We start from the raw sequence: 56219 nt of genomic DNA on the forward strand, positions 1-56219 counted from the left end.
AGGTGATCGAGCGGCGGATGTTCAGCCAGGTCGAGGAGCTCTTGCCGGTGATCTCCTTCGGCTCGAAGAAGGACAGCGAGACCGAGAAGAAGCACGGCGAGTTCGTCGAGCGGATGAAGGACCGTGGCTACACCGAGCGCCAGGTCCGGCGCCTCGTCGAGTGGTACATGCGCGTCAAGCAAGCGGGCTGAGCCCGGACGGATCCGCGGGCGGCATCGGGCCCGCGGGTCCCACTCCCTCGGATCACCCGCTCGCCGTAGCGGGACCGAGCCGGAAACGACAGGATGGCGTGATCGGAGAGCGCGAAGCGGATGCACATCATCGATCGACGCCTCAATCCCGGCGGCAAGAGCCTGGCGAACCGGCAGCGTTTCCTGCGCCGGGTCCGCGACGTGGCCCAGCGCGCCGTGCGCGAGGCGGCCCGGGAGAAGGACATCAAGGATCTCGGCAAGGACGGTCACGTCACCGTTCCGGTGGACGGCGTGCGGGAGCCGAAATTCACCCGCAACCCCTCGACCGGGGTTCAGGACCACATCCTTCCTGGCAACAAGACCTACATCGAGGGCGACCTGATCGAGCGCCCGCCGGGGGGCGGCGGGGGAGGGGGAGGCAGTGGCGAGGCCGGCGACGGCGGGGCGGACGGCGAGGATTCGTTCCGCTTCGTGCTGACCCGCGAGGAGTTCCTGGAGCTCTTCCTCGAGGACCTCGAACTGCCCGACCTCGCCAAGCGCCGCCTCGCGGTGGTCGAGACCGCGACCCTGCGGCGGGCCGGCTACACCGTGTCCGGCTCGCCCGCCAACCTCTCGATCGGGCGGACCCTGCGCAACTCGCTGTCGCGGCGCATCGCCCTCAAGCGGCCGAAGGCGGCCGAGACGGCGACCTTGGAGGAGGAGATCCGGGCGCTCGAGGAGAGCGAGCCCGACGCCGCGATCCTCGACGAGCTGCGGGCGGAGCTGGAGCGCCTGCGCACCCGCTCGCAGCGCATCCCCTACGTCGACCCGATCGACCTGCGCTACCGGCGCTTCGAGCCGTATCCGCGGCCCGTCGCCCAGGCGGTGATGTTCTGCCTGATGGACGTCTCGGGCTCGATGACCGAGCACATGAAGGACCTCGCCAAAAGGTTCTACATCCTGCTGCACATCTTCCTGACCCGGCGCTACAAGCACGTCGAGATCGTCTTCATCCGCCACACCGACCACGCCAAGGAGGTCGACGAGGAGACGTTCTTCGGCTCGCGCGAGACCGGCGGCACGCTGGTCTCCTCGGCGCTGGTCGAGATGAAGCGGATCATCGCCGAGCGCTACAGCCCGGACGACTGGAACATCTACGCCGCCCAGGCGTCGGACGGAGACAACGTGTCGAGCGACGGCGCGACCTCGCAGGACCTGCTGCGCTCGGCGATCCTGCCGGCCTGCCAGTACTTCGCCTACCTGGAGGTCGGCGACGAGGGCGGGCCGCGGGCGGGCTTCGTCGAGCACCGCACCACGCTGTGGCGCACCTACGAGCCGGTGGCGAAGACCAACTCGGTGCTGGCCATGCGCAAGGTCAACCACCGCCGCGACATCTATCCGGTCTTCCGCGAGCTCTTTTCGCGCAACAAGGCCGGCCAGGAGACGGCGACGCCCTGACGGCCGTGACGACGGCGCGGCCCAGCCCCGGGCCGCGCCCGCTTGAACGACGATCCGCATCCCGCCGCGGGATGGTTTCAGGTACCGGGAGGTTCGACGCCCGATGAGTTCCGCCACCTTCGGCACGCGGCCCGCGAGCCCGGCCGTCATCGCCAGGACCGCCCCGCTCTTCACCGGCAACGACTGGGACTTCGACACCATCCGGCGCATCCACGACGCCTGCGAGGCGATCGCCGGGCCGGAACTGGGCCTGAGCTGGTATCCCAACCAGATCGAGATCATCACCGCGGAGCAGATGCTCGACGCCTATGCGTCGATCGGCATGCCGTTGTTCTACAAGCACTGGTCGTTCGGCAAGCACTTCGCCCAGCACGAGGCCGGCTACCGCCGCGGCCTGATGGGGCTGGCCTACGAGATCGTCATCAACTCCGATCCGTGCATCTCCTACATCATGGAGGAGAACACGGCGACGATGCAGACGCTGGTCATCGCCCACGCCGCCTTCGGCCACAATCACTTCTTCAAGAACAACTACCTCTTCCGGCAGTGGACCGACGCCGAGGGCATCCTCGACTACCTGGACTTCGCCAAGACCTTCATCACCCGGTGCGAGGAGCGCTACGGCCACGCCGCCGTCGAATCGGTGCTGGACGCCGCCCACGCCCTGATGAACCAGGGCGTCCACCGCTACCCGCGCAAGAAGCGCCCCGACCTCTCCTCCGAGCAGCGCCGCGAGCGCGAGCGGCAGGAGCACCAGGAGCGGATGTACAACGACCTCTGGCGCACCCTGCCGGCCAAGAGCCCGACCGGCAAGCCGGACCCGAACGCCGAGCGGCGCCGGGCGCTCCTGGAATTGCCGCAGGAGAACATCCTGTACTTCCTGGAGAAGGCGGCGCCGCGGCTCCAGCCCTGGCAGCGCGAGATCCTGCGCATCGTCCGCCACGTGGCGCAGTATTTCTATCCCCAGCGCCAGACCAAGGTGATGAACGAGGGCTGCGCCACCTACAACCACTACCGGATCATGACCCGGCTGTCCGAGACCGGGCAGATCGACGAGGCGGCCTACCTCGAGTTCCTGCAGTCGCACACCAACGTCATCCGCCAGCCGAACTACGACGACCGGAGCTACGGCGGCCACAACCCCTACGCCATCGGCTTTGCCATGATGACGGACATCGCCCGCATCTGCACCGAGCCGACCGAGGAGGACCGGGCCTGGTTCCCCGACATCGCCGGCAGCGGCGATGCGATGGGGGTCCTGCGCGACGTCTGGGCGAACTACCGCGACGAGAGCTTCATCGCGCAGTTCCTCAGCCCGCGGCTGATGCGCCAGCTGCGGCTGTTCCACGTCACCGACGATCCCGACAAGCCGGAACTCCGCGTCGAGGCGATCCACGACGAACGCGGCTACCGCAAGCTGCGGCGGGCCTTCGCGCGGCAATACGACGTCGCCTGGCTCGATCCCGACATCGAGGTGGTCGACGTCGACCTGGAGGGCGACCGCAAGCTGATCCTGCACCACAAGGTGCTCAACCGCGTGCTGCTCAACAAGGACGACGCGAACCGGGTGCTGCAGCACCTCGCCGACCTCTGGGGCTACGACGTGCTGATGAAGGAGGTCGACACCACGACCGGCGCGGTGCTGAAGGAGCATACCGCGAGCGCGCGCCCGACCTTCTTCTGATCGCAGCCGGAGGCCGGCCGGGCCATCCCCTTCAGCCGCCCGGCCGGCCGCCCTCGATCAGGTCGCGCTGCCGGGTGAGGGCGTCGCCGACGAAGTCCAGGAAGGCGCGCACCCGCGCGGCGCGGCGCAGGTCCGGATGGGTGAGGAGCCACAGGCCGGCCGCCAGCTCGGGCTCGGGTTCGGAGAGCCGCACGAGGCCGGGCCGGGGATCGCCGATGACGCAGGGCAGGGGGCCGATCCCGATGCCGGATTCGACCGCGTCGGCCAGCCCCTGCACGGTGTCGAGGCGCAGGATCACCCGCTCGGGCGCCGTGCGCTCCTGGACGTAGCGGGCGGCCGCCGCGGCGCCGAGGCGGGGCGCGGGCGAGACCCAGCGCTGGGCGTCGAGCGGCACACTCCTGTCGAGGTCGGCCCGGCCGTAGAGCGCCCAGGCGATGGTGGCGAGGCGCCGGCCGACCAGGGTGTCGGGAGGGTCGTTGGTGGCGCGCAACGCCACGTCGGCGTCGCGCTTGGCGAGGTTGAGCGCCTGCTCGGACACCACCACGTCGAGGCGCACCTCCGGGCAGCGGGCGCAGAACTCCGCGAGGATCGGCGTCAGGAGCCCGGTCAGCAGCGAAGCCGCGGTGGTGACCCGCAGCTCGCCGGCCGGCGTGAGGCCGCAGCTCTCGATCCGCCGGGTGAAGGCGAGCACATCCTCCTCCATCCGGGCGGCGATCCGCACCATCTCCTCGGCCGCCGGCGTCGGCACGTACCCGGTGCGGTGGCGCTCGAACAGCGGCGTGCGCAGCGATGCCTCGATCTGGCCGAGCCGCCGGAAGGCGGTGGAATGGTTGATGCCGAGCCGCTCGGCGGCCTGGGTCAGGCCGCGCTGATCGGAGATGGCCTTCACCAGCCGAAAGTCGTCCCAGGCGAGGGGAGCGGTCACGGGAATCTCCCGACCTTGCGCGCCTGCAAGCGCGGGCTTGCAGCATAGGGCATTTCGTTCGCGCCCACGATCCGCGATGGTCCGCCGACGTTCAAGGCGACCTTGGGAGATCACGCGATGGCGAAGGTTCTGGTCCTCTACTATTCGACCTACGGCCATATCGAGCAGATGGCGCAGGCGGTGGCCGAGGGCGCCCGGGAGGCGGGCGCCGAGGTGGCGGTCAAGCGGGTGCCCGAGCTGGTGCCGGAAGAGGTCGCCCGCAACGCGCATTTCAAGCTCGACCAGGCGGCGCCGATCGCCACCGTGGACGAGCTGCCGGGCTACGACGCGATCGTCATCGGCACGCCGACCCGCTTCGGCAACATGGCCTCGCAGATGAAGAACTTCATCGATCAGACCGGCGGCCTGTGGGCCAAGGGCGCGCTGATCGGCAAGGTCGGGTCGGTCTTCACCTCGACGGCCTCCCAGCATGGCGGCCAGGAATCGACGATCCTCAGCGTCCACACCGTCCTGCTGCATCAGGGCATGGTGGTGGTCGGCCTGCCCTACAGCTTCCAGGGCCAGCTCGGCACCGACGAGGTGATGGGCAACTCGCCCTACGGCGCCTCCACCATCGCGGGCGGCGATGGCAGTCGCCAGCCGAGCGCGGTCGAGCTGCAGGGCGCCCGCTTCCAGGGCCGCCACGTCGCCGGCATCGCCGCGAAGCTGGCCGGCTGAGCACCGACCCGGCCAAAGAAAAAGCCCGGACGGGTCCGGGCTTCGAGGCGGAAGGTCGATGGGGGCTTGAGTGACCTTCTAGACCCCTTCAACGCGTCGGCCGGGGGATCGGTTCCGCGGCCGATGCGAATTTTTTAGGGCGCCGTCAGCGCGGCGCCGCGGCGCGGCCGAGGCGGTCGCGGATCGCCTCACCGAGGCCGTCCGCGGGGATCGGCGCCACCGCGATCACCGCGGGACCGGCGGCGTCGAGCCGGCGCAGGTAGCCGAAGAGGTGGGAGGCCGCCTCCGCGAGGTCGCCGGCCGGGCTGAGGTTGAGCGACAGGAGCGCCCGGTCGAGCCCGTCCGGGGCTGCCGGCCCGAACAGCAGCGCGGCCTCGCCGGACAGGATCTCCGTCGCGTCGAGGCGCATCGCCGCCCGCGGCGCGTAGTGCGAGGCGAGGAGCCCGGGCGAGACCGGCGCCGAGCCGGCCGGCGCCGACGGCAGGGCGAGGGGCCGGCCGAGCACGGCTTCGATGCTCGCGCGCGGCACGCCGCCCGGGCGCAGCAGCACGGGCGGGCCGTCGAGGCAGGCGACGATGGTCGATTCGACCCCGACCGGGCAGGCGCCGCCGTCGAGGATCGCGGCGATCCGGCCGTCGAGGTCGCCGAGCACGTGGGCGGCCTCGGTCGGGCTCACCCGTCCCGAGCGGTTGGCCGAGGGTGCCGCCACCGGGCAGCCCGCCGCCGCCAGCACGGCGCGAGCGAGCGCGCTTCCCGGCACCCGCAACGCCACGCTGGGCAGCCCCGCCCGGGCGAGGTCGCAGACGCGCCCACCCGCGGCCGCCGGGACCACCAGGGTCAGCGGCCCGGGCCAGAACGCCTGCGCGAGGGCCAGGGCGTCGGGGCCGAACGCGCCTTCGCGCCGCGCCGCCGCGAGGTCGGGCAGGTGGGCGATCAGCGGGTTGAACCGCGGCCGCTCCTTGGCGGCGTAGATCGCCGCCACCGCCTTGGGGTCGCCGGCATCGGCGCCCAGCCCGTAGACGGTCTCGGTCGGGATCGCGACGAGCCCGCCCGCCCGCAGCAGGGCGCCGGCCTCGGCGATGCCCGCGGCATCGGCGGCCAGGCGGCGGGTCGCCATTGACCCGCGATCATCGTTCACGTCTAAACTGTCTGTCACCATGCCTCCGGCCGTAGCGTCGGCGGCGGCCGCACGTCAAATCCAAAGGGCGGCACCCGGGGGTCCCGTGCGGCGGGCATTCCCGAGGCCGACCGCCCGATCCGCTCCCCGGGGAGGAGCCCTCGATGACCTATCGCGCGCCCGTGGCCGAGATGGCCTTCACTCTCCGGCACGTCGCCGGGCTCGACCGCGCCATCGCGGAGGGCCTGCACGGCGACCTCTCCGACGACCTCGTCGACACCATTCTGGACGAGGCCGGCCGCTTCGCCAACGACGTGGTGGCACCCCTCAACAAGGTCGGCGACCGCCACGGCACCCCGCTCAAGGACGGCGTCGTCACCATGCCGCCGGGCTACCGCGAGGCCTACCGGGCCTGGACCGAGGGCGGCTGGAACGCGCTCCCGGGCCCGGTCGAGTATGGCGGCCAAGGGCTGCCGATCCTGCTCAACGCCGCCTGCATCGAGATGTGGAACTCCGCCGCGATGGCCTTCGGCCTCGGGCCGCTGCTCACCGCCGGCGGCGTCGAGGCGCTGAGCCGCCACGGCAGCGAGGAATTGCGCGCCCGCTACCTCGAGAAGCTGGTCTCGGGCGAGTGGACCGCCACCATGAACCTGACCGAGCCGCAGGCCGGCTCGGACCTCTCGGTGATGCGCACGCGGGCCGAGCCGGTCGGCGACGGCAGCTTCCGGATCTCGGGCGAGAAGATCTACATCACCTGGGGCGAGCACGACCTCACCGACAACATCGTGCATCTGGTGCTGGCGCGCCTGCCCGACGCGCCTCCCGGCACCCGCGGCATCTCGCTGTTCCTGGTGCCGAAGGTGCTGCCGGACGGGTCGCGCAACGCGCTCAAATGCGCGGGCATCGAGCACAAGCTCGGCATCCACGGCTCGCCGACCTGCACCATGGTGTATGACGGCGCCACCGGCTGGCTCGTCGGCGAGGCCAACCGCGGGCTCGCCTGCATGTTCACGATGATGAACAACGCCCGCCTCGGCGTCGGCCTGCAGGGCGTGGCCATCGCCGAGCGTGCCTACCAGCAGGCCCTGTCCTACGCCCGCGATCGCCGCCAGGGCCGCGCGGCCGCCGCCACCGAGGGCGCGAGCGCGATCATCGAGCATCCCGACGTGCAGCGGATGCTGCTCACCATGAAGGCGCTGACCGGCGCCTCCCGCGGGATCTGCTACCTGACGGCGGAAGCCCTCGACCGCGCCCACCGGGCCCCGGACGAGGCGGCGCGCAGGGCGGCGCAGGCCCGGGCCTCGCTGCTGACCCCCGTCGCCAAGGCCTTCTCGACCGATATCGGCATTGAGGTCGCCTCGCTCGGCATCCAGGTCCACGGCGGCATGGGCTTCGTCGAGGAGACCGGAGCCGCCCAGCACCTGCGCGACGCCCGCATCGCGGCGATCTACGAGGGCACCAACGGCATCCAGGCGATCGACCTCGTCACCCGCAAGCTGCCGCTGGAGAACGGCGCGGTGGTGCGCGGCCAGATCGCCGCGATGCGCCTCGTCGCCGAGCGGGTGCTCAAGGAGGGCGGTCCCGGCTTCGGCCACACCGCCCCGCGCCTGCGCGAGACGATCGAGGCGCTCGACCGGGCGACGGGCTACCTCCTGAAGGCGCTGGGCTCCAACCGGCCCGACGAGGCCCTGGCCGGCGCCACACCCTACCTGCGCCTGTTCGGCCTGGCGCAGGGCGGCACCTGCCTGGCACAGGCCGCGCTCGCGGCGAACGCCGCGGTCAAGGACGGCGCGACCGATCCCGCCCACCCGGCCCGCATCGCGCTCGCCCGGTTCTTCGCCGAGAACCTCGCCACCGCCTCGCGCGGCCTGGAGGAGACGGTGACGGGCGGCGGCGGCTTCCTGCAGGACGGGGTGCTGGCCTTGGCGGGGTGAGGGAGCCGGGTCGAACACGCCCGGACTCATCCCCTCCGTGTCGTCCCGGGGTCGCGCAGCGGAACCCGGGATCCATAGCCGCTGACGATGCAGGATGAAGCGGAAGGCCGGCCGCCTCGTTCGGTCCCGTCGGCGGTCATGGATCCCGTGTTCCCGGCTTCGCCGAGCCCCGGGATGACACGGAGGACTTCAGCGAGGCCGGTTCGCCACGAAAGATCCTGCGTCCAGGCCGCAATTCCGAGGGTTCCATGACCGACCACGTCCGCATCACCGACGAACCCGGCGGCGTCCGCCTCGTCCAGCTCGTCCGGCCCGAGAAGAAGAACGCGCTCACGGGCGCGATGTACGACGCCATGCGGGAGGCGCTGGAGGGCGCCGACCGCGAGGGGTCGGGTGTCGGCGCGGTGGTGTTCGCCGGGTCGGAGGGCGTGTTCACCGCCGGCAACGACATCGTCGACTTCGTCGCCCGGGCGGAAGCCTCCTTCGGCGAGGCGCCGTCGCTACGCTTCATCCGCCAGCTCGCCGTGACCCGCACCCCGATGGTGGCGGCGGTGGACGGGCTCGCGGTCGGGGTCGGCACCACGCTGACCTATCACTGCGACCTCGTCTACGTCGCCCCCGCCGCGACCTTCCGCATGCCCTTCGTCGATCTCGGCCTGGTGCCGGAGGCGGCCTCCAGCTACCTGTTGCCGCGCCGGGTCGGCCTGGCGAAGGCCACCGAACTGCTGCTCCTCGGCGAGGCCTACGGGGCCGACGAGGCGGTGCGGCTCGGTCTCGCCAACGCGGTCGTGCCGGCGGACGGCCTGCTGGAGCACGCGCTGGCGCAGGGCGCCAAGCTCGCGGCCAAGCCCCGCCAGGCGCTCGCCGCCGCCCGTCGGCTGATCCGCGGCGACCATGCGGCGGTGCAATCCGCCATGGCGGCGGAAGCCGAGGCCTTCGACGCGGCGCTCCGCTCGCCCGAGGCGCAAGCCGCGTTCCAGCGCTTCCTGTCCCGTGCGCCCCGGTGAGGCCCGCGGGGGTCCCGGACCTGTCCGGAAAGGTGTGCCTCGTCGCCGGCGCCTCGCGCGGGGTCGGCCGGGGCATCGCCCGGGCGCTCGGCGAGGCCGGCGCCACGGTGGTCGTCACCGCCCGCTCCAGCGAGACGGGTGCCCGCACCGACCAGCGCTCGGAAGCCCTGGAGGACACCGCCCGGGAGGTCGACCTCGCGGGCGGGCGCGGCCACCACTACCTGTGCGACCACACCCGCGAGGGCGAGGTCGACGCGATGGTGCGCTGGGTGCTGCGCCGCTTCGGCCGCATCGACGTCGCGGTGTCGAGCGTCTGGGGCGGCAACGAGGGCTATGACGGCGTGCGCTACCCCGACGGCGCCGCCTGGGGCACCGCCTTCTGGCGCCGCGGCCTCGCGCCCCTGCGCCACGGCATGGAGACCGGGCCGCTCGCCGGCCTGCTGCTGGCTCGCGCCGTCGCGCCCGCCATGGTCTCGGCCAGGGGCGGGCTGCTGGCGCTGGTCTCGTTCGGCACCGAGGCCTATCTAGGCGACCTGTTCTACGACCTCGCGAAATCCGCCACCAACCGCCTCGCCCTGGCGATGGCGGAAGAGCTCAAGCCCCACGGCGTCACCGCGCTCGCCCTGGCGCCGGGCCTGGTGCGGACCGAGCGGGTGGTGGAAGCCGGCATGGGCGGCGAGGCCGGCGAGAGCCCGCTCTATGCCGGGCGGGCGCTGGCGGCGCTCGCCGGCGATCCGGCTGTCGCCGAGCGGGCCGGACAGGTCGTGCACGTCGCCGATCTCGCGGCCGCCTACGGCTTCACCGACGAGGACGGCAGCCGGCCGGAGCGCTACCGGCCGGACGGCGCCCCGCCTCAGTAGCCGTCGCCGGCCGCGCCGGCGGTCACCAGGGCCACGCCCGAACTCGTGCCCAGCCGCGTCGCCCCGGCGGCGACCATGGCGCGGGCGGCCTCCAGGCTGCGCACGCCGCCGGACGCCTTGACGCCGATGCCGTCGCCGACGGTCGCCCGCATCAGGGCGACGTCCGCCGCGGTGGCGCCGCCGGTCGAGAAGCCGGTCGAGGTCTTGACGAAATCCGCCCCGGCCTCGACCGCCAGCGTGCAGGCGAGCCGCTTCTGTGCGTCGTCGAGGAGGCAGGTCTCGATGATCACCTTCAGCACCCGGTCCCGGCAGGCGGCCCGGACCGCCGCGATGTCGGCCCGGACCGCGGCGTGATCCCCGGCCTTCAGGGCGCCGAGCGCGATCACCATGTCGATCTCACCCGCGCCGCGGGCGACGGCGCCCGCGGCCTCCGCCGCCTTGTCCTGCGGCATCACGGCGCCGAGGGGAAAGCCGACGACCGAGCAGGGCGCGACGCCGCTGCCGGACAGGATCTCGGCCACCAGCCGGACATGGACCGGGTTGACGCAGACGGCCCTGAAGCGGTGCGCCAGCGCCTCGTCGCAGAGGCGCCGCACCTCGGCGGCGGTCGCGTCGGCGCGCAGGAGCGTGTGATCGATCAGGCCGGCCAGTGCAAACGCGTCCACGAAAAAATCCCCCCGGTGGCGACCGGATCCGCCCGCTCGCCTCCGAAGGGATTCCCATCGCCGCGCGCGGGCCGTCAAGCGGTGCGTCAGTGCGCCGAGGCCCCGCGGATCGCCGCCACCACCTTCTCGACGAAGGCGACGCCCGGCTCGGTGAAGGTGATCTCGTCCTCGCTCAGGGTCGCGAGGCCGCGCGTCTCCACCTCGGCGGCACCCTCCGGGTCGGCCTGGTGCCCGCTGCCGTCCCGGCGCACCACCGAGCTGATCGGCTGGCCGCTGATCAGGTGGTGGTAGGCCGCGAAGGTGAAGATCGACAGGGCGCGGTCGGACAGGTCGGTGGTCTCGGCAGCCATCGGGGCGGGTCTCTCGCAAGAAGGGGGGACCCTGCGCGAGGCGGGGTCGTGTCGGCCCACAACGTCCGGTGGTTGCGAAAGTCCCATGGGCCCTGCGGTGCACGGTGCCGCAGCACCGGGGGAGACCGAACTCGTGCGAGAGCATTCTCCGACGCAGTGGATACCGGTTCGTCGAAGACAATGCGGCAGGATCAAAAACCTAGAGCGCTTCGCGATTGCGACTCGATCGCGAAGCGCTCTAGGCATTGGTGCAGCCACCGCCGTTCCGGAGTGTCGATGATCCGTCTCGAAGGCGCCCGCCCGCGGGGCACCGCCGCCGCCGTCGGCCGCTCGCTGCGCCTCTATCGCGGCGCGGGCGCGCCCCGCGCGGCGATGGACACGCTCTACGGCCGCTTCGTGCGGCCCGGCGACCTCGTTTTCGATGTCGGAGCCCATGTCGGCGACCGCGTGGCGGCGTTCCGGCGCCTCGGCGCCCGGGTCGTCGCCCTGGAGCCGCAGCCGGGGCCGATGCGGGCCCTGCGCCTGCTCCACGGCCGCGATCCCGGCGTGGTGCTGGTCGCAGCGGCGGCAGGCGACGCGCCGGGCGAGATCGCGCTGCACCTCAACCGCGCCAACCCGACCGTGTCGACGGCCTCGCCGGGCTTCATCGCCGAGGCCGCGGGCGCGCCCGGCTGGGAGGGACAGGTCTGGGACGACCGGATCACGGTGCCGGCCACCACCCTCGACCGGCTGGTGATGGAGCACGGGCGTCCGGCCTTCGCGAAGATCGATGTCGAGGGGTTCGAGGACCGGGTGCTCGCCGGGCTCTCGCAGCCTCTGCCGGCTTTGTCGTTCGAGTTCACCACCATCGCCCGGGCGGTAGCCCTGCGTTGCCTCGACCGGTTGGCGGCGCTCGGGCCGTACGGCTTCGACGTCGCGGTCGGCGAGAGCCAATCCCTGCAGTTCGGCCATCCGGTCGGGCGCGACACGATGGCGGATTATCTCGTCAGCCTTCCGGCGGAGGCGAATTCCGGGGACGTCTACGCGGTGACGGCGGCCTGAGGCGGCATCCGATGGGGAAGCCTTCACCTCTCAGGGCGAGGGTCCGACGGCATCGGGAGAGCGTGCGACATGGTGGAGCGAATCGGGGCGGCCGTGGTGATCGCGGTCGGGTTTCTGGGCACCGAGGCGCGAGCCGTCACGCTGGCGGCCGAGGCGCGGATCCAGCGCCAGCTCGACGCGATGACCCGTCACGACCTCTGCGCGCGGGACGACGCGGCGCTGAAGCGGCTGCGGCACCGCCTGTCGCACGGCCTCGCCGGGCCGCGACGCTGACGACAAGCCGGCAGCGGAAGGGCTGCCGGCGCCGATCTCGGGCTCAGCCGTCCGAGCGCAGGATCTTGGTGATGGCGAGCGGCGGGCGGCCGGACTTCTCGGCGATGTCGCGGTCCTGCTCCTCGATCACCTGACGGATGGCGGCATCGGCGTCCATCTCGAGGGTGGCGGTCCGGGGCACCCGGCGGTTGGAGCGGCGCGATCCGTCATCGTAGTAGACGTCGAACAGGACGTAGCCGGTGTCCTGCAACTTCGGCTTCTGCTTCGAACGCAGCATGGTGGTGGTCTCTTCTTGGCGGCGGGGCGCACGGCGAAAGGCGCGGCTGGCTGCCGCGCCGTACCGGGCCCGCATCGCGGGGGGAGGATCGATCGGACGATGGGGGTCCTACGCGCCCGATCGGAATGGCCCGCCGGCAAGACCGGCCGGCGCGGGGCGCCGGTCACGATATGGGCCCGAACGCCGAAAAGCGCCAGCGCGAAGCGCATGGCGCCGATGCCGCAGAGCGAAAAGACCGGCGGCGACCGCTCCCTCGCGCGGGTCAGCCGATATGCATCACCGCGGCCACCGGGGCGGCGGTGGTCCGCGCCGTATGGGTCATCGCCCAGATCGACCAGGCGGCGAGCGCCGAGCAGGAGAGAAGCACCAGGCCGCGGACGTAGCGGCCGCGATGGATGTCGCGCACCGCGTAGACCGGCATCAAGGCCGCCTTGGCGAGGTTGCGCAGGGCGAGAACCATCAGGATCGCCAGGAAGGCCGTCATAGTCCCGAACATGCCCATCCCCCTTAACGGCCTATGCACCGTGGCGGAGGTTATCCCCGCAACACGACGAAACGAAGCCACGCCGTCGAGAAATCGAACCGGTGCGTCTTGCCGACCACAGCAACCTTGCGCGCGGAATGGTTAACGGGCGGTAATCGCCCCGTCGCCGCCTCACCGGATCCGCGCGAAGCCCGGCCCCGCATAGGCGCGCACCGCGCTCCTGCCGCGGTCGGCCACCGCGACGGTCAGGGCCCAGCGCTCCCGCATCCCGGCCCGAACCCCATCCTCCGCCCGGGCGCGCAGCGCGAGCCCGAGCCGGGCGAGCGCCAGGGCCCGGTTGCGGTGCTGGCTGCGCTCGGTGTCGCAGGTGACGGTCAGCCCGCTCGGCCGGTGGCGCAGGCGCACGGCGCTGTCCGTGGTGTTGACGTGCTGGCCGCCGGCCCCGGAGGCTCGAAACGTCTCCCAGTGCAGGTCTGCCTCCCGGATGCCGAGATCCTCGATCCGCGGCGGCGTGACCCGGGCGACCGAGACGAACCAGTTCTTGCGCCCGTGACCCGGCCGGAGGGGGCTCGGGCAGGTCCACTGCACCGTGCCTTCCCAGGACCGGGCCCACAGATCGATCTCGCCGGCATCGACCTCCTGGCCGTCGAGGCGGAGGAGGGCGGAGAGCAGGCCGGGTTTCCCCGGCACCGTCTCCAGGACCGTGGCGACGAGGCCGGCTTCCCCCGCCTCACGGACCAGCGCGTCGCACAGGCCCGCGACCGCGAGCCGGCATTCGCCGGGCCCGCGTCCGGCGCTGAGTTGCAGCAGCAGCGTCATCTCAGCGCTCCCCATGCTTGGCGGCGCGGGCGCTGCGGCGCTCGCGCAGGCGGACCCGCTTGTCGGCCCGGGCCGGACCGTCCGGATCGAGCGAGCACTTGAAGGTGACGAGCGGGTGCAGCACCGCGACGATCCGCACCAGCCCGGCCGCCTCGAGGTCGCCGACGACGGAGGCGGCCGGCTTGTAGGCCGGTGCCGCTTCCTCCCAGAGCAGGCGCTCGTCGCCGCAGACCACCACGCCGCCATAGGGGTTGCGGGCGAGGTCCTCGCGGCGCAGGCGGCCCTTCAGCTTGGCCTTCGCCTCGTGCCGCCCGAGCTTGCGCCCGGCGCCGTGGGCGAGCGACCACAGGGCGTCGGCCCGGTCCGGAACCGGCTCGACCAGGAGGCTGACGTCGCCGCGCGAACCGGGCACCACCACCGGTCCGCGATCGGCCGGCGCGGCGCCCTTGCGGTGGAGGTGGCAGCGGCAGCCGCCGACCTCCACCGGCGAGACGCCGTTGTGGCAGAGGTCGAGGAGGCAGCGCCCCTCGGCCCCCAGCCCCGTCAGCGCCCGGTGGGCGACGAGGTCGCGGTTGGCCCGGGCCCAGCCCACGGCCGTGTCGTGCGCCGCCAGGTAGGTCTCCGCCTCCGGCGTATCGGCCTGCAGCGGCGAGGCCCCGTGCCGCTCGGTATGGGCCCGCAGGATCGATTCGCCGAAGCCCCGGCTGCCGGTATGGACCAGCAGGGCCAGGCGGGCCGGGTCGAGCCCGATCCGCGCCGCCGCGGCGGGATCGCGGATCTCCGCGACCGTCTGCACTTCCAGGAAGTGGTTGCCGTGCCCGACCGTGCCGAGGGAGGCGTCATAGGCCGTGGGCGAGACGCCGCGCCCGGCGAGCCAGCCGGCGACGTCGCCGTCCCAGGGAGCGTCGAGGCCGTCGAGCCGGGCGGCGATCCGGCGCGGATCGGCCCGGCGCGCGGCGAGGTCGGTCTGCCACAGGGCCATGCCGCAGCCGATGTCGGAGCCGACCAGGACCGGCCGGATCAGCCCCTCCGACAGGAAGGCCGCTCCGACCGGGCCGTTCTTGCCGGGGTGCAGGTCCGGCATGCCGACGGTCTCGCGCATGCCGGGAAGGGCGCCGGTCTCGTCGAGCTGGCGCAGGGCCTCGCCCTCGATCCAGGTCGAGGCGGAGGCGACCACGCGAACGCCGGGGGCGCGCGTGGCGATGATGGAATTGCCCATGAGGGATGTGGATTCCGGGGCTGCGCAAGGCAGCCGAAGACGAGCTTCAGCGAGCGGACAAACCGCCTCGCTGCGTCAGAACGCCGGTCCGCCGCCCATGCGGGGATCCTCGCGTCGTTGCCCCGTCAGAGGACGGGGCGGGCATGGATGGATTCCATGGCTCGCCCTCCGGCCGGGTCCAATCCCGGTCCACGGCACACTGATACCGTAACGGAAACGGGGTCGCAATCCGCGAGGCGGAAAGCCGTCAGTAGCCCCGCACCGCATCGACCGCATCCGGCGGTACCCGTCCCGCCCGCACGGCTTCGGCCGCGGCGAGCAGGGTACGGGCGACGGCCCGGGGGCTCGCCTCGCAGGCCTCGTGCGGGGTGATGCGGATCGCCGGGTGATCCCAGAACGGATGGGCGGTGGGCAGCGGCTCGGTGGCGAACACGTCGAGGGCCGCCCCCGCGAGGTGACCGGAGTCGAGGGCCGCCAGGAGATCGGCCTCGACCAGGTGCTCGCCGCGGCCGACCTGGATCAGGAGGCCGCCCGGGCGCAGGCGGGAGAACAGGCGCGCATCGAGAATGCCGCGCGTCTCCGGCGTCAACGGCAGCAGGTTCACCAGGATTTCCGTCTCACCGAGCATCGCCGCGAGCCCGTCGGGCCCGTGGTGGTGGACGACGCCGGAATCGGTGTCTTGCGGGCTGCGGCTCCAGGCCCGGACCGGGAAGCCGAGGGCGGCGAGATCGGCGGCGACCCGCCGGCCGATCCTGCCGTAGCCGAGGATCCCGACCGGCACCGCGCTCGCGTCGCGCGGGTAGAGCCGGCGCCAGAGCTGGTCGCGCTGGTTCCCGGCATACGCCTGGAAGCGCCGCTGGTGGCCGATGGCGTGCCAGAGCACGAAGCCCGACATCGCCCGCGCCTGGTCGGGATCGACCACCCGCACCACCGGCAGGTCCGGCGGCCGCCCGGGACAGGCGAGCAGGTTGTCGACCCCGGCCGCGATCGAGCAGAGGGCCGCGAGGTTGGGGTAACGGGGCAACGCGTCGGCCGGCGGGCGCCAGGCCAGGGCCAGGCGCACCCGCTCGGGGTTCTCTGCCGGATGATCCAGGATCTCGACCTGGTCGGCAATTTCGGCGAGTGCCGGGCCGAACAGTCCGCGCAGATCGGTGGTCGCGCTCAAGAGCACGCAGGGAAGGCGGTCCATCGTCGGATCTATTCGGGCAGAGGTGTGATTGAATTCGGGGAGCGATACCAACGGTCGTTGAAAGCAATCTTTGTTTCCGTTCTCGAATTTTTGCCAAGCCTCTGGTTTGGTATCGAAAATTCGAGATGGTTCAACGGTCCGATGCATCAGCATCTTGGGCCGTTGGTATGAGTGGAATGTCCCATCCACGACCTCATCCTGAGGTGCGACCGTGAGGGAGCCTCGAAGGAGGGCTCTAGCTCGCTCGGAGGGTTCTGGAGCCCTCCTTCGAGGTCAGTCGATCTTTGATCGACCAACACCTCAGGATGAGGTCGATGATTGGAAAAGCGGGATCACGGGACCCTCACGCCGCCTGGCGCACCCGACCCGGCACGGCGTCGAGGAGCGCGCGGGTATAGGGATGCTCGGGGTTGGAAAAGAGCGCGCTCGCGGTCTTCAGCTCGACGATCTCGCCCTGGCGCATCACCGCGATCCGGTCGCAGATCTGGGCTGCCACCCGCAGGTCGTGGGTGATGAACAGCATCGACAGGCCGAGCCGCGTCTTCAGGTCCTCGAGCAGCGCCAGCACCTGGGCCTGGACCGAGACGTCGAGGGCCGAGACCGCCTCGTCGGCGACCAGCACCTCGGGTTCGAGAGCCAGCGCCCGGGCGATGCCGATGCGCTGGCGCTGGCCGCCGGAGAATTCGTGGGGAAAGCGATCGAGCGCCCTCTCGTCGAGGCCGACGAGGGAGAGGAGGCGGCGCGCCCGCTCCATCGCCTCGGTCAGCGGCACGCCGTGCGCCACCGGCCCGTCGGCGATGATCCTGCCCACGCTGCGGCGCGGGTTGAGCGAGGCGAAGGGGTCCTGAAACACCATCTGGATGCGGCTGCGGGCCTGGCGCAGGGCCTCGCCCTTCAAGCCGGTCAGGTCGGTGTCGCCGAGCCGCACCCGGCCGGAATCGGGCTCGATCAGGCGCATCACCAGGCGGGCGACCGAGGATTTTCCCGAGCCGGATTCGCCGACGAGGCCGAGCGTCTCGCCGCGATGGAGCGCGAAGGCGACGTCCCGGGCCGCGGCCGTGCGGCGCTTGGCGCGAAACAGGCCGCCGCCGGTGACGTAGGTCTTCTGCAGTCCCGTGACCTCGACCGCCTTCGGGCCCGAGAGGGGAGGCCGGCTCGGCGGATCCATGGTCGGCACGGCGGCGAGCAGGGTCTTCGTGTAGGCGGCTTGCGGCCGGCCGAGCACGGCGCTCGCCGGTCCCTCCTCCACCACCCGGCCGTGGCGCAGCACCAGCACCCGGTCGGCGATCTCGGCGACGACGCCGAAATCGTGGGTGATGAACAACACCGCCATGTTGCGACGGGTCTGGAGGTCGCGGATCAGCTTGAGGATCTGGGCTTGCGTGGTCACGTCCAGCGCCGTCGTCGGCTCGTCGGCCACCAGCACGGCGGGTTCGAGCGCCAGCGCCATCGCGATCATCGCCCGCTGGCGCTGCCCGCCCGAGAGCTGGTGGGGATAGGAGCGGACGATCTGCCCGGGGTTGGGCAGCCCGACCTCGCCGGCCAGCGCCACCGCACGGGCGCGGCGCTCCTTCGGCGTCAGCTGACCGTGAGCCTCGAACATCTCGGCCATCTGGTCGCCGATCCGCATCAGCGGGTTCAACGCCGTCATCGGCTCCTGGAAGATCATCGCGATCCGCCGGCCGCGGGTATCCCGCCAGCCGGCTTCGTCCTGGGCAAGCAGGTCGGTCTCGCCGAAGCGGATCGCTCCGGAGACCGGCCGCACCGCCTTCGGCAGCAGGCCCATCAGGGCGTGGGCGCACATCGACTTGCCCGAGCCCGATTCGCCGACGAGGCACAGGATCTCGCCGGCCACGAGGTCGAACGACACGCCGTCGACGGCGTTCGGCCGGTCGCCGCCCTCGGGGAGGGCGAGGCTCAGGTTACGCACCGAGACGGCGGCGCGGGTCACGTCGGCATCCATCTCAGCGCTCCCGGGACATGCGCGGGTTGAGGGCGTCGTTCAGCCCCTCGCCGATCAGGTTGAGGGCGAGCACGGTGAGCAGGATCAGCACGCCCGGGAAGGCGGTGATCCACCAGGCCTGCCGGATCACCGTGCGGCCGGCCCCGACCATGAAGCCCCAGGACATCCGGTTCGGGTCGCCGAGCCCGAGGAACGAGAGCGAGGATTCGAGCAGGATCGCGGTCGCGACCATCAGGGACGCCAGCACCACGATCGGCGACAGGGTGTTGGGCAAGACCTCCCGGCGCAGGATGGTGAAGGTGGTCTGTCCCGTCACGATCGCCGCCTGGACGTATTCGCGCGAGCGCAAGGACAGCACCTCGCCGCGCACCAGCCGGGTCACCGGCGGCCAGCTGACGAGCGCGATGGCGAGGATCATCGAGGACAGCGAGGGCTGCAGGATCGCCACCAGCACGATGGCGAGCGCGAAGCTCGGCACGGTCTGGAACAGCTCGGTGAAGCGCATCAGGGCATCGTCGACCCGGCCGCCGAGATAGCCGGCGAGCGCGCCGAGCGGCACGCCGATGAGGAGGGCGGCGAGCGTCGAGACGAGGCCGACGATCAGCGAGACCCCGGCCCCGTGCATCAGCCCGGCGGCGATGTCGCGCCCGAGCGCGTCGGTGCCGAGCGGCACCCGCTCCAGGGTGAAGGGCGGCACGAAGGGGCGCTGCACCATGCGCCAGGGCGAGGTCGGGTAGAGCACCGGCGCCAGCAGGGCCGCGGCGACGACGACGGCGAGGATCACCAGCCCGAACACCGCGCCCGGATGGCGCAGGAAGGCGGCGAGGGGCCCGCGGCGGCGGCGGGCCGGCGCCGAAGCGCTCAACGGGAGGGCGCTGCTCATCAGGCCACCTCGATGCGGGGATCGACCGCGCGGTAGACCACGTCGGTGACGAGGTTGAAGACCAGCACCATCGCGGAGGAGACCACGAAGACGCCCAGCAGCAGGTTGTAGTCGCGCTGGAGCAGCGCCTCGTACATCAGCCGTCCGATCCCCGGCCAGGCGAAGACCGTCTCGGTGAGCACCGCGCCGCCGACCAGCGTCCCGGCCTGGAGGCCGGCGAGCGTCACCACCGGCAGGAGCGCGTTGCGCAGGATGTGGCGGCGCTGGATCACCCCCTCGGTCAGGCCCTTGGCCCGCGCCGTCTTCACGAAATCGAGGCGCGAGACCTCCAGCATCGAGGAGCGGGTCATCCGCACGTAGACCGCCATGAAGAACAGCCCCAGAGTCATGGCCGGCAGCACCAGGTGGTGGGCGATGTCGAGGGCGCGAGCGAGCCCGGTATAGCCGGCTCCCACGGTCTCGAAGCCGAAGCTCGGCAGCCAGTCGAGCCGGACCGAGAACAGCAGGATCGCCATCAGCGACACCCAGAACAGCGGCGTGGCGTAGAACAGGAGCGCGAGCCCGGTGATCGCGGTGTCGGCCAGGGTGCCCGCCCGCCGCGCGGCGAGCGCGCCGAGCAGCACCCCGAGCGAGAGCGAGACCGCGAAGGCGCTGCCGGTCAGCAGCAGGGTCGCCGGCAGCCGTTCGCCGATCAGCGTCGCCACCGGCAACTGCTGGCGCACCGAATAGCCGAGATCGAGCTTGGCCATGCTGCCGAGGTAGGCGCCAAGCTGGCTCGGCAGCGGCTGGTCGAGGGCGAACTTTTCCCGAAGCTGGGCGATGAAGGCCTCGTCGCCCGCCCCCGCCTCGCCCGCCATCACCAGGGCCGGGTCGCCCGGCGCGAGGCGGATCAGGAAGAAGTTCAGGACCACGATGGCGAGGAGCACCACGACTCCCTTCGCGATCCGCTGCGCGACGAAACCCAGCATGCCGTCAGTCCTCAGCGCTCGATCCAAGAAGCTTCATCGCTCGATCCATGCGTCCCGGAAGCCGTCGTTGACCCCGATCCCGGTGGTGACGAGGTCGTGGACCTTGCAGCGGGTGATGGTGGGGAATTGCAGTTCCAGGAGCCAGGCCACCGGCGCGTCCTCGACCAGCGTCTTCTGCACCGCCTCGTAGATCGGCCGGCGCTTGTCGTCGCCGACCGCCGAGGCGCCCTCGGCGAAGGCGGTATCGACGCTCGGGTTGGAATAGCCCTCGACGTTGTTGAACGGCGAGCCCTTGGCGATCTGCGACGTGACGTAGTTGCGGCCGACGCCCAAGGCGGGGTCACCATATTGATAGAGGTAGGTGAAGGCGATGTCGTAGTCCCAGTCGGACGTCTTCTGGTTCCAGCCGGCGACGTCGGTGGCGACGAGCTCGACCTTGATGCCGGCATCCTCCAGGTTCTGCTTCACGGCCTCGGCCCAGCGCTGCCAGGTCTCGCCGTAGGGCAGCGGCAGCAGGCGGACAGGCTCGCCCTTGTAGCCCGCCTCCTTCAGGAGCGCCTTGGCCTTGGCGGGATCGTAGGAATACTTCGCGGCCTTCGGGTCGTGGTAGCGGACGGTGGAGGAGAACGGGCCGGTCGCCGGCTTGCCGAGCCCGTTCCACACCACGTCGCGGGCGAAGTCGCGGTCGAGCGCGTAGGACACCGCCTGGCGGAAGGCCTTGTTGGCGGTCGGGCCCTTGCGGTTGTTGAGCCACAGCCAGGAATGCGGGCTGAAGAACTCCCAGCCCTTGGTGGTCGAGCAGGCGCCCTTGAGCGAGGACAGGCGCTGCACGTCGAAGTTCTCGACCGAGCCGCCGGGCAGGATGTCGACCTTGCCGGTCTCGAACGCCACGGCGCGAGCGGCGGCGTCGGGGATCACGTGCCAGTAGATCTCGTCGAGATAGGGCTTGCCGGCGACATGGTAGTTCGGGTTCTTGACCAGCCGGATGTAGGAGCCCTTCTTCCACTCCTTGAACATGTAGGGGCCGGTGCCGATCGGCGTGTTGTTGGCCGGGTTGGTCTTGTAGTCGGTCCCGGCATAGATGTGCTTGGGCACCATCGGCAGCGAGCCGACCTCGAAGATGCCGAGGAACGGGCCGAACGGCTCGGAGAGGGTGAACACCACCGTGTACGGGTCGGGCGCCGTCACGCTGGCGACGCGCGCGAGGTTGCCGCGGGCGCGGGCATGGGTCTGGCGCAGCAGCTCGACCGAGAACACCACGTCGTCGGCGGTGAACGGCTTGCCGTCGTGCCAGGTGGCGTTCTTGACCAGCTTGAAGGTGTAGGTCTTGCCGTCCTCGGACGCGCTCCAGCTCTCGGCGAGGCCGGGCAGGGGCTTGAGGGCGGAATCGTAGCGCAGCAGGCCCTCGTAGATGTTGCCGGCCACCATCTGGGTCGGACCGTTCTGCACCATCGCCAGCATCAGGCCGGGCGGCTCGGGCTGGATCACCGCGTTGGCGGTGCCGCCGGGCTTCGGTGTTTGCGCGAAGGCCGTGCCGGCGAGCGCCAGGGAGAGCACGGTGCCGGCCAGAATCGTCTTGAGCATCGGTTGTCCCTCTTGGTCCCTGTCGCGGCGTGGGAGCGCATGCACCACGAATGGCGCGCATTCTCCTCTCCCCGCCGGGCGGGGAGAGGGCTCCGGCGACCTTGTCGTCGACGGAGCGAGGCGTCAGCCGACGGTGAGGGGGTGTTTCCGGAGGAGCCTCATCCGTCGAGACCCCCTCACCCTCGCCCTTCGGGCTCGCTGCCGACCCGGCGAGGGGTCGGCAGCCCTCTCCCCGCCCGCGGGGAGAGGAGGAACCCGCGCTCTATGCGGCAGCGGGCGGTTTGCTCGGCTCTACTCTTTGTAATCCGGGTCGCTGCGCTCCAGCATGCGCTTGAACGCGTCCCATTCGGTGTCGGGCAGCTGGCCCGTCTCCATCTTGTCGTAGAACGAGGCGTACTGGCCGGCGGTCTTCGTCGCGACCGCCGCCGAGGGACGGATCAGCGGAGCGCCGGCGGCTTGCAGCGCCAGTTGCGCCCGGCACGAGCGCTCGACGTTGTGCATCAGCTTGAACGCCTCCGCCACCGAGCGGCCGCAGGTCAGCATGCCGTGGTTGCGCAGCACCATCACGGGCTTGTCGCCGAGATCGGCCACCAGGCGCTGGCGCTCGTCGAGGTCGAGCGCGATGCCCTCGTAGTCGTGGTAGGCCAGCCGCCCGGCGAACTGCATCGACCATTGGTTGAGCGGCAGCAGCCCCTCTTCCTGGCACGACACGGCGACGCCCGCGACCGTGTGGGTGTGGAGCACGCACAGCGCGTCCTCCCGGGCGGCATGGACCGCGCTGTGGATGGTGAAGCCGGCCGGGTTGATGCCCAGCCCGCAGGGATCGTCGACCACCCGACCCTCGAGGTCGACGGTGACGAGGTTGCCGGCGGTCACCTCCTCGAACCGCAACCCGTAGGGATTGATCAGGAAGCGGTGCTCCGGTCCGGGCAGGCGGGCCGAGATGTGGGTGTAGATGCTGTCGTCGAGGCCCAGCCGATGGATCAGCCGGTAGGCCGCCGCGAGGTCGACGCGGATGCGCTGCACCTCGTCGGCATGCGGATGAGCGGATGACGGCATCGGACCTCCTCGCGGAAAGGTTCGTGGCGGCCCTGGGCGCCACGACATCTTCACGTGTACGGACGAAGCGGCGCGAAGACCTCACACCGACGGCCGCATGCAGGGCCGGACGGCTCACGACATCACCCGGCGTGAGCCTAGACTGACCCGGCCTTGCACGACGATCAAGCCAAAAGTGTCGACAATCGACGCCTACGCATTGCACAATCCGGCCGCGGAGGTGCGATGCGTACGATGTCCCGACCCGTCGGATTGCCGGTGCTGGCCGAGAGCGATCTCGTGCGCCAGGTCGCGCGCCGGCTCACCGACGCGATCGTGCAGGGACGGTTGCCGCCCGGCGCGAAGGTGGCGGAGGCGGCGGTGGCCCGCGAGCTCGGCATCAGCCGGGCGCCGGTGCGGGAGGCCGCGCGCCTCCTCGAGAGCCAGGGCCTGCTCGAGGCCTCGCCGCGGCGCGGCTTCTTCGTGCGCGAACTCTCGGCGCGGGACGTCGATGAGCTCTACGCCCTGCGCCTGTGCGTCGAGCGCCATGCGGCGGTCGAGGCGGCACGGCGCCTGACCCCGGAGGCCCGGGACGCCCTGCGCCGCCAGCTCGACCTGATGCGCGATCTGGCCAGGCGCGACGACCCCGCCACCATCGTCGAGGCCGACTACCAGTTCCACCGCCTGATCTGCGAGGCCGCCGGCAACGCCCGGCTGCTGCGCCTGTTCGACGGGCTGGCCTCGGAATTGCGGATCGCCATCGGGCTGATCGGCCATCTCTACGACGATCCCGACGAGATCGCCCGCACCCACGAGCCGGTGCTGGCGGCCATCGAGGCCGGCCACCCGGAGCGGATCGTCGCCCATGTCGACCACCACATCGGCGTCGCCCGCCGGGAGGTGGTCCGGCTGCTCGAGGGCCTCGCCCCCCAGAGCCCCGCATCCCACAGCCAGACACCGGAGTCCCCATGAAGGCCGTCCATTCCGAGGACCACCGCAGCCACGACCCGAAGTTCTTCCTGGTCCGCGGCCAGGTGAAGCCGGCCGCGGACCAGCCCGAGCGGGCCGACCGGCTGCTCGCCGGCCTCGCGGCCGGGAACCACGCGGTGGTGGCGCCGCAAGCCCACGGCATCGGCGCGAGGGCCCGGGTCCACAGCCCCGATTACCTCGCCTTCATGGCCGAGGCCTGGGAAGCCTGGGAGGCGCTGCCGGACCACGGGTCCGAGATGATCGCCAACATCCATCCGGTGCGCGAGGCCGCGACCTACCCGACCCACATCGTCGGCCGGCTCGGCTGGCACACGGTCGACACCGCCTGCCCGATCGGGCCGGGGACCTACGCGGCCGCCGCCGCGGCGACCGACGTCGCGGCGAGCGCGGCGCAGCTCGTGCTGGACGGCGAGGACGCGGCCTATGCGCTCTGCCGCCCGCCCGGCCACCACGCCTATCGCGACCGGGCAGGCGGCCATTGCTACTTCAACAACAGCGCGGTCGCCGCCGCCGCCTTGCGCCAGCGCCACGCCCGGGTCGCGGTGCTCGACGTCGACGTGCACCACGGCAACGGCACGCAAGGGATCTTCTACCGCGACCCCTCGGTGCTCACCGTCTCGCTCCACGCCGACCCGCGCGGCTTCTACCCCTTCGTCTGGGGCTACGCCCACGAGCGCGGCGAGGGGGAGGGGATCGGCGCCAACCTGAACCTGCCGCTGGCGCTCGGCACCGGCGACGACGCCTATCTCGACGTGCTGGAGGGCGTGGCGAGCCGCACCGTGAAGGCCTTCGCCCCCACGGCGCTGGTGGTGGCGCTCGGCCTCGACGCCTCGGAGCACGATCCGCTGGCGGGGCTCGCCATCACCACCGAGGGCTTCTCGCGCATCGGCGCGGTGCTCGGGCGGCTCGGCCTGCCGACCGTGCTGGTGCAGGAGGGCGGCTACCTCTCCGACCTCCTGGCCACGAACCTGACGGCGGTGCTCGCCGGCTTCGAATCCGCCCGATAGGAGACCCCGATGGCCTTCGCCTGCACGATTCCCGCGGTCCCGACCGTCCAGGTCGACGACGAGACCGTCCGCATCACCCGCTGGGATTTCCCACCCGGCGCCGTCACCGGCTGGCACGAGCACGGCTGGCCCTACTTCGTGGTGATGATCACCGAGGGCACCCTGCGGATCCACGACGGCACGGCCGTCACCGAGGTACCGCTCGCCCACGGCCAGTCCTATCGCCGCCCGGCCGGCATCCGCCACGACGTCCAGAACGGCTCCGACCACCCGATCGCCTTCGTGGAGATCGAGGTGAAGCGGCCGGAGGGGCTGGCGCCGGCCGGGTGAAACGGCGTCCCGTCCCTGATGGGTGTCCGTCGGCGGCGGCGGCACCCGACTCGGTGCCGGCAGCTGGAGGACGGGGAGTCCGGCCCAGCTGAAGCAGACGCCTGCCAGAGGGCAGTGAACGTCCGATGACGGCTGGGCGATGTTCGCGTTGCCTCCACCCGGTCCGGCCATGCCGTTCCGTGCGGACTGCCCTTCACCGGCGATACGGTCGCCGAATGGTCCATTCCGGAGACCGTCTCACTCCTCCGCGCGCAGCGGCCGGCTGAGCAGGCCGCCGATGGCGTCGTCGAGCTGCAGCGTGCCGGCGACCAGACCGGCCACCGCCTCGGCCACCGGCATCTCGACCTCGCGCCTCCGGGCGAGCGCCACCAGCCCGGAGGCGGTCAGCGCGCCCTCGGCGAGCTTGCCGCCCGCGGCCTCCTCGAGGCTCGCACCGCGCCCGAGGCGCTCGCCGAAGGCGAAGTTGCGCGACTGCGCCGAGGCCGCCGAGAGCACGAGATCGCCGAGGCCCGACAGCCCCATCAGGGTCTCGGGCCGGGCCTCCCAGGCGCGGGCAAAGCGCATCAATTCGGCGAAGCTGCGGGCGACGAGGGCGGCCCGGGCGCTCTCGCCGAGGCCGCGCCCGATCGCCGCCCCGCAGGCGATGGCGAGCACGTTCTTGGCCGCCCCGCCGATCTCGACCCCGCGCGGGTCGCTGCCGTGATAGACCCGGAAGGTCGGGCCCGACAGGGCGGCGGCGAGCGCGGCCGCGAGCGGCCCGTCCCGGCTCGCGAGCGTCACGGCGGTGGGCAGCCCGCGGGCGACGTCGGCCGCGAAGCTCGGACCGGAGAGGACAGCGAGGCTGGCCCCGGGCGCGACCTGTGCCGCCACGTCGGTCATGAAGGCATCGGTGCCGCGCTCGATGCCCTTGGCACACAGGATCAGGGCGGCGCCGGGTGCGAGATGGGGGTGCAAGGCCGTCAGCACCCCGCGCAGGGTCTGGGCCGGCGTCACCACCAGCACCGCCTCGGCCTCGGCGAGCGTCGTCGGGTCGGCGGTGGGGAGGACGCCCGGATGGAGCGGCACCCCGGGCAGGTGGCGGGCATTCTCGCGCGTGCCGGCCATGGCGGCGGCGGCGCCCGCGTCGCGCATCCAGAGCGTCACCCGCCGCGGCGCGGAGGCCGCCGCCGCGTTGGCGAGCGCCGTGCCCCAGGCGCCGCCGCCCAGGACCGCGACCGGCCCGATGGTGTTCATGCTGCGTCTCCAGCGAGAAAATCCGCTGCCGCCAGCCGGTAGAGGCGGTGGGGCCGCAGCGGGTGGCCCTCGGGCAGGGCCGGGTGGTCGAACCCGCCGACCGCCGCCATGCCGAGGCGCTCCATCACCCTCCAGGACGGCGCGTTGAGGTCGGCGGTATAGGCGACGATCTCCGGCAGGGCGCAGCGGGCGAAGGCGTCGGCGAGGGCGAGCCGCGCGCCGCGGATCGCGAAGCCCCGGCCCCAGGCCGGACGGGCGAGGCGCCAGCCGATCTCGACGAGACCGGTCTCGCGGCCGAGGAGCGCGCCGAGCGGCAGCGGCCGGGCCGGGCGCCAGCAGCCGACGAAGCCGACGAAGCCCTCCGGCGCCTCAACCGCCCAGGGACCGAACCCGTCCTCGTCGAAGCGGCGGGCGAGCGCCCGCGCCTCGGTCTGGCTCTCCCGCGCGGTCTTCGGCGCGGGGAAGAACCGCATCACCGCCGGATCGGCGCAGAGCGCCGCGAAGGGCGCATCGTCGGCCAGCCGCCAGCGCCGCAGCGCGAACCCGTCGCCGGGCAGGCTGGCGGGGGGCTTGGGCACCGGGCGCTTGCGCCGCCACAGCAGCGAGCGGTGGTTGAGCACCGCGAGGTCCTGCCGTCCCTCCAGCACCGCCTCGCCGAGCGCCAGGGCGACATCGAGACGCTCTGGCGGCATGTTGGCCCAGGCGGGCGGCGCCACGCTCTCGCGCCAGGGCCCGCCGCAGGCGTTGTCGAGCAGGATGCGGGCGAAGCAATGGTTGCGCGAGACCGGCCAGTCCGGTCGGCCGCTCGCCGCCTCGGGCAGGCGCTCGTCGACCAGGGCCCGCCAGCGGCGCCTCTGCACCTCGGCGTCGGCGGGACTCATCCGGCCGCGGGGGACTGGGCATCGGACCGGGCCTGCGCGAAGGGCCAGCGCGGGCGGGCCGGCGCCGTGATGTCGTCGGTGAGGCCGAGGCGCAGGCGCTCGATCCCCGCCCAGGCGATCATCGCGCCGTTGTCGCCGCATAGCGGCAGGGGCGGGGCGACGAGGGGCAGGCCGGCCTCGCCCGCCTGGTGGGTCAGGGCCCGGCGCAGGGCCCCGTTCGCCGCGACGCCGCCGGCGGCGACGAGCGCGGTCGGATGCCCGGCGACACCGCCGAAATCGCGCAGCGCGACCCGCACCCGGTCGACCACCACGTCGACCACCGCCGCCTGGAAGCCGGCGCAGAGGTCGGCGACGTCCTGGTTGGTGAGCGGCGCGATCCGCTCGGCCTCGATCCGCAGGGCGGTCTTGAGGCCCGAGAGGGAGAAGTTCGGCTCGCGCCGGCCGAGCATCGGGCGCGGCAGGGCGAAGCGCTCGGGGTCGCCGCTCTCGGCGGCGCGCTCGACCTCGGGGCCGCCCGGATAGCCGAGGCCCAGGAGCTTGGCCACCTTGTCGAACGCCTCGCCGATCGCGTCGTCGATGGTGCCGCCCAGCCGCACGTAGTCGCCGACGCCCTTCACGGCGACGAGCTGGGTGTGGCCGCCGGAGGCGAGCAGCAGCAGGTAGGGAAAGGCGAGGTTGTCGGTCAACCGGGCCGTCAGCGCGTGCGCCTCGAGATGGTTGACCGCGACGAGGGGCTTTCTCGCGACCAGCGCCAGGGTCTTGCCGGTGACGAGGCCGACGAGCACGCCGCCGATCAGGCCCGGACCCGCCGCCACCGCGATGCCGTCGAGGTCGGCGAGGCGCAGGGAGGCGGTGTCGAGGGCCCGGGCGACCAGGCGGTCGAGCACCTCGACATGGGCGCGGGCGGCGATCTCCGGCACCACCCCGCCATAGGCGGCGTGCTCGGCGATCTGGCTCAGCACCTCGTTGGAGCGGATGACGGCGCGCCCGTCCTCCTCCACCGCCACGATCGCGGCCGCGGTCTCGTCGCAGGTGGTCTCGATCCCGAGGACGTTCATGGCGTGGGGGTGGTCTCGCGAGGGGGCTGGCACGCCGCGCGGCGGCCGGTATGGTGCCACCAGATAACCCGCCGGCGCGGGGCCGGCCAAGGGGCGATCGCAGCGACGGTGCGATCGGTCGACGGCCGCCCGGGCCGGAGGCGGGAAGGGGAGGCGGGAAGGGGAGGGTTGCGTGACGGGGCCGAGGGAAGGCGGGACCGCCCTGCGGGTCTGGGTCGCGCGGCCGCTGCCGGCCGGCCGACGCACGGCCGAGCGCGTCGCCGCCCTCGGCCACCGGCCGCTCCTCGCCCCGGTCCTCGACCTCGCCGCCAGCGGCGCCCCGCCGCCCGACGGCACCTTCGACGCCCTGGTGCTGACGAGCGCGAGCGCGGTGGCGCCGGTGGCGGGCACGCGGTTCGCGGCGCTGCCGGCCTATTGCGTCGGCGCGCGCACCGCGGCCGTCGCCCGGGCGGCGGGGCTCGGGCCCGTGCACGAGGCCGGGGGCGACGCCGCGGCGCTCGCCGGGCTGATCGGCCGCGCCCTGCCGCCGGGCGCGCGCCTCCTCCACGCCGCCGGGCGCGAACGCAAGGACGAGCCGGCCGCGACGCTGGGGCGGCGCGGCTTCCGCCTGACCGTCTGGGTCGCCTACGCGGCGACGCCCCTGCCGGCCCTGCCCGAGGCGGTGACGGCGGCGCTCGCCGAGGGCGGCCTCGACGCGGCCCTGCACTACTCGCGGCGCAGTGCCGCGACGGCGCTGGGCCTCGCCCGGGCGGCGGGGCGCGAGGGGGAGTTTCGGCGCCTCTTGCACCATTGCCTGTCGGCGGACGTGGCCGTGCCCCTGGTCGCGGCCGGCATCCTGTCCCATGTCGTCGCGGCACGGCCCGACGAGGACGCCCTGATGGCCGGGCTCGCCGCCGTCCACCCGGACTGCGACGCGGAGGCGTCGCCGGCCCTTCGCCCGGGCCGGGAGCGATGCTAAGGGACGATGAACCAGCGCGCGGCCCGGGCGGGATCCTGCCCCGCGGACGCGCTCCAGCCGAGCCGATGGGCCCGCCTTCGCGGCGGGCTCCCGGCCCGACCCACAGGTGAGGATCTTTCGCCGTGAACCCATCCGACAAGGACCAGAAGGATTCCCGCAACCGTCCCGGCGGGCGCGGCGGCAACCCGGCGGATGGGCCGATCATCGACCTGAAGGCCACCCGCGTCGCCGATGCGCCGAAGGCCGAGCCGGGCAAGCCTGATCCGGTCAAATCGGAGCCGGGCAAGCCGGCCACGCCTGCCGCCGCCTCCGGACGCCCCGGCGAGCCGACGAAGGCCGCCGAGGTGAAGCCCGCCGACGTGAAGCCCGCCGAGATGAAGCCGGGCGCGACCGGGGCGACCGGTCAGGCCGCGGCCGCCGGCACGTCCGGCCCGACGGCGAAGCCGTTCGGCGGAGGAACGGGCCCGACGGGTTCGAGCGGATCCTCCGGCCCGACCGGGGCCACGGGATCGGCCGCCGCCGTGAAGCCGGGCGAGGCCGCCAGGACGGTCGAGGCCAAAGCCGGCCCGACCAGCGCCACCGGCCCGACCAGCGCCACCGGCCCGACCGGCGCCACCGGCTCGACGGGATCGACCGGATCCACGGCCTCGTCGCCGACCGACGGACCCGCGAAGCCCGGCGCCGCGACCCCGGTCGTCACCGGCCCCGGCAGTGGCCCGCTCAAGGTCGGCGACGCGAAGCCCGGCACCGGGCCGACCGGGACTCCCGGCCTCAAGCCCGGGGCGACCGACGTGAAATCCCCGGCTGCCGGCACCGGCGCGACGACCGGCGCGGCCGCGGTCGGCTCCGGCCCGAACCCCGCGGGAGCGACCGGCGCCACCGGTGCGCGCCTCTCCACGGTGCCGAAGACCGGGCCGCAGGCAGGTTCCGCCGCCGGTACGACCGTGCCGCCGAAGGACGCCCCCAAGGACACGCTCAAGGCCACGGCGACGACCCCGGTCGTCGCCCCGCAGGCCCGGTCGGGTGCGGGCTTCGGCTCGCTGCTCGCGGCCTCGCTGCTCGGCGGCGTGGTCGGCGCGGGCATCCTCTACGGCGCCACCACCTACGGCCCGGCCTACGGCATCAACCTGCCGAAGCCCGCCGCCCCGCAGGCGCAGGACGCGGTGCCGCTCGAGCAGCGCCTCGCCGATCTCGCGCCGCGCGACAGCGTCCAGGCCCTCGACCGGCGCATCGGCTCCGTCGAGCAGACGCTGCGGCCGCTGCCCGACGCGGTGCGCGCGGCCGACGCCGCCGCCAAGGCCGCGACCCAGCGCGCCGACGAGGCCCTGCGCAAGGCCGAGGCCGCTCCCGCCGGACAGGCGGCGCCCGCGGCCCAGGCTCCCACGGCCCAGGCTCCGGCCTCGCAGGCTGCCGGCATCGATCCGGCCCGCCTCCAGGGCATCGAGAAGCAACTTGCCGACCTCCAGGGCCGCAGCGGCGGCGATGCCGGCCTGCGCCAGCGCGTCGACGGCCTCGCCCAGGCGGTGACGGCGCTCCAGGGCCGGAACGACGGCGCGGACCTGCGCGGGCGCCTCGACGGGCTCGACAAGGGCCTGAAGGCGCTCCAGGCCGATCTCGGCACCCGCACGGCCGCCGAGGAGCAGGCCGACAAGGCGCTGGGCCAGCGCATCGACGAGCTGCGCCAGGCCCTCGACACCCGGGCCAAGGCCGCCGACCAGCGGGCCGAGGGGCTGCAGCAGGCGCTCGACGCCCGCACCAAGACCGTCGACCAGCGCCTCGCCGAGCTGGCGAAGTCGGTCGAGGGCCGGGCCGAGGCCGGCACCGTCCAGGCGGCGCTCCGGGTCGTCGCCGCCGACCGCATCGCCAGCGCGCTCGCCTCCGGGGCGCCCTATGCCGACGCGCTCGCCACCCTCAAGCAGCTCGATCCCGGCCAGGCCGGGGCTCTCGCGCCGCTCGAGCCCTTCGCCCAGAGCGGCGCTCCGACCGCGGCCTCGCTCGCCCAGAGCTTCCAGCCCGTCGCCGCCAAGCTGAACGCCGCGGCGCTCGCCGCCCGGCAGAAGGCGGTGGCGGAGCGCGGCAGCATCACCGACCGGCTGACCAGCATGGCCGAGTCGATCGTCTCGGTGCGCAAGGTCGGCAGCGAGGGCGCGGCCCCGACGGCGGGCACCCCCGCCGACCCGACCGAGGCCGGGGTGGCCAAGGTCCAGGACGCGCTGGCCCGCGGCGCGGTGTCGGAGGCCGCCAAGGCCTTCGACGCCCTGCCGGAGCAGACCCGCCAGGAAGCCGGCGATGTCGGCCAGCGCCTGAAGGCCCGGGCCGCGGCCGGCGAGGCCGCGCGGGCCCGGCTCGCCGCCGCCTTCGCGGCGATCCAGGGTCCGGCGACCCGCTGACCACCTGACGCAGTGCGGCCGCCTGCCCGGGCGGCCGCGGGAAGCAACCTCCCGGGGCTCGATCGACGCCCCCTCGCGCGCCCGGTGCGGCAGCGCGGCTTTCTGGAGTTGATGGACCGATGTGGCGCGCACTCGCCTTCGTGGCACTTCTCGCCGTCGCCGCCTACGGGGCGGTCTGGCTCGCCGACCGGCCCGGCGTGGTCACCGTGACCTGGGGCGGCTACGAGCTGGCGACCAGCCTCGCGGCGGCCCTCGTCGGCGTCATGGTGCTCGCCGTGGTGCTCGGCTTCATCTGGGCCTTCGCCCGCGGCATCCTGAACCTGCCCGAGCGGCTGACCCTGTCGAGCCGGCGCCGGCGTCAGGCCCGCGGCTACAACGCGCTCTCGCGCGGCATGGTGGCGGTGGGTTCCGGCGATCCGGTGGCGGCGCGCCGCCACGCCGGCGAGGCCGAGCGCCTGCTCGGCAACGAGCCGCTCGCCCTGCTGCTGACCGCCCAGGCCGCCCAGATCTCGGGCGACCGCGCCGGGGCCGAGCGCGCCTTCCAGCGCATGGTCGACGATCCCGAGACCCGGGTGCTCGGCCTGCGCGGCCTGTTCGTCGAGGCCCGGCGCCAGGACGACGAGGCCACGGCCCGCGCCTACGCCATCGAGGCGTCGCGCCTCGCCCCGAGCGTCACCTGGGCCAACGAGGCCGTGATGGAGAGCCAGTGCGCCGACCGCGACTGGTCCGGCGCCCTCGACACCGTGTCGCGCCGCGCCGCGCTCGGCCTCTCCGACAAGGCGGCGATGCGCCGCCAGCGCGCCGTGCTGCTCACCGCCAGCGCCCTCGACCTCGAGGCCGGCGACCCCGAGCGCGCGCTCGCCCAGGCCCGCGAGGCGGTGAAGCTCGCCCCCGACCTGGTGCCGGCCGCAGCCCTCGCCGGGCGGCTGTTCGCCCGCCGCGGCGACCTCAAGCGCGGCGCCCGGGTGGTCGAGGCGGCCTGGCGCGCGGCCCCGCACCCGGAGCTCGCCCGGGTCTATCTCGACCTGCGCACCGGCGATTCGAGCCGCGACCGCCTCGCCCGCGCCGAGACGCTGGCCCGGATCTCGTCCTGGCATCCGGAATCGCGCTTCGCCATCGCCCGCGCGGCGCTCGACGCCCGCGAATTCGCCCGGGCCCGCGACGTGCTCAGCCCGCTGCTCGCCGACCAGCCGACCGCGCGCGCCTACGAGACGATGGCCGAGATCGAGGAGGCCGAGCACGGCGCGACCTCCGGCAAGGCCCGCGAGTGGCAGGCCCGCGCGGTCCGTGCCGCGCGCGATCCGGCCTGGTGCGCCGACGGCCTGGTCTCCGACCGCTGGGCCCCGGTCTCCCCGGTGAGCGGCCGCCTCGACGCCTTCGTGTGGCAGACCCCGCCCGACCTGCTCGGCCGCTCGTCCGCGGGCCACGCCCACGAAGCCGCGCCCGCCGCGGCCAACGCGACCGCCACGGCGCCGAAGACCGGCACGATCAACACCCTGGCCTCCGGCGCCTCGGGCCCGGCGGTGGTGCCGGTGCCGGTGACGATGCCGGAAGTGGTCGGTCCGGGGCGCTGAGCGCGCCCGCGGGATTCCCGCCCGTTCGCATCCGGGCGAGCGCGCCCGGATGCGCCACATCGTGACGAAGAGGAACGCCCGGTCGACGGACCGGGCGACGCCTCCATCCCGCCCGCCCCCGTGGGGGCCTTCGGCGAGAGGGGAAGGCGGCCCTAGCCGATCCCCGCCAGGAGCTCGACGACCGTCTCGGGGTTCGGCACCTCGACGTCGTGCGGCACCGCCAGTTCGCGGTAGGTCCAGCCGGACTTGGCCTTGGCCCGCTGCCGGCTCGGCTCGATCGCGGCGAGCGCCGGGCTGGTGTAGGCGACGTAGGTCACCGGCAGGCCGGCGCCGGCGGGTTTCGCGAGGCGCACCGGGCTCTCGTAGGTGCCGATCGGGTGCGGCCGCAGCCGCTGCATGAACCAGTCCTTGGCCGGTCCCGCCGGAATCGGAAAGGCCTCCGGGCCGGGCACCGGCAGGGCCACGCCCGCCCCCTGCTCCTGCGCCACCTTGCGGCGCGTATCGGCCATGCCGGCGGGCAGGATCGTGAAGGCCGTGTCGCCGTTCTCCGGGATCAGCGCATCGAGGTAGACGACGTGGCGGATGCGGTCGGTCAGGCGGTCGGCGACGCCGGTCACCGCCATGCCGCCGTAGGAATGCCCGACCAGCACGACGTCGCGCAGGTCCTCGAAGGCGAAGACGCTCGCCACGTCGTCGATATGGGTGTCGACCGTGATCTGGCGCGAGAGCAGGTGGCTGCGCTCGCCGAGCCCGGTCTGCGTCGGCGTGTAGACCCGGTGCCCGCGGCCGCGAAGGCCCGCCGCCACGTCGCGCCAGATCCAGCCGCCGCCATAGGCGCCGTGGACGAGGACGTAGGTCTTCGGCGCCGCGCCTTGGGCACGGGCCGCGCCCGGCGCGAGGGCCGCCGCCGCCAGGGAGACGCCCGCCAGGGCCGTTCTGCGATTGACCGTCACGCGCTGTTCCTCCGGGTGGTCGTTCTTGCGCTTGTTCGTTCTTGGCATGTTGTAGCGGCGGAACGGCCCGGGTCCACCGCGATGTATGCGCGGGACGCGGCTCCCGCGCCGCGTCGCCGGTGCTATGGAAGGGTCACCGACACGCTTGAACCAACGAGGGCACGAGCCGCCGATGACCCACGCGGAGACCGCCACGCCGCCGGACCTCGCCGGCACCCTGTCGCCGCGGATGCAGGGCATCGGCACGAGCCAGATCGGCCTCGTCGCCGACCGGGGCCGGGACGACCCCGAGGTGGTCAAGCTGTGGATCGGCGAGGGGGATTTGCCGACGCCGCCCTTCATCGTCGAGGCCGCCCACAGGGCGATGCTGGCCGGGCACACCCGCTACGCCACCTCGCTCGGCCTGCCGCGCCTGCGCGAGGCGCTGAGCGCCTACCACGCCCGGCACTGGGGCGTGGACGTGCCGGCGGAGCGCTTCGCCGTGACGGCCGGCGGCATGAACGCCATCATGCAGGCGGCTCAGGCGCTGCTGGAGCCCGGCGACGAGATCGTCATTCCCTCGCCGGCCTGGCCGAACCTGGCCGAGGCCGTGCGCATCACCGGCGGCGTGCCGGTGACGGTGCCGTACCGGGTGCAAGCGGACGGGCGCTTCGCCCTGCCGCTCGCCGACATCGAGGCCGCCCTCACCCCGCGCACCCGCGCCATCGTGGTCAACTCGCCCTCGAACCCGACCGGCTGGATCATGCCGCTCGACGAGATGAAGGCCCTTCGCGACCTCGCCCGGGCGCGGGGGCTGTGGATCGTCGCCGACGAGGTCTACGCCCACTTCGCCTACGGCAACGCCATCGCGCCGTCCTTCCTGCAGATCTGCACCGAGGACGACCGGCTGATCGTCACCAACACCTTCTCGAAGAACTGGGCGATGACCGGCTGGCGCGCCGGCTGGCTGATCGCCCCGCGCGGCCTCGCCCCCACCTTCGCCAAGCTCGGCCAGTACAACACCACCTCGATCCCGACCTTCATCCAGCACGCCGCCGTCACGGCGCTCGAGGAGGGCGACGGCTTCATCCGACAGATGGTCGGCCGCTGCGCCGAGAGCCGCGAGATCCTGGTCGAGGGGCTGTCGCGGCTGCCCGGCGTCACCGTGTCGGTGCCGGAGGGCGCCTTCTACCTGATGGCCCGGGTCGCGGGCCCCGGCACCCCGCGGCCGGACGAGACCAGCCTCGCCATCGCCTTCCGGCTCCTGGCCGAGGCCAAGGTCGGCGTGGCGCCCGGCACCGCCTTCGGCCCGGAGGGCGAGGGCTTCATCCGCCTCTGCTTCGCCATCAGCCCCGGCCTCGCCCGGGAGGCGGTGGCGCGGCTCTCCGCCGTCCTCGGCCGCTGACGGAGGAGCCCCGATGTCCGAGCCGATCGCCTTCCTGGGCAACCTCGATCCCGACGAGGAGGCCGAGTTCCTCGCCGCCCTCGCGACCGCTCTTCCCGAGGAAACCTTCCGGCCGTTCCGTACCCTGACGCCGGCCGAGCGCGCGGCGGTGCGGATCGCCGTCGTGGCCAATCCCGACCCCGCCGAGGTGGCGCTGCTGCCGAACCTTGCCTGGATCCACAGCCTATGGGCGGGGGTCGAGCGCCTGGTGCGCGACCTCGGGACGGGGAGCGCGCCGATCGTGCGCCTGGTCGACCCCGAGCTCGCCCGCACCATGGCGGAGGCGGTGCTGGCCTGGACCTACTACCTCCAGCGCGACATGCCGGCCTACCGGCGCCAGCAGGAGGCCGCGACTTGGCGCCAGCTGCCCTACCGGCCGCCGGGCGAGGTCGGGGTCGGGCTCCTCGGCCTCGGGGCGCTCGGGAGCGCGGCGGCGGAACGGCTGGTCCAGGCGGGGTTCCCGGTCGCGGCCTGGAGCCGCGCGCCCAAGCCCGTCCCGGTGGGCGTGACGGGATTCTCCGGGCCGGACGGACTGGCCGGCCTGCTCGCGGCGAGCGACATCGTCGTCTGCCTGCTGCCGCTCACCGGGGAGACGCGCGGCCTCCTCGATGCCGGTCGCTTCGCCGCGATGAAGCCCGGGGCGGGACTGATCAATTTCGGCCGCGGGGCGATCGTCGAGACCGAGGCGCTGATCGCCGCCCTCGATGCGGGCCGGGTGTCGCACGCGGTGCTGGACGTCTTCCCGGTCGAGCCGCTGCCGCCGGATTCGGCGCTGTGGCGCCATCCGGGCGTGACCGTCCTGCCGCACATCTCGGGGCCGACCACCCCGGGCAGCGCCGCGGCGGTCGTCGCCGGCAACGTACGGGCCTATCGGGCGACCGGACGGATTCCGGCGGCGGTCGACGTGGCGCGGGGGTACTGAGCGGCCTGTTTGACTTGCGACGACACGATCGCGAGGGGATTTTCCTTCCTACCCTCCGCCTCAACCTGAGGTGCTGGCGATCATAGATCGCTGAGCCTCGAAGGATGGATCCAGCGATCTCGGAGATGTCTGGAGCCCTCCTTCGAGATCAGTCGATCTTCGATCGCCAACGCCTCAGGATGAGGCCTCTGATATTATAGATTATGTCAATTATTTGAATATAATCTGACATCTCGCTCGAGACGATCAGTATATCAACGGATAATATTTTCTCCCACACGCAACCTCATCCTGAGATGTCAGTTGATTAAAAATCGACTGACCTCGAAGGAGGCCTCCAGCGAGCGCAGTGATCCCTGGAGCCCTCCTTCGAGGTCGGGCCATCTTCGATGGACTGACACCTCAGGATGAGGTCTAGAGTAGGAAAAAAACTTCCTGCTCAAGCCAAACAGGCTCTGAACGGACTGCGCGCCAGATCCGCGACGAGACGAGGGTTCGGGCGGACGAGATATCGGCCTGCCCATAATACGCGACACGGAAAGCTGCACGTGCGCGGCCGCGACGGCCGCCGTGCATCAACCCTCACCCCCTGCGGGGGAGGCAGCCCCGCAGGGGGGCGAATCACTCTTACTGGGAGTGGAGAGGGGACGGACGCCGCTTCGCAATCAGACTGAATTGTTCCGAAGCGTGTCCTCGGAAGGAGCGGCGCGCCGCCCCTCTCCCAAACCATTCTGACGCGGGCTCCATTCCTCCCCCACAGAGGAGGAGGGTTCGCGCGTCGGCGATCCTCATGAACGGCACACCCTGTCATGCCGCGCGATGCGTGGCGGGCCGACGCCTCGTCGGCTCAGCCGGGGCGACGGGCCCGGAGGACCGGCGGGGAGGCGGTAGCGGCCGTCTCGGGGCGGTCCGTGCGCTGCAGCCAAGCCAGGGCGCTGCGAGCCGCGTCCTCAGCCTGGTGCGCCCGCTCCTCGGCGGCCGCAATCAGGGCGGCGGCGCGGCTCTGGGCTGCCTGTGCCCGGTCCTCAGCCGCCACGATGTAGAGTTGCGCCTCATCGAGCCTTCTGTGTGCGCTGCGCAGCAGGCTCCGGGCCTGGGCCTGGCGTCGCCGGATCTCCGCCTCGGTCGCTTCGGCCTCGTCGGCCGCAGCCCGCACATGGGCGATCAGCCGGTCCCAGTCCCGGGGCGGGGCGCCGGCATCGACCGGCGACAGGCCGTCCCGCGCGGTCCGCTCGACGACCGACCGGACGAGGATCGCGAGGTGCGGATGGACTTCCGGCGTCGCGCCGTTCTCGAGGTCGCCCCGCCGAGCCGCGCGTTCGCTGGCGAAGAAATCGATCCCCATGACGTCCGTCCCGTCGTCCCAAGCCGGGTCACCCCGCGATGATGCCCGGGAGCGTCGCAGATCATGGTTAATCGTGGATTAATCTCGAGGATTGTTATAGCCAAAAGCCGCAGGGGAAGGGGCTTGGATCGGTAGAACTGGGTCGATCACGAGCGGACCAATCGTGCCCCAACGACTGATGAACAGCACCTCGACGGCGCTCGGAAAGCCGGAACCCGTGACGAAGAAGGTGTCGAACCGGGAGGAGACGACGCCCGTAACGCCGGAAATCCTGCCGCACCGGAACCGATGCGCCGACGCCTGCCACGCCCGGCATGCCCCTGCATCCCGAAATCCACGCCCGGTCCGACCTTCGCCATTGACGCCCCGGGGCTGCAGGGCCTAACCGACCCTCATGCGCAGGGCTTCGCCACAACGGCCGATCGTCCGCGCGACCATCGCGGTGGTCGCGCTCTACGCGCTGTGCCTGCACGTCCTGCTCGGCGCGCTCGCCCCGACCCCGGCGGTGGCCGCCCCGGGGGCCGTGATCTGCCAGCACGATGCGGCGGACGGCTCCCCGCAGACCGGCATCCGCTGCGCCCTGGCCTGCTGCGTCGCGGCCCACCACGTCGCCCTCGCGGTCCCGGTCCTGCTGGCGTTCGGGTTCGCCTGGGACGGCCTGCCTCCGCCCGTCCGCGTCCCGCCCGCCGCCGACGAGAACCCGGTCCGGGCCCCGCCCGACCGCGCCGCCAGCCCGAGGGGACCGCCGCAGGCCTGATCGATCCGTCGTCGCCATCGATCGCAGCCTGTCCGGATTCCTGCCCCATGTCCGTTTCCTCCGCCGCCCCGGTCACGGGGCGAGCGCCCCCGCGCGGCGTGCCTCGTCCGAGCGCGCCCTTGCGCGACGCGCTCCATCGCGCGGTCTGGCGCTGGCACTTCTACGCCGGCCTCCTCTGCCTGCCGTTCCTGATCCTCCTGTCGGTCACCGGCTCGGTCTACCTGTTCAAGGACGAGATCAACCGCACGCTGTTCTCCTACCGGACGGTGGTGGCGGTGCGGGCGACGCCGCCGCTCTCGCCCGAACGGCTGGTCTTCATCGCTGCCGAGGCGGTGCCGGATGCCGCGCCCAAGACCTATGCGAGCCCGGACGCCCCCGACCGGGCGGCGGTCGTCACGATGGCCGGGCCGCAGGGCAGGACGCTCGTCTACCTCGACCCCTATGACGGCGCGGTGCTCGACCGGGTGGGGCGCGACGCCGAGGCGATGATGGTGGTGCGCCGGCTGCACAGCCTCGCGTATTTCGGCCCGGTGGCGAACGCGCTGATCGAGGTCGTGGCCGGCTTCACGGTGATCCTGGTCCTGAGCGGGATCTACCTGTGGTGGCCGCGCGGGCAGGGCGGTGGGGTCGTCAGCGTACGCGGCACGCCGCGGCGGCGGGTGTGGTGGCGCGACCTGCACGCGGTCACGGGCTTCGTCGCCGGGGCGGGCCTGTTCTTCCTCGCCGCGACCGGCCTGCCGTGGTCGATCCTGTGGGGCGACCAGGTCCGGGCGATCTCGAATCGGGCCGGGCTCGGCCAGCCCGATGCGCTCTGGGCCGGGGTGCCGGTCTCGGCGGTGCCGATGGGCGAGGTCCTCGACACGACGGGCTGGGCGCTGGAGGACGCGCCGCTGCCGCGCTCCCCTGCACAGGACGGGGTCCCGATCGGCATCGACCGGGCGATCGAGATCGTGACCGGGCTCGGGATGCCGGCAGGCTACGAGCTCGCCCTGCCGGAGGGCCCGACCGGGGTCTACGCGGCCGCCGCCTATCCGCGCGACGTCACGCGCCAGCGGATGATCACCCTCGACCAGTATAGCGGCAAGCCGCTGGTCGACGTGCGGTTTCGCGATATCGGCCTCGTCGGGCGGGGCATCCAGTACGGGATCGGGCTGCACAAGGGCGAGTTCGCGGGGCGGGTCAACCAGCTCCTGATGCTGGCCTTCTGCCTCGCCACGCTCCTGCTCGCGGTGAGCGCCGCGGTGATGTGGTGGAAGCGCCGCCCCGCCGGGCGCCTCGGCGTGCCGCCCTGGCCCGGGGACCGACGGGTCGTCGCCGGGGTCACCGGGATCGTCGTCGCGCTCGGGATCGTCTTCCCCCTGACCGGGCTGGCGATCCTGGCGATGATCGTCCTCGACGCCGCGATCGCCGGCCTGCGCCGCACCCTCCGGCACCCCGCCGCCGCCTGATCCGACGCCGGCGCGACCGCGCCGCGCTCCCGCACCCGTTTCGTTGAGATCCCGTCCATGCCGTCCCGTCCCGGTGCCGGCCTGCGCCCCCGCGCGCTCGCCTTCCTGCTCGCCGCCGTCCCGACGACCGCCCATTCCCATGCCGCCGCCGCCCAGGAGACCATCGCCCTCGACGAGATCTCGGTCGCGGGTGCGGCGCCGGTGCCAGGTTCGAGTCCAAGTCCGGGTCCAGGTCAGGTCGCGAGACCGGCCTTCGGGGTCGCGGCGCCGCCGGGCTCCGCCCCGAGCGTGATCGAGCGCCCGGTCGGCGAGGTCGTGACCGCCATCGGGCGGCAGGGCGTGATCGCCAACCGGCCGGCGACTAGCGTCGCGCAGGTGCTCGTCAACAGTCCCGGCGTCACCGTGCGCCGGGGCAACGGACCGCGCGACGTGGTGGTGTCGATCCGCGGCAACAACGCCCGCTCGACCGGCGTGATCAAGAACATGGTGGTCCTGGAGGACGGCTTCGTCGTCACCCAGCCCGACGGCGCCTCGCGCTTCGACATCACCGATCCGCGGGCCTATTCGCGCATCGACGTCTTCCGCGGGCCGCAATCGTCCCTGTTCGGCAACTACGCCACCGGCGGGGCGATCGCGTTCCGCACCCGCACCGGGCGCGAGATCGACGGCTACGAGGTCGGGATCGATGCGGGCAGCTTCGGCACGCTGAGCAACTACTTCACGGTCGGGGGCGTGAGCGGGCCCTACGAGGTCAGCCTGTTCGCCAGCGATTTTCGCAGCAGCGGCTATCAGGACCACTCCAGCGCCGACACCCAGACGGTGAACCTCCTGGCGAGCTACACGCCCAGCCCGGACAACCGCTTCACCCTCAAGGTGATCAACAACACGCTCGAGGCCGACCTTCCCGCCCGCTCGTCCCTGGCGCAGTACCGGATCAACCCCTACCAGCGCGGCTGCACCAGCGCCGCCACGGCGGCGCCCGGCTGCACCACCGTCAACCTCCTGCAGAACGGCGCCTTCGGCGCCACCGTGCCGGTGACGGCCTCCGAGGGGGCCTTCGGCCGCAACGACCGGCGCACGATCATCGCGGCGCGCTGGGAGCACGACATCGACGCAAATACGACCTGGCGCACGCAGGTCGGCTTCGACGAGCGCAACTTCAACCAGCCATTCTACACGACCTCCTCGCGCGGCAGCTATCCGTCCTACAACGTCCTGTCGGACATCACCCATCGCGGCGAAGTGTTCGGCCTGCCGACGGTGGGCTACGCGGCGCTCTCCTACAGCGCCATCGACAACCACATCTCGCTGTTCAACCGGGCGCCCTATCTCGGGCCGCGCCTCGGCGCGCTCGCGAGCAACCAGGAGGCGGCGCAGTCGAATCTCGGCGGCCGGGCGCGGGCCGAGGTCGCGCTGTCGGAGCGGTGGACCGGCGTGCTCGGCGTCTCGGCCGAGAACACCTGGCTCACCGGCCGCACCCTGACCTACGCCTACTCGGCCGCCGGCACGACCCGGATGGCGGCCGACATCGACCGCAGCTTCCTCAACGTCGCGCCGGAACTGGCGCTGGTCTACCGGCCCGACGACACCCTGGCCTTCCGCGGGCGGGTCGCCACCGGCTACGCCACCCCGGCGGCGAGCCAGCTCTTCGTCACCCCGGCCGGCGTGCCGGGCAACAACACCGACCTGCGCACCCAGACCAACCTCGGATTCGACCTCGGGGTCGACTGGTCGCCGCTGCCGGAGCTGCGCCTCAGCCTGACCGGCTTCTACGAGTTCTTTCGCAACGAGTTCGTCACCCAATCGCCGGGGGCGGGCCTCCTGAGCTACACCTTCAACGCCCCGGCCTCCGAGCATCGCGGCATCGAGGCGGGGGCCGAGTGGGCGTTCTCGCCCGGCTGGCGGGCCACCGCCGCCTACGGCCTCAACGACCAGTTCTATACCCGCTACGTCGAGCAGCTGAGCGCCGGCAGCCTGACGGCGCGGTTCGACCGGGCCGGGCGCCTGATCCCGGGGGTGCCGGCCCACCAGCTCCTCGCCCGGATCGGTTACGACCAGCCGACGGGGCCGCTGAAAGGGCTCGGCGCCTTCGTCGAGGCGGTCTACCAGGACGGCTTCTTCCTCGACAACGCCAACCAGCTGAAGGCGCCGGGCTACGCGCTCCTCAACGCCAACGTCCACTACGACACCGATCTCGTCGGGTCCTACGCCAAGCGCCTCAGCCTCTACGTCGAGGTGCGCAACATCCTCGACACGACCTATATCGCCTCGGCCCAGCCGCTGGCGAACTCGATCAGCGCGGCGACCGGGCTGCAGAACGGGGCGGGGGTGCTCGCCACCACCACCGGCTCGATCTTCGCCGGAGCGCCGCGCAGCGTCGTCGGCGGGATGAAGCTGGCGTTCTGACGCCCGGTGCGACCCGGGCGTCAGGCCACCGCCGCCATGGCGCCCGGGGCCTCCCATTCGGGGCCCCAGACCTGGACGACGTGGCCGGGCGAGACCTCGCGGTAGATCCGCTCGGGCGGCACGTAGTCGACCGGGCGGATCGGGCTCTTGATCTCGTCGCTGCGCACGGCGTGGAGCTGGCGGCGCCGGCCCGGATCGGGCACCGGCACGGCGGCCATCAGCTTCTTCGTATAGGGGTGCTGGGGTGCGCCGAAGATCGCCGCCCGGGGGCCGATCTCGACGATCTCGCCGAGATACATCACGGCGACCCGGTGGCTGACGCGCTCCACCACCGCCATGTCGTGCGAGATGAACAGGTAGGCCAGACCCAGCGCAGCCTGCAGGTCGAGCATCAGGTTCACCACCTGCGCCTTCACCGAGACGTCGAGGGCCGAGACCGACTCGTCGGCCACGATCAGCCGGGGTTCCAGCGCCAGCGTGCGGGCGATGCAGATGCGCTGGCGCTGGCCGCCGGAGAATTCGTGCGGGAAGCGGCTCGCCATCTCGGGCTTGAGGCCGACCCGGCGCAGGAGGTCGGCGGCGCGCGCACGCGCCTGCGCGCGCGAGCAGAGACGGTTGATCAGCAGCGGCTCGGCGATGGCCGCCCCCACGCTCATCCGCGGATCAAGGCTGGCGAAGGGGTCCTGGAAGATCATCTGCATCCGCCGGCGGCAGGCACGCAGGGCGGCGGGAGACAGGCCGAGCACGTCCTCGCCGTCGAGGAGGACCGAGCCGGCGACCGGCTCGATCAGCCGCAGCACCGAGCGGCCGGTGGTGGACTTGCCGCAGCCCGATTCGCCGACGAGGGCCAGGGTCTCGCCCGCCCGCACCGCGAAGGACACGTCCTCGACCGCGTGGACCCGGCCGCGCACCCGCGAGAGCAGGCCGCCGCGGATGTCGAAGCGGGTGGTGAGCCCCTTCACCTCCAGCACCGGGCGCTCGCCCTCGCGCACGGTGTCGGGAAGCGGCGGAGCCGCCTCCAGCTCGCCGGTGGCGCGGTCGACGATCTCGAACCGGGCCGGGCGGGTGGTGCCCTGCATCGCCCCGAGGCGGGGCACGGCGGCGAGGAGCGCCCGGCTGTAGGGATGGGCCGGGCGGCGGAAGATCTGCTCGGTGGCCCCCGTCTCGACGGCGCGGCCGTCGACCATCACCACGGTGCGGTCGGCGATCTCGGCCACCACCCCCATGTCGTGGGTGATGAACAGGACCGACATCCCTTCCTCCTCCTGGAGGAGCTTGATGAGGTCGAGGATCTGGGCCTGGATCGTCACGTCGAGCGCCGTCGTCGGCTCGTCGGCGATGAGGAGCTTGGGCCGGCAGGCGAGCGCCATCGCGATCATCACCCGCTGGCGCATGCCGCCGGAGAAGCGGTGCGGGTAATCGTGCACCCGCGAGGCGGCGGCCGGGATGCGGACCTTGTCGAACAGCCGCACGGTCTCGGCCTCGGCCTCTCCATGCGACATGCCGCGGTGGAGCCGCAGCGCCTCGCCGATCTGGAAGCCGACGGTGAGCACCGGGTTCAGGCTCGTCATCGGCTCCTGGAAGATCATCGCGACGTCGTCGCCGCGGATGCGCCGCATCTCGGCGTCGGGAAGGCGCAGGAGGTCGCGGCCCTCGAGCAGCACCCGGCCGCCGGTGCGGGTCGCGTCGCGGGGCGTGAGCCGCATGATCGACATCGCCGTGACGCTCTTGCCGGAGCCCGATTCGCCCACGAGGGCGACGGTCTCCTTGGGGCCGATGTCGAACGAGACGCCGTGCACCACCGGGCGCCAGGCCTGCTCGGAGCGGAACGCGACGGTGAGGTCCTGGACCGAGAGGATCGGGGTGGTCATCGTGGGCTACCCTGCTCACACACTCTCCCACCCGCGACCTCATCCTGAGGTGCGAGCGGAGCGAGCCTCGAAGGAGACCTCCAGTGGTCTCCGAGGGATCTGGAGGCCTCCTTCGAGGCTGCGCGATCTGCGATCGCCCAGCACCTCAGGATGAGGTCCAGGGTGGGAATCCAGGCGAAGCCTGCCGTCACAACACCCGCCGCGGATCGAGCGCGTCGCGCAAGCCGTCGCCGATGAAGTTGATCGACAGGACGGTCAGGAAGATCGCGGCGCCCGGAAACAGCGCCCAGTGCGGCGCCACGTCGAGGTGGTCCTTGGCGTCGTAGAGGAGCCGGCCCCAGGTCGGGATGTCGGGCGGGAAGCCGAGACCGAGAAACGACAGGGTCGATTCGGCGATGATCGCGGACGAGACCTCGATCGTCGCCGCGACGATCACCGGGCCGATGGCGTTCGGCAGGATGTGGCGGGTGACGAGGTGCCAGGCGGTGGCTCCTTGAGAGCGCGCGGCCTCGACGAACTCCTTCTCGCGCAGGCTCAGGAACTGCGCCCGCACGAGGCGCGCCACCGGCATCCAGCGCAGGCCGCCGATCACCGCGACGATCATCACGAAGACGCCGCCCTCGACCCCGAAGGCCTGCTTCAGCTGGTCCCGGAAGAGGTAGATGATGAGCAGCAGCAGCGGCAGCTGCGGCAGTGACAGGAACAGGTCGGTCAGCCACATCAGGAACGGGTCGAGGAAGCGCCGCGACATGCCGGCGAGCGCGCCGACCACGACGCCGACGACGGTCGCGACGATCATCGCGGCAAACCCCACCGCCAGCGAGATCCGCCCGCCATAGATCATGCGGGCCAGGAGATCCTGGCCGAGGTCGTCGGTGCCGAGAGGATGGGCCCAGGACGGGCCCTGGAGTGTCGCCGCGAAGTCGATCTCGTCGATCGCCACCGGCCAGACCCAGCCGCCGAGGACGACCGCCAGCACCAGGAAGCCCAGCACCCCGACGCTGACGACCGCGAGGCGGTGGCGGCGGAAGCGCCGCCAGGTGTCCCGCCCCGAGACCGCCGGCGGCGCCGGGGCGGCCGCCTCAGCGGTAGGAGATGCGAGGGTCGAGCCAGCCATAGAGGAGGTCCGCGACGAGGTTGAACAGGACGACGAGGCAGGCGAACACGAAGGTGACGGCCATCACCACCGGCGTGTCGTTGGCGAGCATCGCGTTGATGAGGAGGGAGCCGATTCCGGGGATCCGGAAGATCTGCTCGGTGACGATGGCGCCGCCGAACACCGCCGGGATCTGGAGCGCCACGAGCGTCACGACCGGGATCAGCGCGTTGCGGGCGATGTGCCGGACCGTGACGGTGCCGTCCGACAGGCCCTTGGCCCGGGCGGTGGTGACGTAGTCGAGGCGGGCCACGTCGAGCACCGAGGCGCGGACGTAGCGGGTGTAGGAGGCTGCCTGGAAGAAGCCCAGCACGCAGACCGGCATGATCGCCTGCCGGACGTGCTCCCAGGCCCAGCGCCAGCCGGTGGCCGAGATGTCGGCCTGGTAGACGAAGGGCAGCCAGTCCAGCGTCAGGCTGAAGAGCAGGATGAACAGCAGACCGGTGAAGAAGGTCGGCAGCGAGAAGCCGATGAAGGCGAGCGTGTTCGCCACCTGGTCGAAGACCGAGTAGGGCCGGATCGCCGCCAGGATGCCGACCGGCACGGCGATCAGCAGCGCCAGCACCTGCGACGAGCCGACCACGAACAGGGTCGTGGGCAGGCGTTGCAGGATCAGGTCGTCGACGTCGACCCGGCTGGCGAAGGAGAAGCCCCAGTCGCCCTGGAGCATCGCCGTCAGCCAGTGCAGGTAGCGCACCAGGATCGGGTCATCGAGGCCGAATTTCAGCCGCAGGGCCTCGCGCACCTCCGGCGGCACGTTGGGGTTGGTGGCCAGCTCCCCGAACGGGTCGCCGGGCGCGAGCGCCAGGACGGTGAACAGGATGAGGCTGATCCCGAGCAGGCTCGGGATCGCGATCAGCAGGCGGCGGAGGAGATAGGCTCCCATCGGGGGTTCGTTACGCCTGCTTGTACCACTCGGCCAGGAAGGCCAGCGAGTTGTCCCACCCGCTCGCCGGCGCCTCGAGCTTGCCGTTGATCGCCGAGACCTGGGCGCGGTGGAGAAGCGGCAGGACGTAGTCGGCCACCACCAGGTCGTTCATCTTGACGAACAGGGCGGCCCGCTTGACGAGGTCGAGTTCGCTTTGCGCGGCCTTGTAGGCGGCGTCGACGTCCGGGTTCTGCATCCGGCAGATGTTGCGGCCCTGCCACTTGTTGGCCTTGGTGGCGGCCTCCCAGGAAACGTACTGGAGCGCGAACACCGCCGGATCGGCCTGCGTCATGTTCCAGGTATACATCTCCATGTCGGCATAGAAATGCGGATAGGTGTCCGGGTTTGCGACATCCGAGGAAAAGAACACCGACCCTGGAACCGACTTCAGCTCCATGTCGATGCCGGCCTTCTGGGCGGCCTGCTTGATGATCGCCTGGGTCTTTTGGCGCGGCGCGTTGATCGAGGTCTGGAAGACGAATTTGAGCTTCTTGCCGTCCTTGGCGCGGATGCCGTCGCCGCCCTTCTTCCAGCCGGCGTCCTCGAGGATCTGCGCCGCCTTGTCGGGCTCGAAGGCGAAGGAGGTGCCCTTCGACACGAAGGGCGCCGGGCCGTTGAACACGTTGGCGGTGGCCCGGCCGGTGCGGCCGTAGATGAATTGCTGGATCGCCGCCCGGTTGACGAGCAGGTTCATCGCCTTGCGCACCGCCGGATCCGAGAAGGCCGGGTGCTTGGTCTTGAGCGAGGCGCGCTCGCCGTCGACCTCGGTGTTCGGATCGGTGGCGTTGAGCAGCAGGAATTCGAGGTTGCCGCCGTAATCCATCTTGACCCGGCCCTTGCCCTCGGCCTCGAGCCGCTTGAGGATCTCGTCCTCGACCTGCATGTTCCAGGCATAGTCGTACTCGCCGGTCTGGAGCACGGCGCGGGCGGCCGAGACCGCGTCGCCGCCGCCCTTCATCTCGATCGAGTCGAAGAACGGCCGGTTCGGGACGTGGTAGTCCGGGTTGCGCACGCCGCGCAGGATGTCGCCGGGGCGGAACTCGCCGAACTTGTAGGGGCCGGTGCCGACCGGCGCGAGGTTGGCGGGCGCATCGCGGGACTTGTCGCCGTTGTAATCCGCGAAGACGTGCTTGGGGATGATCATCCCGGCGCTCGATACGAACGCATCGGCCCAGAACGGGGTCGGCTCCTTGAAGGTGAGCTTCACCGTCAGGTCATCGACCTTCGTGACCTTGACGTTCATGTAGCTGCCGCCGGTCACCGCGGCGGTGGCCGGGTTGGCGGCGTACTCGGCGGTGAACACCACGTCGTCGGCGGTGAAGGGCTTGCCGTCGTGCCACTTCACGTTCGGCTTCAGTTTCCAGGTGACCGAGTAGCCGTCGGCCGCCACGCCGCCATTCTCCTTCGAGGGGATCTCGGCGGCCAGGATCGGGAAGAGGTTGCCGTCGGCGTCCCAGGCCGCCAGCGGCTCGTAGAAGATGCGCGAGCCCTCCTGGTCCTTGGTGCCGACCGCGAAATGCGGGTTGATCAGGGTGGCGGCCTGCCAGAACAGCAGCTTCAGCGGCCCGCCGCCGCCGGCCTTCGTCGGCTTGTAGGCGTCGCGCAAGGGGCTCGCCGCGAAGGCGACGCCGTTCTGAGCGAGCATCATCCCGGCCATCGGGGCGGTGAGGCCGAGGGCCAGCATCCGGCCGACGAAGCTGCGCCGCGACAGGCTGCCGTCCTTTACCTCGCCGATCAGCGCGCGCAGGTCCTGCTCGATCATGGACGATCACCCTTCTGGCTGGCCTAGAAACTGACAGGCAGCATCGCGCCCGCCGCCCCCGTCCGCAAGCCACTGAAAACCTTTGCCCCAGGGCATTCGACGGTTGGTCCGTTAGACCCACCGGGGCTCCGAAGCGGCAGCCATTCGCAATTCGCGCGCCACGTCCGCTCCCACCGGGCTTGAGCCGGCGCACCGCCTGCATGAGGCTCGCCCGCAAGGCGGCCCGCCGCAGGGCCCGCGAGGGAGTGAACCCCATGGACAACCGCAACGCCGTCTGGCGCCAGGTCGACACCCACAAGGCCCGGCTGATCGCCCTCTCGGACGAGGTCTGGGGCACGCCGGAGGTCTGCTACACGGAGGAGCGCTCGGCCGCCGCGCACGCCGCCGAGCTGCGCCACCAGGGCTTTCGCGTGACGCAAGCCGCCGCCGGCATCCCGACGGCGGTCGTCGGCGAGGCCGGGGAGGGCGGCCCCGTCATCGCGTTCCTCGGCGAGTACGATGCGCTGCCGGGGCTCAGCCAGGAGGCGGGCGTCGCCGCCCATACCCCCGTCGAGCAGGGCGGCCACGGCCACGGATGCGGGCACAACCTGCTCGGTTCCGCGGCACTGCTTGCCGCCACCGCCCTCAAGGACTGGCTCGCCGAGCAGGGGCTCCCCGGCCGCGTGCGCTATTACGGCTGCCCGGCGGAGGAGGGCGGCGCCGCCAAGGCGTTCATGGTCCGCGAGGGGCTGTTTTCAGATGCGGACGCCGCCGTCACCTGGCACCCGTCGAGCTTCTGGGAGGTCACGCCGCCGCTCTCGCTCGCCAACACCCGGACCGATTTCGTGTTCACCGGCCGCGCCTCGCACGCGGCGGCGGCCCCCCATCTCGGGCGTTCGGCCCTCGATGCGGTCGAGCTGATGAATGTCGGCGTGAACTACATGCGCGAGCACATGCCGAGCGACGCGCGGGTGCACTACGCCTATCTCGAGACCGGCGGCATCGCCCCCAACGTCGTCCAGGCCCATGCCCGGGTGCGCTACTCGATCCGCGCCCGCGACCTGCCCGGCATGCGCGACCTCGTCGCCCGGGTGCGCAAGATCGCCGAGGGCGCGGCCCTGATGACCGAGACGCGCGTCGAGATGCGCATCGTCAGCGCGGTCTCGAACCTCGTCGGCAACACGCCGCTGGAGGAGGCCCTGCACGGGGTGATGGAGGATCTGGGCGCCCCCCATTTCGACGAGGCCGACCGCGCCTTCGCCCGCGAGATCCGGGGCACGCTGACGCCGCAGGACATCGCGGCCGTCTACCGCACGATTGGGCTCCCCGCGACCGACGCGCCGCTGGCCGACTTCCTGGTGCCGCTCGACGCGAACCGCAACCCGGCGATCGGCTCGACCGATGTCGGCGACGTGAGTTGGGTGGTGCCCACCGTGCAGGCCCACGCCCCGACGGTCGCGGTCGGCACCCCGTTCCACACCTGGCAGGTGGTGGCGCAGGGCAAGACGCCCGCCGCCCACAAGGCGATGGTGCAGGTGGCCAAGGCCATGGCGGCCCTCGGCGCCCGGCTCGCCACCGATGCGTCCCTGCGCGAGGCCGCGAAGGCGGACCTGAAGGCCCGGACCGGGCCGGAAGGCTACGTCTCGCCGCTGCCGGCCGAGGTGCAGCCGCCGCTGACGATGTCGGTGGGGTAAAGCGGCTCGCCGTGTCGCGTCCGCTGGGTTAGGGAACCGAACCTTTTCTACAGTCCGGGCATCCCATGGACCAGACCCAGCCGCCGGACCCGATCGCCATCGACGACTTCCTGAAGCTCGACGTGCGGGTCGGCACCATCGTCGAGGCGGCGCCGATCCCGCAGGCGCGCCGCCCGGCCTACCGGCTCGTGATCGATCTCGGCCCGGCGCTCGGCCTGAAGAAATCTTCCGCCCAGGTGACGGTGCGCTACACCCCCGAGACGCTCGTCGGCCGGCAGGTGCTCTGCGTCGTCAACCTGCCGCCGCGCCAGGTCGGCCCGGTCCGCTCCGAGGTCCTGACCCTCGGCGTGCCGGACGGGGACGGCGCCGTGGTGCTGATCACGCCGGAGCGGGCGGTGCCGAACGGCGGGCGGCTGTATTGAGGCCGAGCTCTGATTTCGACTTGAGGCTATGGCAATCATTGCCATAGTTTCGGACCCGCGCAATGCGCGGCGTGTGAGCCTCGCGACGCTGCCGGCCCGGCACGGACCGTTCCCCACGAGGGTCGAGTGCAGGTTTTCGCCTTGCCGAGATTCTCGAAGGACGCAGCCAAGGCGGGTGTCGACGACGCAGTCCTGGCGAGCGCCGTCGCGCGTGCGGAAAGCGGATTGATCGACGCCCATCTCGGGCTTTGCCTGATCAAGCAACGCGTTCCACGACCCGGTCAAGGTCGATCGGGCGGCTTCAGGACCATCCTCTTCCACAAGAGGAACGAGCGAGCGGTGTTTCTCTACATGTTTCCGAAGAACGTGAGGGCGACCGTCACGACCGGCGAACTGGATGCGCTGCGCGATTTCGCGGCAATCCTTGCCGGCCTGACAGACGAGGCATTCGACCGCCTCGCGCGGCAGCAGGGCTGGAAGGTGGTACCGGATGAGCATGCCGATAAAGACCTATCGCAGTGACCTCCTCGGCGCGCTCCACGAGGGCGCCACCGATCTTCTGGCGGTCGGTGCCATCGACAAGGCGACCATGCGCCGGTTCGACCTGGCCTGCCTGACACCCGTCGAGCCGCTGCCTCCCGACGCGATCCGGGCGATTCGCGAGCGCGCCCAGATGAGCCAGGCGATCTTTGCTCGCGCGCTCAACGTCACGACCTCGCTCGTCAGCAAGTGGGAGCGCGGCGACGCGAAGCCCGGCGGCGCCTCGCTCAAGCTGCTGTCGCTCGCCGCCCACAAGGGAATCGACGCGATCCTGTGACGGCACCTTCCGCACCAGCACCTTGACCTTGGCAGGCTTCCTGCGATCAGCCGGCATCGGCCCCGCCGGCCGCCCCCTCTCGAAGAGCGACAGCGTCATGACGTCCAGCCACGCCCCCCAATCCAGCCGGGGCTCCAGCCACGGGCCTCTCCGGGTCGGCATCGGCGGCCCGGTCGGGTCGGGCAAAACCGCCCTGATGGAGGGCCTGTGCAAGGCCCTGCGCGAGCGCTACGACCTCTGCGCCATCACCAACGACATCTACACCAAGGAGGATGCCCGCCTCCTCACCGTGGCCGGCGCCCTGCCGGAGGAGCGGATCATGGGCGTCGAGACCGGCGGCTGCCCGCACACCGCGATCCGCGAGGACGCCTCGATCAACCTCGCGGCGGTGGCGGAGATGCGTCGGCGCTTTCCCGCCCTCGATCTCGTGCTGCTCGAATCCGGCGGCGACAACCTCGCCGCCACCTTCTCACCGGAACTCGCCGACCTGACGATCTACGTCATCGACGTGGCCGGGGGCGAAAAAATCCCGCGCAAGGGCGGGCCCGGCATCACGCGGTCGGACCTCCTCGTGATCAACAAGACCGACCTCGCGCCGCTCGTGGGCGCCGATCTCGGGGTGATGGAGGAGGACACCAAGCGGATGCGGGGCCAGCGGCCCTACGTCTTCGCCTCGCTGCGCCACGGCGACGGCGTCGAGGCGGTGGCCCGCTTCGTGGTGGAGGCCGGGGGGCTTTAGTGCTCCTCGACCTCCTGCACTGGCTCGTCCAGCCGGCGACGCTCGCGGCGCGGCGCCTCGGCCATGCCGGCGACAGCGTGCGGCTCGCCTCGCGCTCCCGGCGCTGCCGCGCCGCCTGGGCGCCCCACCTCGCGGCGGCGAAGGATGCGGTGCGGGCCGCGATGGCGGATCTGCCGCGGCGCGAGACCGCCGTGGTGCTTGGCGCGGGCCTCCTCGACGACGTGCCGATCGATGCGCTCGCCGCCGCGTTCCGGCAGGTGGTGCTGGTCGACGCGGTGCATCCCTGGCGCGGCCGGTGGCGGGCGCGGCGCCACGCCAACGTCGTGCGGCTGATCTTCGACCTCAGCGGCACCGCCGACCTGCGGCTCGGGCGCGGCGAGACCTTCGGGCCGGTCCTGCCGCCGGTCTGCCGGGAGGCCGACCTCGTGATCTCGGCCAATCTCCTGTCGCAGCTGCCGATCCTGCCGGTCGCGCGGCTCGAGGCGGCGGGCCGGCTCGGGGCCTTTACCGATCCCGACGCCTTCGGGCAGCGCATCGTGGCGGCGCATCTCGCGGCGCTGGCCGATCTCTCCGCCCGCATCTGCCTCGTCACCGACCGCGACGAGACCGAGGAGGACCGGGACGGCCGGCCGATCGCGCGCCTGGACCTGCTCTACGGGATCGATCCGGGCCCCGCGCCGCGGAGCTGGGACTGGATCCTGGCACCGTTCGGCGAGGAGGCGCGCGACCGGCGGCTGGTGCACCGCGTCTCGGCCTGGCCGGACTGGCGGCCACCGGCATGACATCCCGTCATGCCGGGGCGCGTCCGAGGCGGGTTCGCGCGGAAGGAGGAGGGGGCTAGGGTCGTCCTCTCAGCCAAGATCGCGGCGCGCGAGCCCATCGGCCGCACGGGGGAGGACAGAAGCGATGACCCGCGACGGCGGCGCGGCACCCGGGGACGAGGCGCCGGAGGACGCCCATTGGCGGCGCAACCTCGCGGTCTGCGTGTTCGGCTCGTTCACCACCCTCGTGGCGATGACGCTGCTGCTGCCCTTCCTGCCGCTCTACGTCGAGGAACTCGGGGTCAAGGACCAGGCGGCCATCGTGCAGTGGTCCGGCATCGCCTTCGGGGCGACGTTCTTCAGCGCCGCCCTGGTGGCGCCGCTCTGGGGGCGGCTGGCCGACCTCTACGGCCGCAAGCTGATGCTGATCCGCGCGAGCCTCGGCATGGCGGTGGCGATGTCGCTGATCGGGCTTGCCGGCGACGTCTGGCAGCTCGTCGGCCTGCGGCTGCTCGCGGGGCTGCTCGGCGGCTACGCCTCGGGCTCGACGGTGCTGGTGGCGACGCAGACCCCGAAGGACCGCTCGGCCTGGGCGCTCGGCATGCTCGGCTCCGGCATCATGGCGGGCAACCTCGTCGGGCCGCTGGTCGGCGGGGTGCTGCCGCCGCTGATCGGCATCCGGGCGACGTTCTTCGCCGCCGGCGGAGTGATCTTCCTCGCCTTCCTGGCGACGCTTCTCCTGATCCGCGAGGCGCCGCGCCCGCCGCGGGCCGCGCGGGCATCGGCGGGCTTTGCCGCCATCCCCGACAAGCGCCCGGCACTCGCCATGCTGGCGACCGGGATGCTCCTGATGCTGGCGGTGATGTCGATCGAGCCGATCATCACCGTCTACGTCGCCGAGCTGACGCCGGACCCGGCCCGGGTCACCCTGGTCGCCGGGCTCGCCATGTCGGCGACCGCCCTCGGGAGCATCCTGTCGGCGCCGCGGCTCGGGCGCCTCGCCGACCGGATCGGCCCCTGGACCGTCATCACCGGCAGCCTCACGGTCTGCGCCCTGCTGCTCGTGCCCCAGGCCCTGGTGACGCACGACTGGCAGCTCGTCGCCCTGCGCTTCCTGATGGGGCTGGCGCTCGGCGGGCTCCTGCCCTGCATCGCCAGCGTGATCCGGCACTCGGTGCCCGACCGGGTCGCCGGAACGGTCCTGGGCTACTCGACCTCGTCGCAATATGTCGGGCAGGTGGTGGGACCGCTGCTCGGCGGCTTCATCGGCGGGCATGTCGGCATGCGGGCGGTCTTCCTCGGCACCGCCGTGCTGATGGCCCTGGGCGCAGCCGGCACCGCGCTCGCCCGGCCGAAGGGAGTGAAGCAGTGACCGACGACGGCCTGGTGCGGCGCAGCCTCGCGATCGGCGACCCCTCCGGCGGGCATCTCGCCGCCCTCGCGTTCGGGCCGGAGGATCGCCCACCGGACGCGATCCTGCTCCACGCCAACGGCTTCAACGCCCGCACCTATCGCAGCCTCGTCGCGCCGCTCGCCGACCGGTCCATCCTGGCCTACGACCAGCGCGGCCACGGCCGCTCGACCCTGCCGGCCGAGCCCGCCGGGCGGACCGACTGGTGGGACGTCACGCACGACCTGATCGCCGTGCTGGACCGGCTGGAGACCGGCCCGCTCGTGCTCATCGGCCATTCGATGGGCGGCACCGCCTCCCTGCTCGCCGCCGCCGAGCGGCCCGACCGGGTGCGCCGCCTCGTCCTGCTCGATCCGGTGATCCAGGCGCCCGAGCGCCGCGGCGAGGGCCACCACGGCCTCGCCGAGGGCGCACTCCGGCGGCGCGGCGACTTCCCGTCCCGCGAGGCGGCGCTCGCGGCCTATCGCGGCCGGGGGGCGTTCCGCACCTGGCCGGAGGCGCCGCTCGCCGATTACGTCGCGGACGGCTTTCGCGAGGTCCCGGGCGGGGTGACGCTCGCCTGCACCGGTGCCTGGGAGGCCTCGAGCTACCTGGCGCAGGGCCACGACCCCTGGGCCGCCCTCGCCCGCCTGTCCTGCCCGGCGGAGATCCTGCGCGCCGAGACCGGCAGCACCTGCGCCCTGGCGGACAGCCCCCGTCCGGGAATCACGGTCGAGACGGTGCCGGGCACGACCCACTTCCTGCCCTTCGAGGTGCCGGAACGGGTGCGGGCGGCGATCCGGCGGGCGCTGGGCTGAGGGCTCGTCGCCCGTCGGACGACGGCGACGCGCGACCCGAAGCGCCCCTCGACCGGGCTCTGGAAACGACGACGGCGCCGGCCCCTCCCGGGGACCGGCGCCGTCGCGTCATCGCCCGCGGCGGATCAGAGCGGCCGCTTCAGCATCCGGGCGACGAGGCCGAGGATGCCCTCGCGGAACACCAGCACGCAGACCACGAACACCACGCCCTGGATGATCGTCACCCAGGCGCCGAACTGCGCCAGGTAGTTCTCCATCGCGATGATGACGAAGGAGCCGAGGATCGGGCCGAACACCGTACCCATCCCGCCGACGAGCGTCATCAGCACCACCTCGCCCGACATCGACCAGTGCACGTCGGTGAGCGAGGCGAGCTGGAACACGATCGCCTTGGTGGAGCCGGCGAGCCCCGCAAGCGTCGTCGAGAGCACGAAGACGGCCAGCTTGTACTGGTTGGCGCGGTAGCCGAGCGAGATGGCGCGGGGCTCGTTGTCGCGGATCGCCTTCAGCACCTGGCCGAACGGCGAGTGGATGATGCGGTAGATCAGCAGGAGGCCGAGGAAGAAGATCGCGGCGACGAGGCCGTACAGCACCCGGTCGTCGGCGAGGCTGATGACGCCGAACAGGTGGCCGCGCGGCACCGCCTGGATGCCGTCCTCGCCGCCGGTGAACTTCGCCTGGAGCGAGAAGAAGAACACCATCTGGGCGAGCGCCAGGGTGATCATCGAGAAGTAGATGCCCTGACGCCGGATGGCGAGCGCGCCGAAGACGAGGCCGAGCAAGGCGGCCACGACGGTGCCGCCGAGGATCGCGAGCTCCGGGGTCAGGCCCCAGTACTTGGCGGTGTAGGCGGTGACGTAGCTCGCCATGCCGAAATAGGCGGCGTGGCCGAAGGACAGGAGGCCGCCGTAGCCGAGCAGCAGGTTGAAGGCCAGCGCGAACAGCGCGAAGCACAACACCTTCATCAGGAAGACGGGATACAGGATGAAGGGCAGCACCGCGAGCAAGACCGCGATGATGACGAAGACGAGGCGGTGGAACGCCTTGGCATCCCGGCCCTCGGGCAGGGTGGCGGCGATCGGGGTGGCGTCGGTGGACGCCGCGGCGGAGGACATCGTGCGCGTTCCTTCAGGCGTGGCGGATCAGGCGGTGCGGCCGAACAGGCCGGCGGGCTTCACCAGCAGCACCAGCACCATGATGACGAAGATCACCGTCGAGGAGGCTTCCGGGTAGAACACCTTGGTCAGGCCCTCGACCAGCCCGAGGCTGAAACCGGTGATGATCGAGCCGAGGATCGACCCCATGCCGCCGATCACCACGACCGCGAACACCACGATGATGATGTCGGCGCCCATGTTGGGGTTCACCGAGTAGACGGGCGCGGCGAGCACGCCCGCGAAGGCGGCGAGCGCGACGCCGAAGCCGTAGGTCAGCGTCAGCAGCAGGGGCACGTTGACGCCGAAGGCCTGGACCAGAGTCGGGTTCTCGGTGGCCGCGCGCAGGTAGGCGCCGAGCTTGGTCTTCTCGATGACGAGCCAGGTGGCGATGCAGACCACGAGCGATGCGACGACGACCCAGCCGC

The 56219-nt window shown here is 72.3% G+C and carries 53 protein-coding genes (2 of these 53 cut by a window edge); 28 read left to right on the top strand and 25 right to left on the bottom strand.

Annotated elements, in window-relative coordinates; translation table 11 throughout:
• The 3 genes from V3T34_RS19670 to V3T34_RS19680 all read left to right on the top strand — a co-directional run.
• Positions 1–191 carry the final stretch of a PrkA family serine protein kinase gene (locus V3T34_RS19670; protein ID WP_091886628.1) on the top strand. Its footprint begins 1762 nt before the window's first position, so 191 of the gene's 1953 nt are visible here — the last part of the coding sequence; the start codon falls outside the window, past its left edge; the stop codon is at positions 189–191.
• Between the two features lie 120 nt (positions 192–311).
• A complete protein-coding gene (locus V3T34_RS19675; protein ID WP_060846374.1) occupies positions 312–1628 on the top strand; it encodes a YeaH/YhbH family protein in 1317 nt (438 codons plus the stop codon).
• A gap of 103 nt (positions 1629–1731) precedes the next feature.
• Positions 1732–3312, top strand: a complete 1581-nt coding sequence (locus tag V3T34_RS19680) for a SpoVR family protein (RefSeq protein WP_305077605.1) — start codon at positions 1732–1734, stop codon at positions 3310–3312.
• A 31-nt stretch (positions 3313–3343) separates the two neighbouring features.
• Here V3T34_RS19680 and V3T34_RS19685 read toward each other — a convergent pair whose 3' ends face one another.
• Positions 3344–4237: a LysR family transcriptional regulator gene (locus tag V3T34_RS19685; protein WP_244537577.1), complete on the bottom strand. Its 894-nt coding sequence runs from the start codon at positions 4235–4237 to the stop codon at positions 3344–3346.
• 117 nt (positions 4238–4354) lie between these two features.
• Here V3T34_RS19685 and wrbA point away from each other — a divergent pair, with 117 nt between their 5' ends.
• On the top strand, positions 4355–4954 hold the full coding sequence (gene wrbA, locus V3T34_RS19690) for an NAD(P)H:quinone oxidoreductase (RefSeq protein WP_305077604.1): 600 nt from the start codon (positions 4355–4357) through the stop codon (positions 4952–4954).
• Positions 4955–5099: 145 nt separating this feature from the next.
• Here the strand turns inward: wrbA and V3T34_RS19695 are convergent, their stop codons facing one another.
• Positions 5100–6071, bottom strand: coding sequence for an L-threonylcarbamoyladenylate synthase (locus tag V3T34_RS19695; RefSeq protein WP_407942735.1), 972 nt, complete (start codon positions 6069–6071; stop codon positions 5100–5102).
• Positions 6072–6235: 164 nt separating this feature from the next.
• On the opposite strand from V3T34_RS19695, the gene V3T34_RS19700 reads away from it, so the two are divergent.
• The 3 genes from V3T34_RS19700 (at position 6236) to V3T34_RS19710 (ending at position 9872) form a co-directional block, all read left to right on the top strand.
• Positions 6236–8005, top strand: a complete 1770-nt coding sequence (locus V3T34_RS19700) for an acyl-CoA dehydrogenase (protein ID WP_305077603.1) — start codon at positions 6236–6238, stop codon at positions 8003–8005.
• A gap of 248 nt (positions 8006–8253) precedes the next feature.
• Positions 8254–9012: an enoyl-CoA hydratase-related protein gene (locus V3T34_RS19705; RefSeq protein WP_305077602.1), complete on the top strand. Its 759-nt coding sequence runs from the start codon at positions 8254–8256 to the stop codon at positions 9010–9012.
• The gene (locus tag V3T34_RS19710) at positions 9009–9872 is read left to right on the top strand and encodes an SDR family NAD(P)-dependent oxidoreductase (protein ID WP_060846368.1); all 864 of its coding nucleotides are present in this window, start codon (positions 9009–9011) and stop codon (positions 9870–9872) included. The genes V3T34_RS19705 and V3T34_RS19710 overlap by 4 nt, the downstream gene beginning before the upstream one ends.
• Here the strand turns inward: V3T34_RS19710 and deoC are convergent.
• Both deoC and V3T34_RS19720 read right to left on the bottom strand, forming a co-directional pair.
• A complete protein-coding gene (gene deoC / locus V3T34_RS19715; protein WP_305077601.1) occupies positions 9866–10537 on the bottom strand; it encodes a deoxyribose-phosphate aldolase in 672 nt (223 codons plus the stop codon). The two genes, V3T34_RS19710 and deoC, sit on opposite strands and share 7 nt — an antisense overlap.
• 86 nt (positions 10538–10623) lie before the next feature.
• A complete protein-coding gene (locus tag V3T34_RS19720; protein WP_060846366.1) occupies positions 10624–10887 on the bottom strand; it encodes a hypothetical protein in 264 nt (87 codons plus the stop codon).
• Between the two features lie 276 nt (positions 10888–11163).
• On the opposite strand from V3T34_RS19720, the gene V3T34_RS19725 reads away from it, so the two are divergent.
• Together V3T34_RS19725 and V3T34_RS19730 are read left to right on the top strand one after the other, a co-directional pair.
• Positions 11164–11928: an FkbM family methyltransferase gene (locus V3T34_RS19725; protein ID WP_305077600.1), complete on the top strand. Its 765-nt coding sequence runs from the start codon at positions 11164–11166 to the stop codon at positions 11926–11928.
• Positions 11929–11997: 69 nt separating this feature from the next.
• Positions 11998–12201: a hypothetical protein gene (locus tag V3T34_RS19730; RefSeq protein WP_305077599.1), complete on the top strand. Its 204-nt coding sequence runs from the start codon at positions 11998–12000 to the stop codon at positions 12199–12201.
• 43 nt (positions 12202–12244) lie between these two features.
• Here the strand turns inward: V3T34_RS19730 and V3T34_RS19735 are convergent, their stop codons facing one another.
• From V3T34_RS19735 to V3T34_RS19780, 10 genes are all read right to left on the bottom strand, one after another.
• Entirely contained in the window at positions 12245–12478 is a 234-nt protein-coding gene (locus V3T34_RS19735) for a hypothetical protein (protein WP_305077598.1), read from the bottom strand.
• Positions 12479–12740: 262 nt separating this feature from the next.
• The gene (locus V3T34_RS19740) at positions 12741–12974 is read right to left on the bottom strand and encodes a hypothetical protein (RefSeq protein ID WP_060849261.1); all 234 of its coding nucleotides are present in this window, start codon (positions 12972–12974) and stop codon (positions 12741–12743) included.
• Between the two features lie 159 nt (positions 12975–13133).
• Entirely contained in the window at positions 13134–13781 is a 648-nt protein-coding gene (prfH, locus tag V3T34_RS19745) for a peptide chain release factor H (RefSeq protein WP_305077597.1), read from the bottom strand.
• 1 nt (position 13782) lies between these two features.
• A complete protein-coding gene (locus V3T34_RS19750; RefSeq protein ID WP_305077596.1) occupies positions 13783–15000 on the bottom strand; it encodes an RNA ligase RtcB family protein in 1218 nt (405 codons plus the stop codon).
• Between the two features lie 247 nt (positions 15001–15247).
• The gene (locus tag V3T34_RS19755) at positions 15248–16189 is read right to left on the bottom strand and encodes a 2-hydroxyacid dehydrogenase (protein ID WP_305077595.1); all 942 of its coding nucleotides are present in this window, start codon (positions 16187–16189) and stop codon (positions 15248–15250) included.
• A 343-nt stretch (positions 16190–16532) separates the two neighbouring features.
• Positions 16533–18152 (bottom strand): ABC transporter ATP-binding protein, encoded by a 1620-nt coding sequence (locus tag V3T34_RS19760; protein ID WP_305077594.1) that lies wholly within the window; start codon positions 18150–18152, stop codon positions 16533–16535.
• Between the two features lies 1 nt (position 18153).
• On the bottom strand, positions 18154–19035 hold the full coding sequence (locus tag V3T34_RS19765) for an ABC transporter permease (protein WP_305077593.1): 882 nt from the start codon (positions 19033–19035) through the stop codon (positions 18154–18156).
• Positions 19035–20003: an ABC transporter permease gene (locus V3T34_RS19770; protein WP_305077592.1), complete on the bottom strand. Its 969-nt coding sequence runs from the start codon at positions 20001–20003 to the stop codon at positions 19035–19037. The genes V3T34_RS19765 and V3T34_RS19770 overlap by 1 nt, the downstream gene beginning before the upstream one ends.
• Before the next feature lie 33 nt (positions 20004–20036).
• Entirely contained in the window at positions 20037–21587 is a 1551-nt protein-coding gene (locus V3T34_RS19775; RefSeq protein ID WP_305077591.1) for an ABC transporter substrate-binding protein, read from the bottom strand.
• 291 nt (positions 21588–21878) lie between these two features.
• Positions 21879–22646, bottom strand: coding sequence for a class II aldolase/adducin family protein (locus tag V3T34_RS19780; RefSeq protein ID WP_305077590.1), 768 nt, complete (start codon positions 22644–22646; stop codon positions 21879–21881).
• Positions 22647–22880: 234 nt separating this feature from the next.
• Between V3T34_RS19780 and V3T34_RS19785 the strand changes: the two genes are divergently transcribed.
• The 3 genes from V3T34_RS19785 to V3T34_RS19795 are packed head-to-tail and all read left to right on the top strand — an operon-like array spanning position 22881 to position 24952.
• Positions 22881–23597 (top strand): GntR family transcriptional regulator, encoded by a 717-nt coding sequence (locus tag V3T34_RS19785; protein WP_305077589.1) that lies wholly within the window; start codon positions 22881–22883, stop codon positions 23595–23597.
• The gene (locus tag V3T34_RS19790; protein WP_305077588.1) at positions 23594–24622 is read left to right on the top strand and encodes a histone deacetylase family protein; all 1029 of its coding nucleotides are present in this window, start codon (positions 23594–23596) and stop codon (positions 24620–24622) included. The genes V3T34_RS19785 and V3T34_RS19790 overlap by 4 nt, the downstream gene beginning before the upstream one ends.
• 9 nt (positions 24623–24631) lie before the next feature.
• Entirely contained in the window at positions 24632–24952 is a 321-nt protein-coding gene (locus V3T34_RS19795; protein ID WP_060846352.1) for a cupin domain-containing protein, read from the top strand.
• A 237-nt stretch (positions 24953–25189) separates the two neighbouring features.
• Here the strand turns inward: V3T34_RS19795 and V3T34_RS19800 are convergent, their stop codons facing one another.
• The 3 genes from V3T34_RS19800 to tsaD are packed head-to-tail and all read right to left on the bottom strand — an operon-like array spanning position 25190 to position 28124.
• The gene (locus V3T34_RS19800) at positions 25190–26185 is read right to left on the bottom strand and encodes an NAD(P)H-dependent glycerol-3-phosphate dehydrogenase (protein ID WP_305077587.1); all 996 of its coding nucleotides are present in this window, start codon (positions 26183–26185) and stop codon (positions 25190–25192) included.
• Complete coding sequence (locus tag V3T34_RS19805) at positions 26182–27066, bottom strand: GNAT family N-acetyltransferase (protein WP_305077586.1); 885 nt, start codon at positions 27064–27066, stop codon at positions 26182–26184. The genes V3T34_RS19800 and V3T34_RS19805 overlap by 4 nt, the downstream gene beginning before the upstream one ends.
• On the bottom strand, positions 27063–28124 hold the full coding sequence (gene tsaD, locus V3T34_RS19810; RefSeq protein ID WP_091886567.1) for a tRNA (adenosine(37)-N6)-threonylcarbamoyltransferase complex transferase subunit TsaD: 1062 nt from the start codon (positions 28122–28124) through the stop codon (positions 27063–27065). Before tsaD ends, V3T34_RS19805 begins: the two co-directional genes overlap by 4 nt.
• Before the next feature lie 202 nt (positions 28125–28326).
• On the opposite strand from tsaD, the gene V3T34_RS19815 reads away from it, so the two are divergent.
• The 3 genes from V3T34_RS19815 (at position 28327) to V3T34_RS19825 (ending at position 33046) form a co-directional block, all read left to right on the top strand.
• The gene (locus tag V3T34_RS19815; RefSeq protein WP_305077629.1) at positions 28327–29082 is read left to right on the top strand and encodes a uroporphyrinogen-III synthase; all 756 of its coding nucleotides are present in this window, start codon (positions 28327–28329) and stop codon (positions 29080–29082) included.
• 122 nt (positions 29083–29204) lie between these two features.
• A complete protein-coding gene (locus tag V3T34_RS19820) occupies positions 29205–31472 on the top strand; it encodes a COG4223 family protein (protein ID WP_305077585.1) in 2268 nt (755 codons plus the stop codon).
• A gap of 119 nt (positions 31473–31591) precedes the next feature.
• Complete coding sequence (locus V3T34_RS19825; protein WP_305077584.1) at positions 31592–33046, top strand: heme biosynthesis protein HemY; 1455 nt, start codon at positions 31592–31594, stop codon at positions 33044–33046.
• A 152-nt stretch (positions 33047–33198) separates the two neighbouring features.
• Here the strand turns inward: V3T34_RS19825 and V3T34_RS19830 are convergent, their stop codons facing one another.
• Entirely contained in the window at positions 33199–33999 is an 801-nt protein-coding gene (locus tag V3T34_RS19830; RefSeq protein ID WP_244533483.1) for an alpha/beta hydrolase, read from the bottom strand.
• A gap of 172 nt (positions 34000–34171) precedes the next feature.
• Here V3T34_RS19830 and V3T34_RS19835 point away from each other — a divergent pair, with 172 nt between their 5' ends.
• Together V3T34_RS19835 and V3T34_RS19840 are read left to right on the top strand one after the other, a co-directional pair.
• A complete protein-coding gene (locus V3T34_RS19835; protein ID WP_091886559.1) occupies positions 34172–35383 on the top strand; it encodes a pyridoxal phosphate-dependent aminotransferase in 1212 nt (403 codons plus the stop codon).
• A gap of 13 nt (positions 35384–35396) precedes the next feature.
• Complete coding sequence (locus V3T34_RS19840) at positions 35397–36344, top strand: 2-hydroxyacid dehydrogenase (RefSeq protein ID WP_305077583.1); 948 nt, start codon at positions 35397–35399, stop codon at positions 36342–36344.
• An 847-nt stretch (positions 36345–37191) separates the two neighbouring features.
• Here the strand turns inward: V3T34_RS19840 and V3T34_RS19845 are convergent.
• On the bottom strand, positions 37192–37689 hold the full coding sequence (locus V3T34_RS19845; protein WP_305077582.1) for a hypothetical protein: 498 nt from the start codon (positions 37687–37689) through the stop codon (positions 37192–37194).
• 394 nt (positions 37690–38083) lie between these two features.
• Here V3T34_RS19845 and V3T34_RS19850 point away from each other — a divergent pair, with 394 nt between their 5' ends.
• Genes V3T34_RS19850 through V3T34_RS19860 form a run of 3 tightly spaced genes read left to right on the top strand, consistent with a single transcriptional unit; the run spans position 38084 to position 42300 of the window.
• Positions 38084–38446 carry a hypothetical protein gene (locus tag V3T34_RS19850; protein WP_060846343.1) on the top strand — a complete coding sequence of 121 codons (363 nt, stop codon included), beginning with the start codon at positions 38084–38086 and terminating at the stop codon, positions 38444–38446.
• A gap of 47 nt (positions 38447–38493) precedes the next feature.
• Positions 38494–39894, top strand: coding sequence for a PepSY-associated TM helix domain-containing protein (locus V3T34_RS19855; protein WP_305077581.1), 1401 nt, complete (start codon positions 38494–38496; stop codon positions 39892–39894).
• Positions 39895–39951: 57 nt separating this feature from the next.
• Positions 39952–42300 (top strand): TonB-dependent receptor family protein, encoded by a 2349-nt coding sequence (locus tag V3T34_RS19860; protein ID WP_305077580.1) that lies wholly within the window; start codon positions 39952–39954, stop codon positions 42298–42300.
• A gap of 20 nt (positions 42301–42320) precedes the next feature.
• Here V3T34_RS19860 and V3T34_RS19865 read toward each other — a convergent pair whose 3' ends face one another.
• The 4 genes from V3T34_RS19865 to V3T34_RS19880 form a co-directional block, all read right to left on the bottom strand.
• On the bottom strand, positions 42321–44171 hold the full coding sequence (locus V3T34_RS19865; RefSeq protein WP_331369266.1) for an ABC transporter ATP-binding protein: 1851 nt from the start codon (positions 44169–44171) through the stop codon (positions 42321–42323).
• Between the two features lie 187 nt (positions 44172–44358).
• Positions 44359–45288 (bottom strand): ABC transporter permease, encoded by a 930-nt coding sequence (locus tag V3T34_RS19870; protein ID WP_060846340.1) that lies wholly within the window; start codon positions 45286–45288, stop codon positions 44359–44361.
• A complete protein-coding gene (locus V3T34_RS19875; RefSeq protein ID WP_060846339.1) occupies positions 45254–46213 on the bottom strand; it encodes an ABC transporter permease in 960 nt (319 codons plus the stop codon). The genes V3T34_RS19870 and V3T34_RS19875 overlap by 35 nt, the downstream gene beginning before the upstream one ends.
• Before the next feature lie 10 nt (positions 46214–46223).
• Positions 46224–48017: a peptide ABC transporter substrate-binding protein gene (locus tag V3T34_RS19880; protein ID WP_305077578.1), complete on the bottom strand. Its 1794-nt coding sequence runs from the start codon at positions 48015–48017 to the stop codon at positions 46224–46226.
• Positions 48018–48271: 254 nt separating this feature from the next.
• Here V3T34_RS19880 and V3T34_RS19885 point away from each other — a divergent pair, with 254 nt between their 5' ends.
• From V3T34_RS19885 to V3T34_RS19920, 8 genes are all read left to right on the top strand, one after another.
• Complete coding sequence (locus V3T34_RS19885; RefSeq protein ID WP_305077577.1) at positions 48272–49690, top strand: M20 family metallopeptidase; 1419 nt, start codon at positions 48272–48274, stop codon at positions 49688–49690.
• Between the two features lie 65 nt (positions 49691–49755).
• Positions 49756–50112 (top strand): tRNA-binding protein, encoded by a 357-nt coding sequence (locus V3T34_RS19890; RefSeq protein ID WP_091886533.1) that lies wholly within the window; start codon positions 49756–49758, stop codon positions 50110–50112.
• Positions 50113–50238: 126 nt separating this feature from the next.
• Positions 50239–50634, top strand: coding sequence for a type II toxin-antitoxin system RelE/ParE family toxin (locus tag V3T34_RS19895; RefSeq protein WP_305077576.1), 396 nt, complete (start codon positions 50239–50241; stop codon positions 50632–50634).
• Positions 50603–50929, top strand: coding sequence for a helix-turn-helix domain-containing protein (locus tag V3T34_RS19900; RefSeq protein ID WP_082742432.1), 327 nt, complete (start codon positions 50603–50605; stop codon positions 50927–50929). The genes V3T34_RS19895 and V3T34_RS19900 overlap by 32 nt, the downstream gene beginning before the upstream one ends.
• 97 nt (positions 50930–51026) lie before the next feature.
• On the top strand, positions 51027–51668 hold the full coding sequence (gene ureG / locus V3T34_RS19905; protein WP_060846333.1) for an urease accessory protein UreG: 642 nt from the start codon (positions 51027–51029) through the stop codon (positions 51666–51668).
• A complete protein-coding gene (locus V3T34_RS19910; RefSeq protein ID WP_305077575.1) occupies positions 51668–52450 on the top strand; it encodes a hypothetical protein in 783 nt (260 codons plus the stop codon). Before ureG ends, V3T34_RS19910 begins: the two co-directional genes overlap by 1 nt.
• A gap of 124 nt (positions 52451–52574) precedes the next feature.
• Positions 52575–53801: an MFS transporter gene (locus V3T34_RS19915; protein WP_305077574.1), complete on the top strand. Its 1227-nt coding sequence runs from the start codon at positions 52575–52577 to the stop codon at positions 53799–53801.
• Complete coding sequence (locus tag V3T34_RS19920) at positions 53798–54637, top strand: alpha/beta fold hydrolase (RefSeq protein ID WP_091886520.1); 840 nt, start codon at positions 53798–53800, stop codon at positions 54635–54637. The genes V3T34_RS19915 and V3T34_RS19920 overlap by 4 nt, the downstream gene beginning before the upstream one ends.
• Positions 54638–54762: 125 nt before the next feature.
• Here the strand turns inward: V3T34_RS19920 and V3T34_RS19925 are convergent, their stop codons facing one another.
• Complete coding sequence (locus V3T34_RS19925) at positions 54763–55752, bottom strand: branched-chain amino acid ABC transporter permease (protein WP_060846329.1); 990 nt, start codon at positions 55750–55752, stop codon at positions 54763–54765.
• Between the two features lie 27 nt (positions 55753–55779).
• Positions 55780–56219, bottom strand: the final stretch of a protein-coding gene (locus V3T34_RS19930; RefSeq protein ID WP_048426114.1) for a branched-chain amino acid ABC transporter permease. It continues 448 nt past the right edge of the window; the window shows 440 of its 888 coding nt (coding positions 449–888); the start codon falls outside the window, past its right edge — the gene reads right to left on this strand; its stop codon occupies positions 55780–55782.

It is taken from the genome of Methylobacterium ajmalii (assembly GCF_036448855.1).
In the GTDB taxonomy this organism is placed as follows: domain Bacteria; phylum Pseudomonadota; class Alphaproteobacteria; order Rhizobiales; family Beijerinckiaceae; genus Methylobacterium; species Methylobacterium ajmalii.

Coding starts and splice junctions, on each gene's coding strand:
- V3T34_RS19675 (WP_060846374.1), top strand. CDS start 312: ATGCACATCATCGATCGACGCCTCAATCCCGGCGGCAAGAGCCTGGCG.
- V3T34_RS19680 (WP_305077605.1), top strand. CDS start 1,732: ATGAGTTCCGCCACCTTCGGCACGCGGCCCGCGAGCCCGGCCGTCATC.
- wrbA (WP_305077604.1), top strand. CDS start 4,355: ATGGCGAAGGTTCTGGTCCTCTACTATTCGACCTACGGCCATATCGAG.
- V3T34_RS19695 (WP_407942735.1), bottom strand. CDS start 6,071: ATGGCGACCCGCCGCCTGGCCGCCGATGCCGCGGGCATCGCCGAGGCC.
- V3T34_RS19700 (WP_305077603.1), top strand. CDS start 6,236: ATGACCTATCGCGCGCCCGTGGCCGAGATGGCCTTCACTCTCCGGCAC.
- V3T34_RS19705 (WP_305077602.1), top strand. CDS start 8,254: ATGACCGACCACGTCCGCATCACCGACGAACCCGGCGGCGTCCGCCTC.
- V3T34_RS19720 (WP_060846366.1), bottom strand. CDS start 10,887: ATGGCTGCCGAGACCACCGACCTGTCCGACCGCGCCCTGTCGATCTTC.
- V3T34_RS19725 (WP_305077600.1), top strand. CDS start 11,164: ATGATCCGTCTCGAAGGCGCCCGCCCGCGGGGCACCGCCGCCGCCGTC.
- V3T34_RS19730 (WP_305077599.1), top strand. CDS start 11,998: ATGGTGGAGCGAATCGGGGCGGCCGTGGTGATCGCGGTCGGGTTTCTG.
- V3T34_RS19735 (WP_305077598.1), bottom strand. CDS start 12,478: ATGCTGCGTTCGAAGCAGAAGCCGAAGTTGCAGGACACCGGCTACGTC.
- V3T34_RS19740 (WP_060849261.1), bottom strand. CDS start 12,974: ATGTTCGGGACTATGACGGCCTTCCTGGCGATCCTGATGGTTCTCGCC.
- prfH (WP_305077597.1), bottom strand. CDS start 13,781: ATGACGCTGCTGCTGCAACTCAGCGCCGGACGCGGGCCCGGCGAATGC.
- V3T34_RS19750 (WP_305077596.1), bottom strand. CDS start 15,000: ATGGGCAATTCCATCATCGCCACGCGCGCCCCCGGCGTTCGCGTGGTC.
- V3T34_RS19755 (WP_305077595.1), bottom strand. CDS start 16,189: ATGGACCGCCTTCCCTGCGTGCTCTTGAGCGCGACCACCGATCTGCGC.
- V3T34_RS19760 (WP_305077594.1), bottom strand. CDS start 18,152: ATGGATGCCGACGTGACCCGCGCCGCCGTCTCGGTGCGTAACCTGAGC.
- V3T34_RS19765 (WP_305077593.1), bottom strand. CDS start 19,035: ATGAGCAGCGCCCTCCCGTTGAGCGCTTCGGCGCCGGCCCGCCGCCGC.
- V3T34_RS19770 (WP_305077592.1), bottom strand. CDS start 20,003: ATGCTGGGTTTCGTCGCGCAGCGGATCGCGAAGGGAGTCGTGGTGCTC.
- V3T34_RS19775 (WP_305077591.1), bottom strand. CDS start 21,587: ATGCTCAAGACGATTCTGGCCGGCACCGTGCTCTCCCTGGCGCTCGCC.
- V3T34_RS19780 (WP_305077590.1), bottom strand. CDS start 22,646: ATGCCGTCATCCGCTCATCCGCATGCCGACGAGGTGCAGCGCATCCGC.
- V3T34_RS19785 (WP_305077589.1), top strand. CDS start 22,881: ATGTCCCGACCCGTCGGATTGCCGGTGCTGGCCGAGAGCGATCTCGTG.
- V3T34_RS19790 (WP_305077588.1), top strand. CDS start 23,594: ATGAAGGCCGTCCATTCCGAGGACCACCGCAGCCACGACCCGAAGTTC.
- V3T34_RS19795 (WP_060846352.1), top strand. CDS start 24,632: ATGGCCTTCGCCTGCACGATTCCCGCGGTCCCGACCGTCCAGGTCGAC.
- V3T34_RS19800 (WP_305077587.1), bottom strand. CDS start 26,185: ATGAACACCATCGGGCCGGTCGCGGTCCTGGGCGGCGGCGCCTGGGGC.
- V3T34_RS19805 (WP_305077586.1), bottom strand. CDS start 27,066: ATGAGTCCCGCCGACGCCGAGGTGCAGAGGCGCCGCTGGCGGGCCCTG.
- tsaD (WP_091886567.1), bottom strand. CDS start 28,124: ATGAACGTCCTCGGGATCGAGACCACCTGCGACGAGACCGCGGCCGCG.
- V3T34_RS19825 (WP_305077584.1), top strand. CDS start 31,592: ATGTGGCGCGCACTCGCCTTCGTGGCACTTCTCGCCGTCGCCGCCTAC.
- V3T34_RS19835 (WP_091886559.1), top strand. CDS start 34,172: ATGACCCACGCGGAGACCGCCACGCCGCCGGACCTCGCCGGCACCCTG.
- V3T34_RS19840 (WP_305077583.1), top strand. CDS start 35,397: ATGTCCGAGCCGATCGCCTTCCTGGGCAACCTCGATCCCGACGAGGAG.
- V3T34_RS19845 (WP_305077582.1), bottom strand. CDS start 37,689: ATGGGGATCGATTTCTTCGCCAGCGAACGCGCGGCTCGGCGGGGCGAC.
- V3T34_RS19850 (WP_060846343.1), top strand. CDS start 38,084: ATGCGCAGGGCTTCGCCACAACGGCCGATCGTCCGCGCGACCATCGCG.
- V3T34_RS19855 (WP_305077581.1), top strand. CDS start 38,494: ATGTCCGTTTCCTCCGCCGCCCCGGTCACGGGGCGAGCGCCCCCGCGC.
- V3T34_RS19860 (WP_305077580.1), top strand. CDS start 39,952: ATGCCGTCCCGTCCCGGTGCCGGCCTGCGCCCCCGCGCGCTCGCCTTC.
- V3T34_RS19865 (WP_331369266.1), bottom strand. CDS start 44,171: ATGACCACCCCGATCCTCTCGGTCCAGGACCTCACCGTCGCGTTCCGC.
- V3T34_RS19870 (WP_060846340.1), bottom strand. CDS start 45,288: ATGGCTGGCTCGACCCTCGCATCTCCTACCGCTGAGGCGGCCGCCCCG.
- V3T34_RS19875 (WP_060846339.1), bottom strand. CDS start 46,213: ATGGGAGCCTATCTCCTCCGCCGCCTGCTGATCGCGATCCCGAGCCTG.
- V3T34_RS19880 (WP_305077578.1), bottom strand. CDS start 48,017: ATGATCGAGCAGGACCTGCGCGCGCTGATCGGCGAGGTAAAGGACGGC.
- V3T34_RS19885 (WP_305077577.1), top strand. CDS start 48,272: ATGGACAACCGCAACGCCGTCTGGCGCCAGGTCGACACCCACAAGGCC.
- V3T34_RS19890 (WP_091886533.1), top strand. CDS start 49,756: ATGGACCAGACCCAGCCGCCGGACCCGATCGCCATCGACGACTTCCTG.
- V3T34_RS19900 (WP_082742432.1), top strand. CDS start 50,603: ATGAGCATGCCGATAAAGACCTATCGCAGTGACCTCCTCGGCGCGCTC.
- ureG (WP_060846333.1), top strand. CDS start 51,027: ATGACGTCCAGCCACGCCCCCCAATCCAGCCGGGGCTCCAGCCACGGG.
- V3T34_RS19915 (WP_305077574.1), top strand. CDS start 52,575: ATGACCCGCGACGGCGGCGCGGCACCCGGGGACGAGGCGCCGGAGGAC.
- V3T34_RS19925 (WP_060846329.1), bottom strand. CDS start 55,752: ATGTCCTCCGCCGCGGCGTCCACCGACGCCACCCCGATCGCCGCCACC.